General features: G+C 66.0%; 35 protein-coding genes (1 of these 35 running past the window's edge). 8 read left to right on the top strand and 27 right to left on the bottom strand.

Annotated elements, in window-relative coordinates; genetic code table 11:
* Positions 1-663: the 3' portion of an isopenicillin N synthase family dioxygenase gene (locus ACTJKQ_RS21735; RefSeq protein ID WP_440598027.1), read on the top strand. The gene continues 333 nt to the left of window position 1, outside the view; only the last 663 of its 996 coding nucleotides appear in the window; its start codon lies beyond the left edge, outside the window; the stop codon is at positions 661-663.
* A gap of 94 nt (positions 664-757) precedes the next feature.
* On the opposite strand, the gene ACTJKQ_RS21740 is transcribed toward ACTJKQ_RS21735, so the two are convergent.
* The 24 genes from ACTJKQ_RS21740 to ACTJKQ_RS21855 form a co-directional block, all read right to left on the bottom strand.
* A complete protein-coding gene (locus ACTJKQ_RS21740; protein WP_440598028.1) occupies positions 758-1,174 on the bottom strand; it encodes a VOC family protein in 417 nt (138 codons plus the stop codon).
* A complete protein-coding gene (locus ACTJKQ_RS21745) occupies positions 1,171-2,169 on the bottom strand; it encodes an isopenicillin N synthase family dioxygenase (protein ID WP_440598029.1) in 999 nt (332 codons plus the stop codon). Before ACTJKQ_RS21745 ends, ACTJKQ_RS21740 begins: the two co-directional genes overlap by 4 nt.
* A gap of 13 nt (positions 2,170-2,182) precedes the next feature.
* The gene (locus tag ACTJKQ_RS21750; protein ID WP_440598030.1) at positions 2,183-3,211 is read right to left on the bottom strand and encodes an ABC transporter substrate-binding protein; all 1,029 of its coding nucleotides are present in this window, start codon (positions 3,209-3,211) and stop codon (positions 2,183-2,185) included.
* Between the two features lie 364 nt (positions 3,212-3,575).
* Positions 3,576-4,373, bottom strand: coding sequence for a 2-oxo-tetronate isomerase (gene otnI / locus ACTJKQ_RS21755; protein WP_440598031.1), 798 nt, complete (start codon positions 4,371-4,373; stop codon positions 3,576-3,578).
* A gap of 25 nt (positions 4,374-4,398) precedes the next feature.
* A complete protein-coding gene (locus tag ACTJKQ_RS21760) occupies positions 4,399-5,466 on the bottom strand; it encodes an alpha/beta fold hydrolase (RefSeq protein WP_440598032.1) in 1,068 nt (355 codons plus the stop codon).
* Between the two features lie 77 nt (positions 5,467-5,543).
* Positions 5,544-6,233, bottom strand: coding sequence for a class II aldolase/adducin family protein (locus ACTJKQ_RS21765; protein ID WP_440598053.1), 690 nt, complete (start codon positions 6,231-6,233; stop codon positions 5,544-5,546).
* Positions 6,234-6,250: 17 nt separating this feature from the next.
* Positions 6,251-7,528 carry a 3-oxo-tetronate kinase gene (otnK, locus tag ACTJKQ_RS21770; protein WP_440598033.1) on the bottom strand — a complete coding sequence of 426 codons (1,278 nt, stop codon included), beginning with the start codon at positions 7,526-7,528 and terminating at the stop codon, positions 6,251-6,253.
* Positions 7,525-8,436 carry an L-threonate dehydrogenase gene (gene ltnD / locus ACTJKQ_RS21775; protein ID WP_440598034.1) on the bottom strand — a complete coding sequence of 304 codons (912 nt, stop codon included), beginning with the start codon at positions 8,434-8,436 and terminating at the stop codon, positions 7,525-7,527. Before ltnD ends, otnK begins: the two co-directional genes overlap by 4 nt.
* Positions 8,437-8,467: 31 nt before the next feature.
* Positions 8,468-9,847 carry a GntP family transporter gene (locus ACTJKQ_RS21780; protein ID WP_440598035.1) on the bottom strand — a complete coding sequence of 460 codons (1,380 nt, stop codon included), beginning with the start codon at positions 9,845-9,847 and terminating at the stop codon, positions 8,468-8,470.
* A gap of 299 nt (positions 9,848-10,146) precedes the next feature.
* The gene (locus tag ACTJKQ_RS21785; protein ID WP_440598036.1) at positions 10,147-10,926 is read right to left on the bottom strand and encodes a FadR/GntR family transcriptional regulator; all 780 of its coding nucleotides are present in this window, start codon (positions 10,924-10,926) and stop codon (positions 10,147-10,149) included.
* A 109-nt stretch (positions 10,927-11,035) separates the two neighbouring features.
* Positions 11,036-12,079: a patatin-like phospholipase family protein gene (locus ACTJKQ_RS21790; RefSeq protein WP_440598037.1), complete on the bottom strand. Its 1,044-nt coding sequence runs from the start codon at positions 12,077-12,079 to the stop codon at positions 11,036-11,038.
* A gap of 130 nt (positions 12,080-12,209) precedes the next feature.
* Positions 12,210-12,686 (bottom strand): nucleoside deaminase, encoded by a 477-nt coding sequence (locus tag ACTJKQ_RS21795; RefSeq protein WP_440598038.1) that lies wholly within the window; start codon positions 12,684-12,686, stop codon positions 12,210-12,212.
* A gap of 174 nt (positions 12,687-12,860) precedes the next feature.
* Positions 12,861-13,628, bottom strand: coding sequence for an ABC transporter permease (locus tag ACTJKQ_RS21800; RefSeq protein WP_440598039.1), 768 nt, complete (start codon positions 13,626-13,628; stop codon positions 12,861-12,863).
* Between the two features lie 19 nt (positions 13,629-13,647).
* Complete coding sequence (locus ACTJKQ_RS21805; protein WP_121943596.1) at positions 13,648-14,472, bottom strand: ABC transporter ATP-binding protein; 825 nt, start codon at positions 14,470-14,472, stop codon at positions 13,648-13,650.
* 187 nt (positions 14,473-14,659) lie between these two features.
* Positions 14,660-15,691 carry an ABC transporter substrate-binding protein gene (locus ACTJKQ_RS21810; protein WP_015012860.1) on the bottom strand — a complete coding sequence of 344 codons (1,032 nt, stop codon included), beginning with the start codon at positions 15,689-15,691 and terminating at the stop codon, positions 14,660-14,662.
* Between the two features lie 294 nt (positions 15,692-15,985).
* Positions 15,986-18,292 (bottom strand): NADP-dependent malic enzyme, encoded by a 2,307-nt coding sequence (locus tag ACTJKQ_RS21815; RefSeq protein WP_056747727.1) that lies wholly within the window; start codon positions 18,290-18,292, stop codon positions 15,986-15,988.
* Positions 18,293-18,470: 178 nt separating this feature from the next.
* Positions 18,471-19,958, bottom strand: a complete 1,488-nt coding sequence (locus ACTJKQ_RS21820) for a nucleobase:cation symporter-2 family protein (RefSeq protein ID WP_056747391.1) — start codon at positions 19,956-19,958, stop codon at positions 18,471-18,473.
* A 198-nt stretch (positions 19,959-20,156) separates the two neighbouring features.
* Complete coding sequence (locus tag ACTJKQ_RS21825; RefSeq protein WP_099729440.1) at positions 20,157-20,861, bottom strand: GntR family transcriptional regulator; 705 nt, start codon at positions 20,859-20,861, stop codon at positions 20,157-20,159.
* 38 nt (positions 20,862-20,899) lie between these two features.
* Complete coding sequence (locus ACTJKQ_RS21830) at positions 20,900-22,180, bottom strand: C4-dicarboxylate transporter DctA (RefSeq protein WP_121943592.1); 1,281 nt, start codon at positions 22,178-22,180, stop codon at positions 20,900-20,902.
* A gap of 193 nt (positions 22,181-22,373) precedes the next feature.
* Entirely contained in the window at positions 22,374-24,161 is a 1,788-nt protein-coding gene (gene ggt, locus ACTJKQ_RS21835; protein ID WP_440598040.1) for a gamma-glutamyltransferase, read from the bottom strand.
* Between the two features lie 168 nt (positions 24,162-24,329).
* Positions 24,330-25,565, bottom strand: coding sequence for a M20 family metallopeptidase (locus ACTJKQ_RS21840; RefSeq protein WP_110959538.1), 1,236 nt, complete (start codon positions 25,563-25,565; stop codon positions 24,330-24,332).
* Positions 25,562-27,340 carry a 2-oxo-4-hydroxy-4-carboxy-5-ureidoimidazoline decarboxylase gene (gene uraD, locus ACTJKQ_RS21845; RefSeq protein WP_440598041.1) on the bottom strand — a complete coding sequence of 593 codons (1,779 nt, stop codon included), beginning with the start codon at positions 27,338-27,340 and terminating at the stop codon, positions 25,562-25,564. Before uraD ends, ACTJKQ_RS21840 begins: the two co-directional genes overlap by 4 nt.
* Positions 27,341-27,345: 5 nt before the next feature.
* Entirely contained in the window at positions 27,346-28,302 is a 957-nt protein-coding gene (puuE, locus tag ACTJKQ_RS21850; protein ID WP_056747395.1) for an allantoinase PuuE, read from the bottom strand.
* A gap of 13 nt (positions 28,303-28,315) precedes the next feature.
* On the bottom strand, positions 28,316-28,984 hold the full coding sequence (locus ACTJKQ_RS21855; protein WP_056060765.1) for a GntR family transcriptional regulator: 669 nt from the start codon (positions 28,982-28,984) through the stop codon (positions 28,316-28,318).
* A gap of 108 nt (positions 28,985-29,092) precedes the next feature.
* Here ACTJKQ_RS21855 and uraH point away from each other — a divergent pair, with 108 nt between their 5' ends.
* Positions 29,093-29,443, top strand: coding sequence for a hydroxyisourate hydrolase (uraH, locus tag ACTJKQ_RS21860; RefSeq protein WP_440598042.1), 351 nt, complete (start codon positions 29,093-29,095; stop codon positions 29,441-29,443).
* A gap of 155 nt (positions 29,444-29,598) precedes the next feature.
* On the opposite strand, the gene ACTJKQ_RS21865 is transcribed toward uraH, so the two are convergent.
* On the bottom strand, positions 29,599-30,147 hold the full coding sequence (locus tag ACTJKQ_RS21865) for a hypothetical protein (RefSeq protein WP_082522390.1): 549 nt from the start codon (positions 30,145-30,147) through the stop codon (positions 29,599-29,601).
* A gap of 158 nt (positions 30,148-30,305) precedes the next feature.
* Here ACTJKQ_RS21865 and xdhC point away from each other — a divergent pair, with 158 nt between their 5' ends.
* From xdhC to ACTJKQ_RS21880, 3 genes are all read left to right on the top strand, one after another.
* Entirely contained in the window at positions 30,306-31,133 is an 828-nt protein-coding gene (gene xdhC / locus ACTJKQ_RS21870; RefSeq protein ID WP_440598043.1) for a xanthine dehydrogenase accessory protein XdhC, read from the top strand.
* Positions 31,134-31,331: 198 nt separating this feature from the next.
* Positions 31,332-32,576 carry a urate hydroxylase PuuD gene (locus ACTJKQ_RS21875; protein ID WP_440598044.1) on the top strand — a complete coding sequence of 415 codons (1,245 nt, stop codon included), beginning with the start codon at positions 31,332-31,334 and terminating at the stop codon, positions 32,574-32,576.
* A 186-nt stretch (positions 32,577-32,762) separates the two neighbouring features.
* Entirely contained in the window at positions 32,763-33,095 is a 333-nt protein-coding gene (locus ACTJKQ_RS21880) for a DMT family transporter (RefSeq protein WP_099729447.1), read from the top strand.
* Positions 33,096-33,266: 171 nt separating this feature from the next.
* Here the strand turns inward: ACTJKQ_RS21880 and ACTJKQ_RS21885 are convergent, their stop codons facing one another.
* The gene (locus ACTJKQ_RS21885; protein ID WP_260666535.1) at positions 33,267-35,144 is read right to left on the bottom strand and encodes a phosphodiesterase; all 1,878 of its coding nucleotides are present in this window, start codon (positions 35,142-35,144) and stop codon (positions 33,267-33,269) included.
* 101 nt (positions 35,145-35,245) lie between these two features.
* Between ACTJKQ_RS21885 and ACTJKQ_RS21890 the strand changes: the two genes are divergently transcribed.
* Positions 35,246-36,601 carry a glycerate kinase type-2 family protein gene (locus ACTJKQ_RS21890; RefSeq protein ID WP_440598045.1) on the top strand — a complete coding sequence of 452 codons (1,356 nt, stop codon included), beginning with the start codon at positions 35,246-35,248 and terminating at the stop codon, positions 36,599-36,601.
* 73 nt (positions 36,602-36,674) lie between these two features.
* Here ACTJKQ_RS21890 and ACTJKQ_RS21895 read toward each other — a convergent pair whose 3' ends face one another.
* Positions 36,675-37,715 carry a porin gene (locus ACTJKQ_RS21895; protein WP_440598046.1) on the bottom strand — a complete coding sequence of 347 codons (1,041 nt, stop codon included), beginning with the start codon at positions 37,713-37,715 and terminating at the stop codon, positions 36,675-36,677.
* A 292-nt stretch (positions 37,716-38,007) separates the two neighbouring features.
* Between ACTJKQ_RS21895 and ACTJKQ_RS21900 the strand changes: the two genes are divergently transcribed.
* Both ACTJKQ_RS21900 and ACTJKQ_RS21905 read left to right on the top strand, forming a co-directional pair.
* Complete coding sequence (locus ACTJKQ_RS21900; RefSeq protein ID WP_056060781.1) at positions 38,008-38,631, top strand: Crp/Fnr family transcriptional regulator; 624 nt, start codon at positions 38,008-38,010, stop codon at positions 38,629-38,631.
* A gap of 401 nt (positions 38,632-39,032) precedes the next feature.
* A complete protein-coding gene (locus ACTJKQ_RS21905; protein ID WP_440598047.1) occupies positions 39,033-41,159 on the top strand; it encodes a diguanylate cyclase domain-containing protein in 2,127 nt (708 codons plus the stop codon).
* The last annotated feature ends 119 nt before the right edge of the window (positions 41,160-41,278 follow it).

Genomic DNA, 41,278 nt, shown 5'->3' on the forward strand with positions numbered 1-41,278 from the left:
ACCGGCACGCCGGACCAGAAGGAGTCGTACCAGATCACCCGCCCCCACATGGCGGGCCTGTGGCCCACCGACGAAGAGTTGGCAGGCTTTCAGGTCACCATGCTGGCCTTTGAGGGCCAGTGCTGGCAGGTGGCCATGCAGGTGCTGTCATGCTTTGCGTGGAAGCTGGGGTTTGACGAGGCCTTCTTTGCCCGCGCGCACGACCCTGCGCAGGCCAGCTACCAAAGCACCTTGCGCCTGCTGCACTACTTTGCGACCCCGCCCGAGCAACAAGCCAGCCTGGGCCTGTGGCGCGCCGGGGCGCATACCGACTTTGATTGCCTGACCCTGCTCTTTCAGCGCCAGGGCCAGGGCGGCCTGCAGGTGTGCCCGGGCAAGGAGATGGACACCCAGGCCTGGACCTCGGTGGAGCCCGACGAGCAGGCCATCACCTGCAACATCGGGGACATGCTGATGCGCTGGAGTGACGACCAGCTGCCCAGCAACTTCCACCGTGTGAAGAACCCTCTGCCCGGCGAGTACATGGGGCCGCGCTACAGCATCGCCTTCTTTGCCCAGGCCAACCGCGACGCCATCATCGAAGGGCCCGGCAAGAAGTACCCGGCGATTGCCGCGGGCGACTACCTGAACCAGCGGGTGGCGGCCAACTTCAAGGCTTATTGACGCGTGACTTGGGAGGCAGGGGTGGGCGCTTGTCCGCCCCGCCGATGCCTGGGTGGTCGGCTGCCGTCGATGGCGCGGCCGTGCAGGGGCTAGCTCAAGCGACGTGGCGCGGTACACCCACAGCGCTTATCCGGAACACGTTGTCTTCCGGGTCCGCCAGCACCGCCTGCCATTGGCCGTAGTACGTGGCGTAAGTTGGCTTGATGACCTGTCCGCCCAGAGCTTTGGCCTTTTCGCTGGCAGCCTCCACGGCGTCCGGTGTGTCCAGCATGAAGGTGGCATAGCCTGTCACGCCGCGTGGTGACGGCAAGGCTGCGCCAGGCTGCCGGTCGGCCAGGCCCAGCAGGGCATAGGCCTCGGGGGCATTGAAGCCGAGCTGGAAGTGCTCGGTCTCCACCGCCCGGTAGATGGCCGAGCACGTCCCTGGCGCCTCGGGCAACTGCAGCAGGGCTTGATAGAACTGAAGCTGCGCTTCGATGTCCTGGCACAGCAGGTTGAACCAGAGCCTCATGACATCACCGCCGCGCTGGCTGGGGTGGTGGCCTGACCCAGGCCGTACGTCTTGCGGTACATGGCCTGCAGGTGCTCGCCCACGGTGCAGGGTGCAAAGCGCGGCGACTCACCCGCAGGCACACAGGTGGGGACGGGGACCACCTGGGCCTCGTAGTCGGGCGTGTAGAAGAACGGAATGGAGTGGCGCGGTGCGCCCCCGCTGTGCACGTTGCGCACGCGGTGGGGGTTGGATCGGTACAGCCCATTCGTCCAGCGCGGAATCATGTCGCCCAGGTTCACCACCAGCGCTCCCTCGATGGGTGTGGCAGCCACCCATTCGCCGGTGGGCAGTTTCACCTCCAGCCCGCCATGGTGGTCCTGGGCCAGCAGGGTGATGGCACCCCAGTCGGTGTGCTCGCCCGCGCCAAAGGTGAGCGCATCGGCGCTCTCAGGATGGGGTGGGTAGCGCAGCAGCCGCAGCGTGAGCATGGGGCTCTGGTGTGTGTGGTCAAAATAGTCTTCTGGCAGGTCGAGCGAGAGCGCCAGCAGCTGCATCAGCCGCAGGGCCAGCTGCCGCATGGCGGCGATGTAGATGCGGCTCTGGGTGGCCAGCTCGGGCAACGCCTCCGGCCACTGGTTGCTGCCGTATGAGTGGTAGCTGCGCTGTACATACGGATGGTCTGCCGCGTAGTCCAGCCCGCAGTAGAAGCTCTCCTTGAGGTCCGGGCGCGCATTCGCGTCCAGGGTCTGCCCGCCCAGGCTTTCGTAGCCCCGCATCGCGGGTGAGTGGTGCAGCGAAATCGCTTCCTTGGAGGCCAGCGGCAGGTCGAAGAACTGCTGCGCCAAGGCAAACTGGCGCGCAATGATGTCCTGCGGCACACCGTGGTGGCGCACGTAGAAGAACCCCGGGCCCGTGCAGGCCTGGCGCAGTTGGGCGGCCACGGCCATCACGGCGGGGCTGCGCGGCGCGCCCGGCTGCAGGGCGCCGCTGAGGTCGAGGAGGGGGATGCCCATGGCTTTCCCCCGGTCAGGCCTTGAGCTTGCGGTCTACGGCCGGGGGCAGAAAGCGGTCGGTCCAGATGTCGGCCACCGCCAGGCTGCTCTTGAGGCCAAAGGCTGCCACGGTCTCATCGATGGTGGCCTGCAGGCGCGCAGGCGTGGCAGCGCCCCAGCCGTTGGCGCGTGTCTCGGCGGTCTTCATGGTGCCGTCCACGATGAGCTGCAGGCGTTCGAACTCGATCTCTTCATGGGCCAGGGGCTCTCGGGCCTTGATGGCGGCAGCGCCGGAGCGCGGGTCGGCAATCGCATCGACCCAGCCGCGTGTGGTGGCTTTGACGAAGGCCTTCATGGCGTCCGGGTTGTCCTGCATGCTCTTGGCGTTGGCAATGAGCCCATTGCCATACGACTTGAGGCCATAGTCCGAAAAGCGGAACACCGTGATCTGATCCGGCGTCAGGCCCCGCGCCTTCAGGTTGAGCAGACCGGTGAAGAAGAAGTACGCCGCTGCGTCGAAATCGCCTTTGACGAAGCGTGTGTCGCCGATGTCGGGTGCGACGTTCTCCCATTTCACGCCGCTGCCATCAAAGCCCTGTGCCTTGGCAAAGGCGGGAAAGAGCTTGCGCGAAGCGTTGAAGGGCTGGCCCAGGATGGTCTTGCCCGCCAGGTCGGCGGGCTTCTTGATGGCGCCGTCCTTGCGCACCATGACCGAGTTGGGGTTCAGGTCGTACTGGATGGCGACCGCCGCCAGTTTGGACTGCGGGTTGGCGGTGTTGAACTCGATCATGGTCGAGAGGTCGGCCGATGCCACGTCATAGGCACCACCCGCCACCAGGCTGATGGCCGAGGCAGACCCGTTGCCGGTGTCGATGGTGACATCGAGGCCCGCATCCTTGTAATAGCCCCGCTGCTGCGCCAGCAAAAAGCCTGCGCCCGAGGCCTCGATCTTCCAGCCCAGGTTGAACTTGAACTTCTGCAGATTGCCCTGGGCGCGCACAAACGGTGTGGCAGACAGAAGGGCGGCGGCGCCGGTGGCGCGGATGAGGGAACGGCGTTGCATGGTGGAGCACTCCTGGTCGTTGGCGGGTAACCACGGGGGAGTGAAAAGCCAGGCTTCACACCCCTCCGAACGGGGTGCATGCAATCAACCGACAGGGCGCTGGGGCTGCGAGGTGGGGGCACCGGCCTCCTGAAGACGCACAGTCCTGCGCGCCCGTGGTGGCGTCAGTCCATTGCATGCTTCAAGAGCAATTTCCGGGCGGTGGCCGCTGAACGCTTCTACTCTTGGCGTCTGCGTATTTGCAGGATCTGTGCCATGCGATCCCATCGTGCGGGCCATGCCCTAACACCCCCGCGCGCCACACCATGGTGCGCGCTGCACCAGTGTCTGGCGTGCAACGGCAACTGTGGTGCGAGGTAGGTCTTTACAGCCAGGGCTTTAGCCAGCCCAGCCCGTCGCTGGTGGCGTGGGCGGCGGCCCCGCGCGCGGGGCGGTATTCGCAGCCAATCCAGCCGTCATAGCCCAGGCTGTCCAGCAGTTTGAAGAGATAGGTGTAGTTGATCTCGCCCACATCGGGCTCGTGGCGCTCGGGCACACCGGCAATCTGGAAGTGGCCGACGTTGCCGGTCGGCAGGTATTGGCGCACTTTCATGGCCAGGTCGCCTTCCACGATCTGGCAGTGGTACAGGTCCATCTGCACCTTGACGTTGGCGGCGCCGATCTCGGCGATCAGCGCATGGGCCTGGTCCTGGCGGCTCAGGAAGAAGCCCGGCATGTCGCGGCCATTGATAGGTTCCAGCAGGATCTGGATACCGTGCGGCGCGGCTTGTTCGGCAGCGTAGCGCACGTTGGCGATGTAGGTGGCGCGCACGGTGGCTGCATCGGCCCCTTGGGGCACCAGCCCGGCCATCACGTGGATGCGGGGGCATTGCAGTGCCTGGGCGTATTCAACCGCTTTGGCAATGCCTTCGCGGAACTCGGCCTCGCGCCCGGGCAGGCAGGCCAGCCCGCGTTCGCCCGCGTCCCAGTTGCCGGGCGGGGCGTTGAACAGCACTTGCTGCAGGCCGTTGGCTTGCAGGCGCGCGGACAGTTCTTGCGCAGAGTAGGCGTAGGGAAAAAGGTACTCCACCGCCTGGAAGCCATCGCGGGCAGCTGCGGCAAAACGGTCGAGAAAGTCCACGTCGTTGTAGAGCATGGACAGGTTGGCGGCAAAGCGGGGCATACAGAGGGTTCCTGAAAAATGAGGGTCAGCGGCGCGGGGCGTTGGTGAGCACCTGGGCCAGCCGGTCTTGGTACAAGCGTGCCAGGCCCACCGTGCTGTGGCCGAGGGTGTCGGCGCTAGCGGGGATCACGTAGGCCTGGGCGTGCGGGATGCGGGCGATGGCTTTGTCCAGCACGCCCAGCTCGGGTGGGTTGCGCTCATCGTCTGCTGAGTTGATGGCCAGCACGCGCGCGGTGATGCGTTCCAGCCCGGGCTCGGGGTCGTAGTCGCGTGATGCCTCCCACTGGTAGATGTGGTCGTTGGCATCGCCACGGAAAGGCGCTTTGAGGCGTTGCTCCACCAGCGCGTCGGCCGCAGCGCGGTTGGGGGCCAGCTTTTGCAGGCCCTGGTTGCCCCCGTTGGTGCCCGTGCCAAAGAACACCGATGCAAACTGCAGGCTGCGGGGCTGGCGGGTGTAGTTGCCGCCTTGCCATTCGGGGTCGTTGCGGATGGCATCGACCAGCAGGCGGCGCATCATCCAGTTGCGGCCTGACATGGCGGCGGGCAGCGAGGCCATGGGCACGGCAATGTCCATGAAGTCGGGGTAGCGCTGGGCCCACACCCAGGTGTGCATGCCGCCCATGGAGTTGCCGATGATGGCGCGCACATGGCGTACGCCCAGGTGCTCTGTCAGCAGGCGGTACTGGGCCTGCACCATGTCGTCATAGTTGTAGGCCGGAAAGGCGGCGCGCAGGCCGTCTGACGGCTTGCTGGAGCGGCCGGTGCCGATGGCGTCCGGCAGGATGATGAAGTGCTTGCGTGCATCCAGCGGCTGTCCGGGGCCAAACAGCGTGCCTGCAAAGCCGGGTGTGAGCATGCTCTCTGCCGAGCCATTGGTGCCATGCAGCACCAGCACGGGCTCTCCGGTGGGCTCGCCCACGGTGGAGTAGGCCAGCTTCAGTTCAGGCAAGGTCTGGCCGGAGTGGAAGCGGAAGTCCTTGACGACCCATTCCCCATGTTTTGGGGCGGGGTAGTCCGCAGCCGATGCACCGCCCGTGGCCAGCACGCCCAGCAGCATGGGAGCAAAGGCTTTGCGCCAGAAAGAAAGGGTCATGGTTTGTCTCCTTGTGTGTGTTCTTTCATCCCCGCGCCTTGTGCGCAGCCAGCCCGTTACCCGTTACCCGTTACCCGTTACCAGTGGGCACCAAAGCTCTGGCGCAGCTCCTCAATCTGGGGCGCGGTCAGCGGCGTGGGGCGGGGCTGGCACAGCATCCACAGGCGTGCGGTTTCTTCCAGCTCTTCCAGCACGGCCATGGCGGCGGCGGGCGTGTCATGCCACACGTTGGGCCCCAGGCGCGCCAGCATCACGGCGCGCACAGGGCTGCCTTGGGCGGCATAGCGGGTGATGGTCTGTGCCACCAGCGCCGCCGCTGCAGCATCACCGGGGCGGTGGTAGGGGATGTGCGGCACGCGGCCTACCTTCATGACGAAGTAGGGCGTGATAGGCGGCAGTAACTGCGCATCCGGTGCCAGTTGCCCGTCTGCAGCGGTGTCGCCTTGCAGCGAGCAGGCCACCAGATGCGTGCTGTGCGTGTGGATCACGCAGCGCGCAGGGGCCTCAGTCGGTGCCGACGCCTCGTAAATCTGCCGGTGCAGCGCAATGGTCTTGCTGGCCCGGTCTCCCGCCACCTGCTGACCCTGGGCGTCCAGGCGTGCCAGCCGCTCGGGCTGCAGGGTGCCCAGGCAGGCATCGGTGGGGGTGATGAGGTAACCGTCGGCCAGGCGCACGCTGATGTTGCCTGCGGTGGCATGCACATAGCCCCGCTCAAACAGGCTGCGGCCCACGCGGCAGATTTCGTCGCGGGCCTGGCGCTCATCCATGAAGGCGGGGGTAGAGGTCATACCAACAATTGTGCAAAAGCCTTGGTGAAAAAGTCGGTGCTGCCGAAATTGCCCGACTTCAGCGTGATGTGCAGCCCGTCCTTGGCGTCCGGGGCCACCGCATGGCACCACGGCACGCCGGGGTCAATCTGCGCGCCAATGCGCATCTGCGTGATGCCCAGTGCCTGCACACAGGCGCCGGAGGTTTCGCCACCCGCCACGATGAGCTGGCGCACACCGCGCTGCACCAGGCCGCGTGCAATGGCGGCAATGGTGTCTTCCACCATGGCACCGGCCTTTTCAGAGCCCAGCTTGCCTTGAATGGCGCGCACGGCCGAGGGCTCGGCGGTGGAATACACCAGCACCGGGCCCTGGCCGATGTGGCCTTCCGCCCAAACCAGCGCTTCGGCGGCCACGTCCACGCCTGCGGCGATGCGCAGCGGGTCGATGGCCAGAGCGGGCTTGCCTGCCTGGATGAAATCCATCACCTGCTGGTTGGTGGCCACCGAGCAGCTGCCCGACACGATGGCCTGCAGCCCTTGCGCGGCAGGCAGGCGGGCGGCCTCGTTGCTGGGCGCCACGCCAAAGTTGCCCGGCAGGCCAATGGCCACGCCCGAGCCTGCAGTCACCAGCGGCATGCCCTTGAGGGCAGGGCCCAGGCGCAGCAGGTCGGCGTTGGACACCGCATCGACCACGGCCATGCGTACGCCCTCGGCCTTGAGTTGGTCGATGCGTGCGCGGATGGCGGCCTCGCCCTGTGCGACCACGCTGTGGTCGATCAGGCCCACGCGGCTGGGTGTTTGTGCCTGCAGCACGCGCACCAGGTTGGGGTCGGCCATGGGCGTGAGCGGGTGGTTTTGCATGCCGCTCTCGTTCAGCAGCACATCGCCCACAAACAGGTAGCCCTTGAACACCGTGCGCTTGTTGTCGGGGAAGGCGGGCGTGGCGATGGTGAAGTCGGTGCCCAGGGCCTGCATCAGCGCATCGGTTACGGGGCCGATGTTGCCCTCTGCAGTGCTGTCAAAGGTGGAGCAGTATTTGAAATAGATCTGCTCTGCACCCTGCGCCTGCAGCCACTGCAGCGCGGCCAGCGACTGGTCAATGGCATCGCCCTTGGGAATGGTGCGGGACTTGAGCGCGACCACGATGGCATCGGCCTCGGTATCCAAAGGTGCCGTGGGCACGCCCATGGCCTGCACCACGCGCATGCCTGCGCGCACCAGGTTGTTGGCCAGGTCGGTCGCGCCGGTGAAGTCGTCGGCAATGCAGCCCAGCAGGGCACGTGCGCGCGTCATGCCTTTTCCTTCCCTTCGGGCAGCGTAATGCCGGGGAAGATCTTGATCACGGCACTGTCATCTTCCTTGGCAAAGCCTGCGGTGGATGCCTGCATGAACATCTGGTGCGCGGTGGCGGCCAGTGGCAGGGGGAATTTGCTGGCGCGTGCGGTGTCCAGCACCAGGCCCAGGTCCTTCACGAAGATGTCGACAGCCGACAGCGGCGTGTAGTCGCCCGCCAGCACATGGGCCATGCGGTTTTCAAACATCCAGCTGTTGCCCGCGCTGTTCGTGATCACTTCATACAAAGCGCTGGCCTCCACGCCTTCGCGCAGGCCCAGGGCCATGGCTTCAGCGGCCACGGCAATGTGCACACCGGCCAGCAGCTGGTTGATGATCTTGACCTTGCTGCCCGCGCCCGCCTTGTCACCCAGGCGGTACACCTTGCCAGCCATGCCGTCGAGCACGGTGCCCGCTGCAGCATAGGCCTCGGGCTTGGCCGAGGTCATCATGGTCATCTGGCCCGAGGCAGCCTTGGCTGCGCCACCGGAGATGGGGGCATCCACATAGTGCAGGCCCAGGGCGTTCAGGCGCGCTTCCATCGCCACCGACCAATTGGGGTCCACGGTGGAGCACATCACAAAGGTGCTGCCGGGGCGCATGGTGCTGGCTGCACCGCCCTTGCCATCGTCGCCAAACAGCACGCTCTCGGTCTGCGCGGCGTTGACCACCACCGACACCACCACATCACTCACCGCCGCCAGCGCAGCCGTGGTGGCGTGGGCCGTGCCGCCTTCGGCCACAAAAGCATCGGCCACGCCGGGGCGCACGTCGCACACGTGGATGGTGAAACCGTTGTTGCGCAGGGTTTTGGCAATGCCAGCGCCCATGGCGCCCAGGCCGATGATGCCGACGGTGGGTTGGGTCATAGTGGTGTCTTTCTAGAGCAAAGAGAAAAAATCAGGCAACGGCCACCCACAGCAAGGCAGTCAGGGCAAAGCCCGCCAAGCCCAGCACGGTGGTCAGCACGGTCCAGGTGCGCAGGCCATCGCCCACGCTCAGGCCCAGGTAGCGGGTCACGATCCAGAAGCCTGAATCGTTGACGTGCGACAGGCCCAGGCTGCCAAAGCCAATGGCAACCGTCAGCAAGGCGATCTGCAAGGGGGAATACCCGCCACCGGCCATGGCATCGGCCAGCAGGCCGCAGGTGGTGATGATGGCCACGGTGGCCGAGCCCTGGGCGGCGCGCAGCGCCAGAGAAATGATGAACGCCAGCAGGATGAGCGGCAGATGAGTAGCGGTAAGGCTTTGCGACAGCGCCGCGCCAATGCCGCTGGCGGTGAGCACCTTGGCAAACACGCCGCCTGCGCCCGTCGCCAGAATCACCGTGGCAGCAGGGGGCAGGGCGGATTCCATGATGGCGTTGGTGCGCTCACGGTTCCAGCCCTGGTTGCGGCCCAGCAGGAACATCGCCAGCCCCACGGCCACCATCAGCGCGAAGATGGGCGAGCCGATGAAGCCCAGCACGTTACGCAGGTTGTCGCCCTTGGGCAGCAGGGTGGCGCCGGTGGTGCCCGCCATGATGAGGGCCAGCGGGATCAGGATCAGCGCCATGATGGTGCCCACGCCGGGGGCAGCGGCAGCAGCCTTGGGGGCCTTGGAGTCCGCGCCTTCTTGGCTGCTGCCAAAGGCCGCAAACTGCTCGGCCGTGGTGGGCAGCATGGGGTAGCCCTTGCGGTTGAGCCAGCCCGCCACGACCTGTGACAGCGCCGCCAGCGGGATGCAGATGGCCAGGCCAATGATGGTGATCCAGCCAATGTCGCCCTTGACGATGGCAGCCCCGCCCACAATGCCGGGGTGCGGTGGCACTACCACGTGCGCGGCCAGCATGATGCCCGCTACGGGCAGGCCGAACTTGATGGGGTTGACGCCCGCTGCCTTGCAAAAGCCGTAGACGATGGGCACCAGGATGATGAAGCCCACGTCAAAAAACACCGGGATGGCCAGCACCAGTGCGGCGGCGGTGAGCGCCATGGGCACCCGTGTGGGGCCCAGCAGCTGCGTGAAGCGGTTGGCCAGGCTGGCCGCGCCACCCGAGACCTCGATCATGCGCCCCAGCATGGAGCCCAGCGCCACCAGGATGGCCACCGACCCCAGCGTGCCGCCCATGCCCGCAATCAGCGTGCTGATGATGTCGCCAATGGGCATCTGCGTGGCAAACGCCACCAGAAAGCTCACCAGCATCATCGCCACGAAGGCGTGGACTTGCCAGCGGATGATGAGCAACAGGAGCAGGGCGATGCTGCCGGCGCCGATGCCGAGAAGTGCGAGGGTGGACATGAACGAGATATCTCCGGGATGGAAGGGGCTGACCCAGGCTGGAGCCGCTCAAAACGGCCTTGCAGGGGTTTCCAGCTGCACCTTGGTTGGTGTGTTTATATGGTTATCATACAAATTATCGCGCACGGCACTGCTACGGGTTAACCCGCGTCTGCCAGTGCGTGGGCATGGTCGGTGAAGCGGTTTTGAGGCGTTTTGGTGCTCAGGCGCTAGTGCAATATGCCTGAGCAGCTACCAAATATGTATCAAATCACCGATGTGTTAGCACGCAAGCCCGGCGCACGGGCTTGGGACGTGGCTCAGAACACCAGCGGTGTGGATGCTGCCACCAGCGGCTGGGCCAGCCGAGCGCCGTCCTGGGCCCAGAACGTGAGGTCGGCCTGCTCGATGCGGGCCAGTGCGTTCTTCATGTGCTGCGCGGCAGCCGCCCGCGCTGCCACCGGGTCGCCCGCCTCGATGGCGCGCACGATGTGGCTGTGCTCGCGGGTCACCGCATCGGCAAAGTCGGTGCGGCGCGCTTCGTTGGCGCGGGTCACGCGGGTGGCGCCCTTGAGGAACTGCGCCAGATAGTCCAGCGTGCTGATCATGAATGGGTTGCCTGCCGCCTGGGCGATGGCGCGGTGGAACAGCACGTCTTCTTCCACCCCGTCGCGGCCTGCACGCACGGCGTCGGCAATGTGCTGCATCGCGGCGCGGATGGCGGTCATGTCTGCATCGGTGCGCCGCAAGGCCGCCAGCTCGGCCACCTCGGCCTCCAGCGCACGCCTTACCTCCACGATCTGCATCACCGCCTCGCGCGATGCCGCCAGGGGCACATCGAACTGCAGCGGCTCGATGCCCGGAGCCAGCACATACACGCCGCTGCCCTGGCGCGAGTCCACCAGCCCCAGCGACTTGAGGCGCGAGATGGCCTCGCGCACCACTGTGCGGCTCACCTGGAACTGCTGCGCCAGCACCGCCTCGGTGGGCAGCTTGTCGGACGCCTGGATGCGGCCCGCGCGGATCTCGGCCTCCAGCGCGCTGGCCACCTGGTCGGAGAGCTTGGCGCTGGGTTTGACGGCGGAAAACGGCGAAGACATGGGTGGGGCGGGCAGTGGGGCGTGAAGTCGGTGTCGGGATGTGCTGGCAGGCCGGGGCGCAGTTGACTTTACCCGAAGGGCACTGCGCCGGAATCGTTTGTTTGCCGCGCTATTTGGGCGCCGGGCAGGAGTCGTCCAGTTTGGCGAGGCCCGCCAGCTTCTGCAGCCGGCTGCGGTTGTCCAGACAGGCCTGGTACTGCGCCTCGGTCGCCTTCTGCTGGGCCTGCGCCGCCGCCTTGCTGCGCTCGGCCTGGAGCTGGGCCACACGCTCGCGGATTTGCGGCATCACGGCCAGCGCGGCCTTCTCGCCTTCCACGATGGCGTTGGCGCGCTGGCTGAAGTCGGCGGCGCCAATGTCCAGCACCTGCGGGCGGATGATCACGTCGGCGCGCGCCAGCTCGGCCTGGCCCAGCTTCTGGCCCATGATGGCAATCGACTGGTTGAGCGCACCCAGCATGTTGCCCGGCGTCTGGCCCCGGGCCTTGTTGGAAATGTCCACCGCGATCACGATGTCGGCGCCCAGCTGGCGTGCGGCATCCACCGGCACAGGGCTCACGATGCCGCCATCCACAAAATGGTATTTGCCGATGGTGACGGGCTGGAACACGCCCGGCACGCTGCTGGATGCGCGCACGGCCTGACCGGTGTTGCCGCGTGCAAACACCGTGCGCTCGCCGTCTTCCAGCCGCGTGGCGACAACGACAAAGGGCTTGGCCATCTGTTCCAGCGGTTTGCGGCGCACCTGCTCGTTCACATAGTCTTCAAGCTTCTGGCCCAGCACCAACCCGCCGGACGACAACTGCAGGTCACGGATCTTGGCTTCGTCCAGCGCCACGGCCTTTTCCTGCATCTCAAACGCGTTCATGCCACTGGCATACAGCGCGCCGACCACACTGCCGGCGCTGGTGCCCGAGACCACGGCGGGCGCCAGGCCATTGGCCTCCAGCATCTTGATCACGCCGATGTGCGCAAAGCCTTTGGCCGCGCCACCGCCCAGGGCGATGCCAATGCGGATGGGTGGAGTGGTGGATGTGGTCGCAGCGGCAGGTGACGCGTCGCCCGCCGCGGGCTGGGTCGGGGCCGTGCCGCCGCATGCGGCCAGACCTGCTGCGGCCCCAAGGGCCAGAAGGCGCAAAAGAATGGTCAAGCGCATGCCGGGTGATCCTGCTGTCGTCCAAACGGGGCGGGCAGTATAGCGGCAGGGTGTCGAGTCACCAGTTGGCGGTGTCTTTTGCTCCTGAAATAGGAGCTGATTGCGCTTGGCATACAAGCGCCAGAGCCAACTACCGCCAGAAATCGCGGTGCAGGGCCGTGATCTCGTCTTGCAGCGCAGGCACCGGGCCCAGCACCTCGGTGGGGCGCTGGCCGCTCGCAAACACCGTGCGGCAAGGCAGGGCCAGCGTGGGGTTCTCGGGGTGGTCGCCCGTCAGGGCGAGCAGGGCGGTTTCTTCGGCGCCATACAGCACGCGCCCGATGCCCGCCCAGTAGATGGTACCCGCACACATGGCGCAGGGCTCGAAGGTGGTGACCAGCGTGCACTGGGCGAGATAAGCGCTGGGATAGTTGGCCGCCGCCGTGCGGGCCAGCGTGTTCTCGGCATGGTTCACGGTGTCGATGTTGCCCTGCTCGGCCAGCACCGTCTCGCCATCGGGCGCAACCAGCAGCGCGCCGAAGGGATGGCGGCCCATGTCCTTGGCGCGCTGGGCCACGGCGTTGGCGCGGCGAAGATGAAGCGTGATCTGGTTGGGTGAGAGTGACATCGTTCTTTCAATCCCAGGGGAATCGGCTGACAACGGTAGAGACTGGCACGGCCTCAGCCCGTACCGCCGCGCAAGGGCCGCCCCGCTGCGCTGGCGGTGTCCCCCTTCCCGAACTACGCAAGTAGTTCGAGAGAAGGGGGAAGGCGCGAAACGACTCAGGGGGATGTACCCTGCCTATTCACCCTGGGATCCACGGTGCGCCCAGCCTGTGGTGCGCTTTTCAATCCAGCTGAACAGTTCGTACATCACCATAGCCATGGCGCCCACCACCATCAGGCCCGCAAAGGCCAGGCCCATTTGCATGGACGAGCCCGCGCTGATGAGCAGGTAGCCAATGCCTTCGTTGGCAGCGGTCATCTCCGACACCGTGGTGCCCACAAAGGCCAGGGTGATGGCGACCTTGAGCGAGCCGTAGAAGTACGGCATGGAGCGCGGCAGGCCCACCTTGGTCAGCACGTCCCAGCGCTTGGCGCCCAACACGCGCAGCACGTCTTCCAGCTCGGGCTCCAGCGTGGCGAGGCCGGTGGCGATGTTGACCATGATGGGGAAGAAGCTGATGAGGAACGCCGTGAGGATGGCCGGGCCCACTCCAATGCCGAACCACACCACCAGGATGGGCACGAACGCTGCCTTGGGCAGTGCGTTGAAGGCCGTCATCAGCGGGTACACGGCGGCGTAGGCCAGGCGCGAAGAGCCGATCACAAAGCCCAGCAGCACCCCCACGACGATGGCGATGCCAAAGCCGGCCATGGTGACCCAGAAGGTGCGACAGGCGTGGCCTGCGATGACGCCGCCAAACTCCACCAGCTGGGTGGCAATGGCCCAGGGGCTGGGGAAGATGAACTCGGAGACATTGAAGGCCGAACAGATGATCTGCCACAGCAGGATGGTAGCGGTCAGCAGCAGCCAGGGAGACCAGCGCTCGACGGTTTTCTTGTGCATGGGATGAGGCGCTTTCTTGTTATTGCTGGATGGGCGCGCCGGCTTTGCGCAGCGCGCCAATGTGGCCGCGCAGCTCGTGCACGATGTCGGTGAACTCCTTGGTGTAAGTCACTTCCAGGTCGCGCGGGCGGGGCAGCTCGATCTCTTTGCGCACCACAAACCGGCCGGGGCTCTTGCTCATCACATACACCGTGTCGGCCAGGAAAACCGACTCGCGCAGGTCGTGCGTGACCAATATCACGTTGAACTGCTGCTCGGTCCACAGGTCCCGCAGGATGCACCACAGCTCCTCGCGCGTGAAGGCATCCAGCGCGCCGAAGGGCTCGTCCAGCAGCAGCATCTTGGGTTCGTGGATCAGTGCGCGGCAGATGCTGGCGCGCTGCTGCATGCCGCCCGACAGCTGCCAGGGGAACTTGTCCTCATAGCCCGCCAGCCCCACTTTTTGCAGCAGCTTGCGGGCGCGCTCTTCGTATTCCTTGCGTTTTTGCTTGAAGTTGCTGCGGTAGGGCTCGACGATTTCGAGCGGCAGCAGCACGTTATCCACCGTGGTGCGCCAGGGCAGCAGCGAAGGCGCCTGGAAGGCCATGCCCGAGACCTTGAGCGGCCCCGTCACCGGCTGCCCGTCGATGAGGATCTTGCCCATGGAGGGCATCTTCAACCCGGTGGCCAGCTTCATGAAGGTGGACTTGCCGCAACCCGAGGGGCCCACGATGGCGATGAATTCGCCCTGGCGTACCTGCAGGTCGATGGCTTCGACCGCAAACTGGTTCTTGGCGCGCAGCTCGTCGTTGTACGCGAGCCAGACATCGCGGAAGTCCACAAAGTAGGAATCAGCAGCCTGCATCAGAGGTCCGTAGTGAGTAGTGTTTGTGCACCGAGGTTGATGCTGGGCGCGGCCCAGGCCAGCGCCCCCGTGCAAGGGCCGCCCCGCCGCGTAGGCGGCGCTTCGCTGGCGTGCACCGGGGGCGTCCCCCTCTCGACTCGCGCAGCGAGTCGAGAGAGGGGGAAGGCGCGAAGCGACTCAGGGGGTGTCACTTCTTCGGCAGGATGTTCAGCTCGGCAGCGCTGGGCAAGAAGCTGGCGTTCCACACATCGTCGGCGTTCACACGGGTCTTGGTGTTGAACGCATCGGACACCTGCGACGCCATCAGCGAGAGGCGGCCGGGCTTGAGCTGGCCAAAGCCTTCGGCGCGGGCGTCGGGGCTGTTGATCACGGTGTCGATGGCCAGCTGGAGGCGGCGGGTTTCGAGCGGCACGTTCACGATGCCGTCGCGCGCCTTCACGTATTCGATGGAAGCAGCGGGGTTGGCAATGACTTCCTTGGCACCTTTGGTGAAGGCCGACAGGAACGCCTTGATGGCGCCTGGGTTCTCCTTGATGAGCTTGGGCGATGCGATGATCACATTGCCATACAGCTTCACGCCGAAGTCGGCATAGGGCAGCACCACCACATCGGCGGCCTTGGCGCCCCGGGCTTCCAGGTTGAGCAGCGAGGTGAAGGTGAAGCCGGTGATGGCGTCCACGTCGCCACGCACCAGCATGGTTTCGCGCAGCGGGGGGTCCATGGCGGTCCAGGTCACGGCGCCAATGCCATTGGCCTTCTGGAAGATGGGGAACGCGCGGCGGCCTGCGTCGAACACGGGGGCGCCCAGCTTCTTGCCGGCCAGGTCGGCGGGCTTGGTGATGCCGCTCTTTTTCAGCGCCATGACCGAGGCGGGCGTGTTGTTGTAGACCACCATCACCGCCACGGGCTTGTTCTGCGCGTCGGGGTTGTTGGCGTGGAACTCCATCACGGCGGCCAGATCGGCAAAACCCATGTCGTAGGTGCCCGAGGCCACGCGCTGCACCGCGCCGCCGGAGCCGTTGCCCGCATCCACCGTCACGTCCAGGCCTGCGGCCTTGAAGTAGCCCTTGGCCACGGGTTGCAGGAACAGTGCGGCAGGGCCTTCAAAACGCCAGTCGAGCTGGAACTTGATGGGCGTGGTGGCCTGTGCCTGGGCCAGCGAGGCGCTGCCGATCAGGGCCAGGGCGGCAGCGGTTTGCATGAACAGTCTTTTTTTCATTCGGGGCTCCTGTCGGGCGAGGGGAAATTCGGTGAGGGAAGGCACTGGCCCCTTTGATGGGCCATGGTCCTGCAGTCAGCAAAAACGATGCCCGGTTTGTGTACGCGGGTGCTTTGCTGCGCCCCATTGTTCACCGAAGTGGTGCGCGTCAGCATGCTGGGTTTCCCGAAATGGTGCATGCGCAGGGCCAGGGGTTGGCTTGCCCATGAAAAACGGGGCCCGAGGGCCCCGTTGCAACTGCGTGTGGGCAGGCCTGCTCACGGCCTGCGCTCTGGTCAGCACGGCACAGCGCGCTCAGCGTGGCCGGGCGGCAGCGCTGGCCACGGCCAGGGCCGTCATGTTGAGCACCCGGCGCACGGTGGCGGCCGGGGTCAGGATGTAGGCCGTGGCAGCGGCGCCCATCAGGATGGGGCCCACCGTGACGCCACCGCTGGTGGTCGTCTTGAGCACGTTGTAGAGGATGTTGGCAGCATCCAGGTTGGGGCAGATCAGCAGGTTGGCCGAGTCCGTCAGGGTCGAATCCGCCATGTAGGCGTTGCGGATGTTCGGCTCCAGCGCGGCATCGCCGTGCAGCTCGCCATCACACTCGATCTCGGGGTGGGCGGCCACGAACAGGTCGCGCGCCTCGCGCATCTTGCGGGCCGATGCGCGCTTGGACGAGCCATAGCTGGAGTGCGACAGGAAGGCGACCTTGGGTGGGATGCCAAAGCGTTGCACCTCCTGCACCGACATCCAGGCGATGTCCGCCAGCTGCTGGGCCGTGGGGTCTTCGTTCACATAGGTGTCGGCAATGAACAGCGTGCCCCGGTTGGTCATCAGCGCGTTCAGCGCCGCGTAGTTGTTGGCGCCTTCCTGGCGGCCGATGATGCTGTGGATGCGCTCCAGGTGCGTTTCATACGTGCCCACCAGGCCGCAGATCATTGCGTCGGCATCGCCCAGCTTGACCATCAGCGAGGCGATGATGGTGTTGGAGCGGCGCACGGCGGCCTTGGCCACTTCGGGCGAGGCGCCGTTGCGCTTCATGAGCTGGTGGTAGTGCTCCCAGTACTGGCGAAAGCGCGGGTCGTCCTCGGGGTTGCACACCTCCACGTCCTTGCCCAGCTGCATGCGCAGGCCGGCCTTGGCGATGCGCGCGGCAATCACGGCGGGGCGGCCGATGAGGATGGGCGTGGCGATCTTGTCGTCGATGGCCATCTGCGCGGCGCGCAGGGCGCGTTCGTCTTCACCGTCGGCGTAGGCCACGCGCTTTTGTGCATCGGGCAGGGCCTTGGCCGCGTTGATCACGGGGCGCATCAGCATGCCGGTCTGGTAGACAAAGCGCGACAGCGTTTCCTTGTAGGCCTCCATGTCTTCGATGGGGCGCGTGGCCACGCCCGATTCGGCAGCGGCCTTGGCCACGGCGGGCGCGATCTTGAGGATCAGGCGCGAGTCGAACGGCGTGGGGATGAGGTAGTCAGGGCCAAAGGTCAGTTCTTTGCCTGCATAGGCGCTGGCCACTTCTTCGCTGATGTCGGCCTTGGCCAGGTCGGCGATCTGGCGCACGCAGGCCAGCTTCATGGCCTCGGTGATCTTGGTGGCGCCGCAGTCCAGCGCGCCGCGGAAGATGTACGGGAAGCACAGGACGTTGTTGACCTGGTTCGGGTAGTCCGAGCGGCCCGTGGCGATGATGCAGTCGGGGCGAATGGCCTTGGCGAGTTCGGGGCGGATCTCGGGCTCGGGGTTGGCCAGCGCCAGGATGATGGGCTTGGGGCCCATGGTCTTGACCATCTCGGCCGTGAGCACGCCGGGGGCTGAGCAGCCCAGGAATACGTCGGCGCCGTTGACTGCATCGGCCAGCGTGCGGGCGTCGGTCTTTTGCGCGTAGGCCGCCTTGGATTCGTCGTAGCCACCGGGGCGGCCTTCGTAGATCACGCCCTTGGAGTCGCACACGAAGACGTTCTCGATCTTCACGCCCAGGCCCACCATCACGTTCAGGCAGGCAATGGCGGCCGCTCCCGCGCCCGACACGGCAATCTTCACCTGGTCGATCTGCTTGCCCACCAGCTCCAGTCCATTGAGCAGCGCCGCGCTGCTGATGATGGCCGTGCCGTGCTGGTCGTCATGGAACACCGGGATGTTCATGCGCTTGCTGAGTTCGCGCTCGATGTAGAAGCACTCGGGCGCCTTGATGTCTTCGAGGTTGATGCCGCCCAGCGTGGGCTCCAGCGCCGCGATGATCTCGATGAGCTTGTCGGGGTCGCGTTCGGCCAGTTCGATGTCGAACACGTCGACGCCCGCGAACTTCTTGAACAGGCAGCCCTTGCCTTCCATCACCGGCTTGCTGGCCAGTGGGCCGATGTCACCCAGGCCCAGCACCGCCGTGCCGTTGGTGATCACCGCGACCAGGTTGCCGCGTGAGGTGAAGTCAAACGCCTTGGAGGGGTCGGCAGCGATGTCCAGGCATGGGTAAGCCACGCCCGGCGAGTAGGCCAGCGACAGGTCGCGCTGGTTGGACAAAGGCTTGGTGGGGGTGACCGAAATCTTGCCCCGGGTGGGGTTGCGGTGGTATTCGCGCGCAGCGTCGCGCAGGGCCTGTTCGGCGGCGGAAATGTTCTGTGTCATGCGGAAATCCTGGAAGTCCTGGGCGGAAAGCAAAAACAAGGGTACCCGATGGCGTGGGCGGCGGACATGCAGGTTTATGCGTATGCAGCATGAAGCCAAAACCCCCTGGCAGCCGTGGCGGACAGGGGGCGGGGCCACGCGGGCAGTGGCAGGTTTTCGGCAGCGGGCAGGCGGGATGCTAGTGGGCGTCGGCCTGGCGTGCGGCGTTGACAGCGGCGGAGGTGTCGCGGCTGGCGCCATTGAAGAAAACGTTCAGGGCCACCGCCGTGATCGAGGCCAGGAGGATACCGGATTCGATCAGCGGGTGGATGGCGTGCGGCATCCACTGGCGGAAGTTGGGCGCGATCAGCGGCACCATGCCCACGCCGATGGAAACGGCCACGATCATGGCGTTGAAGCGGTTGGTCTTGAAGTCCACCCCGCCCAGGATGCGGATGCCCGTGGCCGCCACCATGCCGAACATCACCAGCCCCGCGCCGCCCAGCACCATGGTGGGCAGCGACTCGACCAGTGCGGCCATCTTGGGCAGCACGCCCAGCACGATCAGGATCACGCCGCCGGCCACGCACACAAAGCGGCTCTTGACGCCGGTGACGGCGACCAGCCCCACGTTCTGCGAGAAGCTGGTGTACGGAAAGGTGTTGAAAATGCCGCCCAGCAGCGTGCCCAGGCCATCGGTGCGCAGGCCGCGCGTGAGGGCTGCCTGGTCCACCTTGCGGTCGGTCATCTCGCCCAGGGCCAGGAACATGCCGGTGGATTCGATCATGACCACGATCATCACCAGGGTCATGGTCAGGATCAGGATCGGGTCGAACACGGGGCCGGCAATCTCGAACGGCAGCACCAGGTCAAACCACTGCGCCTTGGCCACCTTGTCGAAGTTCATCATGCCCAGCGCCACGGCCACCACCGCACCAATGACGATGCCCAGCAGCACCGAGATGTTGGCGACGAAGCCCTTGGCAAACTTGGCAATCAGCAGGATGGACAGCAGCACCAGGCCCGAGATGCCCACACCGGTCAGGTCGGCGTACTTGGGGTTGGGCACCGTGGGCACCACCGCAAACCCCTTGGGCACCGGTGGCAGTGACGAGCCGGGGGCTCCGGCAGCAGCCTGCGCATCGGCCAGCCACTTGAGGTGCTCGGGGTTGGGCACGCTGGGCGCCGTGGGGCCCACGGGGTTGCCAAAGATCCAGTTGATGCCCACGCGCATCAGGCTGATGCCGATGACCGCAATGATGGTGCCGGTGACCACCGGCGGGAAGAAACGGAGCATGCGGCTCACCAGTGGCGCGATCAGGATGGAGATGACACCCGCCCCGATCACCGAGCCAAAGATCAGCCCGGCCCCAGCGGTGCCGCCGGTGGTCTGCGCCATCGAGATCATGGGCGCCACCGAGGCAAAGGTCACCCCCATCATCACAGGCAGCTGAATGCCAAACCAGCGCGAGGCGCCCAGCGCCTGGATCAGCGTGACCAGCCCGCACACAAACAGGTCGGCCGAGATCAGCTTGGCTACCTGGTCGGGCGTGAGGTTGAGCGCGCGGCCCACGATGAGCGGCACCGCCACGGCACCCGCATACATCACCAGCACATGCTGCAGGCCCAGCGCCGTGAGTCGCCCCAGGGGCAGGTGTTCGTCCACGGGGTGTACGGGCGGGTTCATGGATGTCCTTCGGGGGTTGGTTTTTGAATACGGAATGGAAACCTGTGCCGAATGGTGCACAGATATCCATACAAAAATCGTATACAAAATGGCCGGGCACGCTTATCCCGGTTAACCCTTAGAGGGGCGCAGCAAAGTACCCGCCGGCCGTGGACGCAGGCGATGGGGAGCTTGGGGGCCGGGCGCGTCCGGCGTGGGCTAGCCCAGGTCCGTGGATGCAGCCTTGGTGCGTTGGCTGGTCAGCGGTGCGAGGGATTCACGCAGGCGGTCGCGCACCAGCGGCTGGCCGGGGTTGAGGGCGCCTTCCACATGGCCAATGTGGGCGAGCATGCGTTCGCGGGCCAGGGTGGTGTTGCCGGCCTCCAGCGCCTCCACAATGGCGGCATGCTCCGCACAAGACTGGCTGGCCGCGTGCTGCGACTGGTACAGCGACGCGGCCAAGGTGGTGCGCGCCGTGAGGTCGCGCAGGATGTCGCTCAGGCTGCGGTGGCCCATTGCCTCGGCCAGGCAGACGTGGAAATCTGCGAGCAAAAAGGCGCGTGTGGCAGCGTCAGCTCCTTCGATGGCCTGCTGTTCGTCGGCGATGTGCGCACGCAGGCGGCGGGTCACGCTCTGCAGCGGGCGGCCCGCATCGGCCAGGATGCCCGATTCGATGATGCGCCGGGCGGAGAATGCGTCGCGTGCATCCTCCACCGAGGGCTCCACCACGTACCAGCCCCGGCGCGAGCGCACTTCCACAAAGCCCCGTGCCTGCAGCTGCATCAGGGCCTCGCGCACCAACGTGCGGCTCACGCCGAACAGATCGGCCAGCTCCTGCTCGCCCAGGCGCTCGCCGGGCGAGAGTTTTTGCGCCAGGATGGATTCCACCACCTGCTGGGCGATCTGGGTCTGGTTGATGCTCATGGCCGGATTGTCGCGTGCTGTGTCGGGGGCTTGCCCGATCAGGCACGCGGCGAGGGTGGCTCGCGGCCGTCCAGCACGGCGTGGGCGCGTTCGCGGTCGATGTCGCCTTCCCAGGCTGCCACGGCCACGGTGGCGACACAGTTGCCAATGAGGTTGCCCAGCGCGCGGGCGATGCCCATGAACCAGTCCACTGACAACACCAGCACCAGGCCAATCGCCGGGATGGCGGGGATGGCCTGCAAGGTGGCTGCCAGCACGACGATGGCCGAGCCGGGCACGCCGTGAGCGCCCTTGGAGGTGACCAGCGAGATCGCCAGGATCGTCAGCAGGTCGGCCATGGAAATCGGCGTGTTGGTGGCCTGGGCGATGAACACGGCGGCCAGTGTGATGTAGATCGAGAACGCGTCCAGGTTGAACGAGTAGCCCGTGGGTATCACCAGGCCCACGGTCGAATCGCGGATGCCCATGTGCTTGAGCTTGGCCATGATCTGGGGCAGCACGCTGTCGGACGACGTGGTGGCAAACACCACGGCCAGTTCCTCGCGCAGATAGCGCAGCAGCTTAAACAGGCTGAAGCCCGACACCCGCATGATGAGGCCCAGCACCACCACGACGAAGATGACCACCGCGGCGTAGAACAGCGCCACCAGCATGCCCAGCTGCTTGAGGGAACCCAGGCCGTATTTGCCCACGGTGAACGCGATGGCGCCCAGCACACCCAACGGTGCGAGCTTGATGATCAGGCCCATGGTCTTGAACAGCACATGCGACAGGTCATCGATCAGGCCGGTGACCCGCGCCCCGCGCTCACCGATCAATGCCAGGGCGCAGCCAAAAACGATGGAAAACAGCAGAACCTGCAGCACGTCGCCGTTGGCAAACGCGCTCACGGCGGTGGTGGGGATGAGCTTGAGCAAGAAGTCGGTGAAACCGCCGCCGGTAAGCTTGCTGGCGTTTTCGGCGTAGGCGCCCATGGCTTTGGGGTCCAGCGCCTTGGGGTCCACGTTCATGCCCACGCCGGGCTCGAACCAGAACGCCAGCGCCAGGCCCAGCACCAGGGCGATGGAGGTGACCACCTCGAAGTAGATCAGCGATTTGACGCCCACCCGGCCTACCCGCTGCAGGTCGCCAGTGCCTGCAATGCCATGCACCACCACGCAGAAGACGATGAGCGGGATGAGCATCTTGATGAGCTTGATGAAGCCGTCTCCCAGGGGCTTGAGCGCAATGGCGGTGTCGGGCCACACAAGGCCCACCACCACACCGGCTATCAAGGCCAGCACCACCTGACCAAAAAGGGATTTGAAAAACCGGGGCATGCCAACTCCTTCAGTAGCTTTTTGAACGCAAATCTTGCATACAAGAACTGTAGGCAAGTCTGAAGAGTGGCGGTATGAGGGTATGCCCGCATGGGGTTGCCAGAGGCGGCAATAAAAAGGCCACGCCCTTATGGGGCGTGGCCTCGCAAATGTTGACAAGCACAGACCACCCGCATCAAGCGGGCGCTGGCAATCAGTAACCGAGGGTCTTGCCGTCGGGGTTGCGGGGGTCCGAGTAGCCGTACAGCGCGCCGCCACGGATCTGGATGGTCTGCGTGCGGCCCATCGAAGGCTTGACCGCGATGTTGTGGCCGCGTTGCTTGAGCAGGGCAATGGTGTCGGGCGAGAGGCCCTTTTCCACGCGCAGCTCGTCCGGCGTCCACTGGTGGTGCACGCGCGGTGCCGCTGCGGCCTCCGCAGGGTTCATACCGAAGTCGATGGTGTTGACCACCGTCTGCAGCACCGTGGTGATGATGCGCGCGCCGCCGGGGCTGCCGGTCACCAGTGTGGGCTTGCCGTCCTTGAGCACCAGAGTGGGTGTCATGGACGACAGGGGGCGCTTCTTGGCGGCCACTGCGTTCGCGTCGCCACCGACCAGGCCATAGGCATTGGCCACGCCGGGCTTGGCCGAGAAGTCGTCCATCTCGTTGTTGAGCAGGATGCCCGTGCCCTTGGCGACGATGCCGCTGCCGAAGTTGGTGTTCAGCGTGTAGGTCACGGCCACGGCGTTGCCCGCCTTGTCCACCACTGAGTAGTGGGTGGTCTGGTCGCTCTCATACGGCTGGGGCTGGCCGGGCTTGATCTCCTTGGCCGGGCGTGCGCGGTTGGGGTCGATGCCCTTGGCCAGCGATTCGGCATAGCGCTTGGAGGTCAGGCCCTTCAGCGGGATCTTCACGAAGTCTGGGTCGCCCAGGTATTCGGAGCGGTCGGCGTATGCCAGCTTGCTGCTCTCGGCCATGTGGTGGATGGTCTGCGCGCTGTTGGGGCCCCACTGGGCCAGGGGCAGGGGCTCCAGCATGTTCAGGATCTGCACCAGGTGCGGGCCGCCCGAGGAGGGTGGGGGCATGGTCACGATCTCGTAGCCACGGTAGGTGCCACGCGTGGGGACGCGTTCGGCCACCTTGTATTCGCGCAGGTCTTGCTGGGTGATGGCGCCTGCGTGGGGTGCCATTTCAGCCGCGATCTTCTGGGCGATCTCGCCTTCGTAGAACGCCTTGGCGCCCTGCTGGGCAATCAGGCGCATGGACTGCGCCAGGTCTTTTTGCACCAGCGGGTCGCCCACCTTGAGCGGCTCGCCGTTCTTCCAGAAGATGGCCTGGGTGGCGGGCCACTTGCCCATGTTCTTCTTCTCTTGCTGCAGGATCTTGGCGAGCGTTTCGCTCACCGGGAAGCCCTTGTCCGCCAGTTCGATGGCCGGGGCGATCACACGCGACAGGGGCAGGGTGCCCCAGCTCTTGAGTGCGTGTTCCATGCCCGCCACGGTGCCGGGAACGCCCACGGCATAGTGGGTGTACAGCGACTTGCCGTCCACCACATTGCCCTTGGCGTCCAGGTACATGTCGCGCGTGGCCTTCGATGGCGCCACTTCGCGGAAGTCGAGGGCCACGCTCTTGCCGGTCTTGGCGTCGTGCACCATCATGAAGCCGCCACCACCCAGGTTGCCCGCATTGGGCAGGGCCACGGCCAGCGCAAAGCCAATGCCCACGGCCGCATCCACAGCGTTGCCACCGGCCTTGAGGATGTCCAGGCCGATCTGCGAGGCCAGCTCCTGCTCGGAGGCGACCATGCCATTGCGTGCCACCACGGGGTGGAACACATCCATGTCGAAGTCGTAGGCTGCACTGGCGGCCTGGGCCGAGGCGGTCTGCTGCACTGCGGGCGCGGGTGCAGCCGTGGCTACCGGCGGCGTGCTGCCGCAGGCCGTGAGGCTGGCCAGGGCCAGCACAACGCTGCCAGCCAGCAGCGTATGACGAATGTTCATGGGATATCTCCTGGTGTGTGGAATCTGGAAATGACAACGGGCGCATCCAGTGGATGGATGCGCCCGCGCCAGTGTAGGTCGGTCAAAGGGCTGCCAGAGGCTATCTCGCCATGACATTGAAGCGCAGCACTGATGTGCTGCGTGCATTACTTACTGTCCCGTGGACCCTCAGGCGAGCAAGTCGCTCAATGTCCGTGCAATCACCTTGGTGGCGCGGCGCAGGTCTTCGAGCTGCAGGCGCTCGTCGGCGCGCTTGGCGTGCGATTCGAGGACCGTGCGGGGGCCTGCGCCGTAAATCACGCCGGGAATGCCGCGCTCCACATACAGGCGCACATCGGTGTAGAGCGGCGTGCCCACGGCAGGGACCGGTTCACCAATCACGGCCTGGGCATGTTGCTGGATCGCATCGACCAGGGGCTTGTTGCCCGCCAGCGGCGTCATCGCATTCGCCAGCAGCAGGCGCTTGATCTCCACGCTGATACCGGCGCGCTCACCTGCAGCCTGTTCAATCACGCGGCGGATGTTGGCTTCGACCTCCACCGGGTTTTCCTCGGGGATCATGCGGCGGTCGAGCTTGAACATCACCTTGCCGGGTACGACGTTGGTGTTGGTGCCGCCCTCGATGCGGCCCACGTTCAGGTAGGGGTGCTTGATCCCCTCGACCTTGGACGTGACCTTCTTGTACTCGTCGTTCTGTGCGTACAGCGCGTTCAGGATGTGCACGGCGCCCTGCAGGGCATCCACTCCGGTGTGGGGCACGGCGGCATGGGCCATCTTGCCGTGCACCGTCACTTCCATCTGCAGGCAGCCGTTGTGTGCGGTGACCACTTCGTAGCTGAAGCCGGCGGCAATCATCAGGTCGGGCTTTGTCAGTCCCTTTTGCAGCAGCCAGCCGGGGCCGAGTTCGCCGCCAAACTCTTCGTCGTAGGTGAAGTGCAGCTCTACCGCGCCCTGGGTGGGCCTGGCCACGGCTTCCAAGGCCCGCACGGCAAAGGTGAAGCTCGCAAAGTCGCTCTTGCTCACGGCGGTGGCGCGGCCGTACATGGCGCCATCGACAATCTCGGCGCCATAGGGGTCGTGTGTCCAGCCTTCGCCGGGCGGCACCACGTCACCGTGGGCGTTCAGGGCGATGGTCTTGCCACCGCTGCCGTACGGTCTGCGCACGATGAGGTTGGTGATGGATTCCATGCCGTATGCCAACACATCGGCAGTGGGCACGGCGTGCTTTTCGGCCTCGTAGCCAAAGTCCTTCAGCAGCTCGGCGGTACGCTCGGCATGGGGCGCGTTGTTGCCGGGGGGCGTGTCGGTGGGTACGCGCACCAGGGCCTGCAGAAAGCGCACTTCTTCGTCAAAGTGCTGGTCGATCCAGGCGTCCAGCGCGGCGTGGTGGTTCGGGGTTGTCATGGTTGTTGTTCCTCGGCAAGCTGGTGCAGCACCTGGGTGAAGGCGTCCACGGCCAGTTGCATGTCGTTGTTGGTGGTGGATTCGAGCGGGTTGTGGCTGATGCCGGAGTTTTCTCCGCGCACAAACAGCATGGCCTGCGGCATGATTTCGTGCAGCTTCATGGCATCGTGGCCTGCCCCACTGGGCATGCGGAACACGGGCACGCCCAGGTGGTCCACAGCACGCTCCCACTGGTGCTGCAGGGCCGGGGCGCTGGGGGCTGCTGCGGCGCGCATGGATTCCTCCAGCGTATAGCGCAGGCCGCGCCGGGCTGCGATCTGGCCCAGGTGGTCCAGCACATCGCGCACCAGTGCGTCCCGTTGCGGATCGGTGGGCGCACGCAGGTCCAGGCTGAACTGGCAGCGGCCCGGCACCACATTGATGGAGCCGCCGGGCACGTTGAGCAGGCCGATCGTGCCCACCGAGTCCCCGTCCTGGGCGGCGCGCTGCTCGATGTACAACGCCAGCTCAGCCACAGCCACGGCCGCATCGCGGCGGCGGTCCATGGGGGTGGTGCCTGCGTGGCTCGCGGTGCCGATCATCTCGCCCACAAACCGCACCCCCCCATTGATGGAGGTGACCACGCCCAGCGGCAGATCCAGCTCGTTGAGCACCGGGCCCTGTTCGATGTGAACTTCAATGAAGCCCAGGTACTGCGCCGGGTCGCGCTGCAGCTTGGCAATGTCGTCGATGCACAACCCAGCGTGCTGCATGGCCGCGCGCATGGTCACGCCATCGGCATCCTTCTGGTCCAGCCAGGCGGGGTTGAAGTGACCGATGAGCGCGCCCGAACCCAGGAAGGTGGCCTTGTAGCGCTGGCCTTCCTCTTCGGCAAAGGCAATCACCTCGATGCCAAAAGGCAGGCGCCGGCCCGCGCGGTGCAGTTCGCGCACGCAAGCCATCGGCACAAAGATGCCCAGGCGCCCGTCGTACTTGCCGCCATTGCGCACGGTGTCGTAGTGCGAGCCCGTCATGAGGTACTTCGCCCCGGGTGTTCCGGCGCGATACCGCCCCACCACGTTGCCCACGGCGTCCACCTCGACCTCGTCAAAGCCGCAGTCGCGCATCCAGTGGCTGATGCGCTGGGCACAGGCGCGGTGTGCGTCGGTGAGGTAGGTGACGGTGAGCTGGCCCTTTTCGGCAAAGCCAGGGTCGGAGTGTTCGGCCAGCTTTTCATGCCAGTCCCACACGTCATTGCCGAGCAAGGGTTCGGCGGCGAACTTGTCGTTCAGGCGGATCTCGGCGATGCGGTGGATGTTACGCAAGGCCTCTGCCACCTCGAATTCCGGGTGGTTGTCGAGCCGCCGCGCAAAGGTGTCGATGATCTGCTGCTTGTTCAACCCCGCACCACGCGGTCCACGCACGGCCAGAATGAAGGGGAAACCAAAGCGTGCGTTGTAGTCCGCATTGAGCTGCTGGATGCGCGCAAATTCTTCGGGCGTGCACTGGGTCAGACCCGCCTTGGATTGCTCATTGGTCGATTCAGCCGTAAGGCTTTTCGCCACCATGGCCTTGCCCGCCAGCTCGGGGTGGGCGCGGATCAGGCCCAGCTGCGCCTCGGTGCTGGCGGTGCGCACCGCGTGGGCCAGGGCGTGCTTGAGGTGTGCCAGCGAGCGGAACGGCCGCTGGGTGAGCGCCTGCTCGGCAATCCAGGGGGAATGCTCGTACACGCCGTCCAACGCCTCCAGGGCCTGCGCGGGCGTGGCGGCATTCAGTTGGTCAAGGGTCCATGCCATGGTCATCAGGCCTTTGTGGTGGGGTAGGGGTGCACGGCCTTCCAGTGGCGCGCGATGTCGATGCGGCGGGCCACCCACACCTTGTCGTGCTGTGCGATGTGGTCCAGAAAACGCTGCAGCGCCGTGATGCGGCCCGGGCGGCCCAGCAGGCGGCAGTGCATGCCAATGCTCATCATCTTGGGTGCGTTGTCGCCGGCCGGGTCGCCCTCGGCATACAGCGCATCGAAGGTGTCCTTCATGTATTGGAAGAACGGGTCGGCGTGCGAATAGCCCTGGGGCAGCGCAAAGCGCATGTCGTTGCAATCGAGCGTGTAGGGCACGATGAGCTGGGGCACCACGCTGCCGTCGGTCTTTTGCACCTTCATCCAGAAGGGAAGGTCGTCGCCGTAGTAGTCGCTGTCGTATTCAAAGCCGCCGTAGTCGGCCACCAGGCGGTGGGTGTTGGGGCTGTCGCGGCCGGTGTACCAGCCCAACGCCCTTTCGCCCGTCATTCGTTGGATGATTTCCATCGCCTCTTGCATGTGGGCGCGCTCCACCTCTTCGGGGATGTGCTGGTAGTGGATCCACTTGAGGCCATGGCAGGCAATCTCGTGGCCCAGTTCCACAAACGCCGCAGTGAGGTCGGGGTGGCGCTGCAGGGCCGTGGACACGCCAAACACCGTGAGGGGCAGCTGGCGCTTTTCAAACTCGCGCAGGATGCGCCACACGCCAGCGCGCGACCCGTATTCATAAATGCCCTCCATGCTCATGTGCCGCTCGGGGTAGCTGGCCGGGTTGAACATTTCGGACAGGAACTGCTCGCTGCCCGCATCGCCATGCAGCACCGCGTTTTCGCCGCCCTCTTCGTAGTTCAGGACGAATTGCACGGCAATGCGCGCGCCACCGGGCCACTGCGCATGGGGCGGGGTCTTGCCGTAGCCAATAAGGTCGCGGGGGTAGGCCTGGGTGGTGTCGTAGATCATGGTGGGGTGGTTTTCAAGAGGCCAGGGCGGCGGCCAGATCGCTGGCAGGGCGCTTGCGGTCAAAGGTCAGGCTGGCTTCGACATGTTCGAGGTGGCTTTGCATCAAGGCGACGGCACGTTCTTCGTCGCGCGCGGCCAGGGCCGCCACGATGTCGGCGTGCTCCTCGTGCGAGTGTTCGGCGGCGCTGGCTGACTGGTACATCAGCGTGATGAGGGCACAGCGCGAGATCAGGTCGCCCAGCATCTGCGCCAGCACCTCGTTGCCCATCAGTTCGGCCATGCGCACATGAAAGTCGCCCAGCAACTCGGTGCGGGTGCTGGCGTCCTGCGTGCCCATGGCAGTCTTCTCGCTGGCCACGTGGGCGCGCAGAGCCTTGAGCTTGGCGGGCGTCACGCTGCGCACAAAGGCGCGGGTCATTTCGGTTTCCAGCATGCGGCGCACGGCAAACACCTGGCGCGCCTCCTCGACCGAGGGCGTGGCCACAAATGCGCCCCGTGCGGGCTCCAGTGTGACCAGCCGGTTCTGTGCCAGCTGGAACAGCGCCTGGCGCACCAGCGTGCGCGACACGCCAAAGTGGTCGGCCAGCTTTTGCTCGGCCAGCTTGGTGCCGGGTTGCAGGCGGTGCTCTACGATGGCGCGGGTCAGCGCTTCGACAATGGCGCTGGTGGAGGAAGATTCCATGGCTGCATGATACGGTGGATGGTGAAAAGTGTATACACTTTTGGTCTACACACTGCGATCTGGCAATCGTCGCCGATTGGACAGACTCTTACTTCAGGAGATTCCCCCATGGGATTGAGCACCCACGTTCTGGACACCATGAACGGCTGCCCTGCGGCCGGCATGGAAGTGGCCCTGTATTCCACCGACGGCGACAACGCCACCCTCATCAAGCGCCTGGTGCTGAACCACGACGGCCGCACCGATGCGCCGCTGTTCGACAACGCCAGCCTGCGCACCGGTACCTACCGGCTGCGCTTTGATGTGGCGGGTTACTTCAAGGCCCAGGGCGTGCAGCTGCCCGAGCCGAATTTTCTGAACCAGGTGAGCCTGGACTTCGGCATTGCGCATGCCGACCAGCACTACCACGTGCCGCTGCTGGTCAGCCCCTGGAGCTATTCGACCTACCGGGGCTCGTAGTGTGAAGACCCCTGAGTCGCTTCGCGCCTTCCCCCTCAGGGGGACGCCGCCAGCGCGGCGGGGCGGCCCTTGCGCGGCGGTCCTGGCCTAAGCAGCGACAGTTGCCAGGGTCGGCGTGTATCCGCATTGCTAGCGCGCGGGTAAAACGCCAGCTTCTAAAGCTGCCCTTCGGTCAGCGTATCGAGCTGAAAGTGCCCGCTCTTGTCCCACAGCCAGGTTTCGGTATAGGTGACCTTGCCCATGCGGGCAGGGACAGGGAAGGGGGCCGCAGCGCGCACCGTGCGCTCGATCTCGGTGACCACCTCGGGGGCATGGCGCGGGGCGCGCATCCAGTGCAGGCGGGTGATCTTGCCTGCGCGGTCGATGTCGAGCTGCAGCACACCGATGGCATACAGCTGCGGCGGCAGTTTGCCTTTGAAGATGCGTTCGCGGTTCAGGCCATACAGGTGTGTGGCGGCATCCTGGCGGTAGGCCAGCGGTGTGGCAGCGGCCGAGGGGCGCGCAGATCCGGCCGTGGCGGGCACGGGGCCCTTGACGCCGCTGGCATCGGGGCCGGTGGAGGGGACGCTGTCGGGAGCGGGGGCTGGCGTGGGCTCTGGTGGGGACTTGCAGGCCGAGACCAGCGCCGCACCCACGGCCATGATGCCTGCCAGCAACCAGTGGCTGCGCTTTCCGGTGGAGCGGGGAGAGGGCGTGTCGGGCATGGTGTGAAAGGCTCCTGAGGCTGCGGGCACGATAACCCAGCGGCGAAGGTGGTACGTTACAAAATGACGACGGCTGCAAAGGGGATGCAGCAGCAGACTCACCGGAGGGTGAGCCGCTTGCCTGGCCCCGTTTTGCGTCCGTCACGAAAAGGATTGCGGTGACAAATTTGCAAATGCTGCTGGACGGCCTGGGGGCCGCGCCAGCCTGTCTGGTGACCGTGGAGTCTACCCAAGGGTCCGTGCCCCGGGAGTGCGGCGCCTGGATGGCGGTATTTGCCGACCAGCTGGTGGGCACCATCGGCGGCGGGCATCTGGAGCTGCAGGCGATTGCCGAGGCGCGCCGCCGCCTAGCGGGTGGGCCGGTGACGGCGCTTGGGCCGATGCGGTTTGCGCTGGGCCCGGCGCTGGGCCAGTGCTGCGGCGGGGTGGTGCACCTGGGGTTTGAGCTGCTCACGGCGCAAGACGCCCCGGGGCTGGCCCAGCGCCTCACACCCAACGTGCACCCGGTGGCTCTGTTTGGCGGCGGGCATGTGGGCCACGCGCTGGCCCGCGTGCTGGCGCCACTGCCCTTTGCCCTGACCTGGATCGACAGCCGGGACGGCATCTTCCCGCCCGACCCGCCCGAGGGTGTGGTCTGCGAACACTCCGAGCCGGTGCAACTCGCCGTGCCCCGCCTGGCACCCGGTAGCCGCGTGCTGATCATGAGCTTCAGCCATGCCGAAGACCTGGACGTGGTGGCCGCCTGCCTGCGCCGACAGCGCGAGCAGGGCGACCTGCCGTTCATCGGGCTGATCGGCAGCCAAACCAAGTGGGCCACCTTCAGCAACCGCCTGCATGGGCGCGGGTTCGCGCCCGAGGAGCTGGCGCAGGTGACGTGCCCCATCGGCATTCCCGGCATCGGGGGCAAGGAGCCCGAGGTGATTGCCGTGGCCGTGGCAGCGCAGTTGCTGCAGACGCTACCGCCCATGCCAAAGGCCGGGAAATGAGGGTAATTCCGGCCCCGAATGCCCCAGGTTGGGGCTGGAATCGGGAACAATTCCTGCATACACTTTGACGTACCGGTCGCAGCGGTGCCCCGGCCAGCAACCCACTGGCCAAGGTGCGCGACCTCAATGTCTGCTCAGAGCGCCCGCAGTGGTGAGCAGGTTTGCTGTTTGGCGCTAACGCGCCATCAAGGTTGAGATATGGAAAGCTACTTTCTCGACTGGGCCAACCTGCTTTTGCGCTGGGTCCATGTCATTACGGCCATCGCCTGGATCGGCTCGTCGTTCTATTTCGTTTTTCTGGACAGCAGCCTCACGCCGCCCGAGGACGAAGACCTCAAGAAACAAGGCGTGAGCGGCGAGCTCTGGGCCGTGCACGGCGGCGGGTTTTACCACCCCGTCAAGTTCGCGGTGTCGCCCCCGCAGTTGCCCAAACACCTGCACTGGTTCTTCTGGGAGAGCTACAGCACCTGGATCAGCGGGTTTGCGCTGTTCACCGTGTCCTACCTCTACAGCGCCAGCACCTACCTCATCGACAAGTCGCGCATGGACTGGGCGCCCGCCACGGCCATCATGGTGGCGCTGGGCTTCTTTGTGGTGTTCTGGCTGCTGTACGACGCCATCTGCCGCATCTTCGGCCAGCGCAAGAACGGCGACGCCATTGTGGGCGCGCTGGTGCTGGTGCTGGTGTGCGTGGCCTCGTGGCTGGCCTGCCACTGGTTTGCGGGCCGCGCGGCCTTCCTGCTGGTGGGGGCGATGATTGCCACCTCCATGAGCGCCAACGTGTTCTTCTGGATCATCCCTGGCCAGCGCACGGTCATCAGCCAGATCAAGGCCGGCCAGCCCGTGGACCCTATCCACGGCAAACGCGGCAAGCAGCGCAGCGTGCACAACACCTATTTCACGCTGCCCGTGCTGTTTGCCATGCTGAGCAACCACTACAGCTTCACCTGGAGCCACCCGCAAAACTGGCTGGTGCTGATCCTGATGATGTTCGCGGGCGCTGCCATCCGCCAGTTCTTCGTGATGCGCCACGGCTACAAGCTGGGCCGCAACGGCAACCCGCTGCCGTATGCGCTGGTGGGTGTGGCCGTCATCGTGGGCGCTATTGTGTGGATGCGCCCCGCATCGGTGGCTGCTCCCGTGGCGAATGCTCCTGTTTCAGGAGCTGCTAGCGCAGACAGAACGGGCGCTAGAGGCCAAAATGACTTCAAGGCCGTGCAGGCGGTGCTGGAACAGCGCTGTTACATGTGCCACGGCGAGCAGGTGCAGATGAAGAACCTGCGGCTTGATTCGCCCGACAGCGTGAAGCAACACGCCCAGGCCATCTACCAGCAGGCCGTGGTGCAAAAGCTCATGCCCATGAACAACGCCACGGGCATCACCGATGCGGAGCGTGCGCTGATTGGGAAGTGGTTTGAGGCAGGGGCCGCAACGGGGCCTTGAATGTGTTGAGTGCCGCAACAATCGGCCAGAAGCAGTCGCTCACAGAATCGCCAGGAAGCGGACGTGGCTCGACGGAGCCTTGGGCTGTTTCGGCGCGCCTCTGGTAATCTCCAATACTGATCCGGGGTACCGCTCTTAGAACCTCTGGCCGCGCTCGGTATAGGCGCCTGGCTTGAGAGGTGCTCTATGCGTGACTCAACCTTTGCTTGGCTTGTACTGGCGGCAAGCGTGCTCGCGGAAGTCGTTGGAACCATTGCACTCCGCTATGCGGATGGCTTCACACGTATTTTCCCTTCCGTCCTTTCAGGACTTTGTTATTCCGCCGCTATCTGGCTCATGGCAATCGCCGTCCGGCATATGGAAGTCGGACTTACCTATGCGGTATGGGCGGGAAGCGGAACAGCCTTGACGGCGGTGCTCGGAATGCTCTGGTTTGGGGAGTCGGCGAGCTTCCTTCGACTGGCCGGTCTTAGCTCCATTGTTTTGGGCGTCATTGCTTTGAACTTGAGTGCCCGATAAGTCGCCGGACACGCATTTTCAAAGCTGATTCACGCTTCAGCGAGCGGCTGCAAACGGACCGAAGCGGACTTTTTTGCCTTAAGCCGAGCAGCGTCGAGGACCCAATGCCGGCAAGCCAGAACCCCGTTTTTGCATCGATGTTGCGTCCTGGGTATGCGATCCAAACAGGCCCTACGCTGCCAAAACATCCTGCAGCGCCCGCGTGGCAGCCACCGCCCCCAGGCTCGACTCGGTAAACCCGCCATGCAGCACCACCCCGGTTGATGCCTGCTTCGCCTCATGCTTGGCCACGGCGGCCAGGTTGGCCACTTCTTCGGCATGCCGAAAGCGCCCGGGCGTGATGCGCACGGCGCCGATGGCCAGCGTGGTGCACGGAAAGAACCGCTGCACGCCATGCCGGTCCTCGGCATGGATGCCGCCTGCCAGCCGTGCGCTGTCGTCAAACAGCGTGACGGCCTCGCGTGCGAACTCGTCCACGATGTTCTTACAGCGCTGCAGCCAGTTGCTGCTCTGGAAGATCAGCATGAAGTCGTCCCCGCCCACATGGCCCACAAAGTCGCTGCGTGCGTCGCAGTGTGCCGTGGCCAGGCGCGCCACCAGCCGGATCATCTGGTCGCCGCGCCAGTAGCCGTAGTGGTCGTTGAAGGGCTTGAAGTTGTTCAGGTCCGCATAGCAGGCCACGAACTCGGTGCCGCTTTCCAGCAAGCGCTGGATGTGCAGGCTGATGGGAATGTTGCCCGGCAGAAAAGTCAGTGGGTTGGCGTGGCGCGCGGCCTCGATGCGGGTCTCGGTCACGGCGCGCACCAGCTGGTCGCCGGTGCCCAGGCCCAGGTAGCGGCCGTTGTCAGTGACGATGTAGCCGTCGCTCAGGTAGCGCTGGTCCTGTGAGGTGAGGATGCCCACGAGCTGGTCCACGTCGCAGTCCAGCTCCACCACACGTGGCGCCAGGTTGGCAAACGCCAGGCAGGACTTGCGGCCATGCACCTCGCGGAAGTACGGCGTGGCGTAATGATTCATGAACTGCTGGCGGTTGATGAGGGCCACGGGGCGCGACCCGTCCACCACCGCCAGCGCGTGCAGGTCCGTGTGCTGGCGGAACAGGGCGGCCACGGCATCGTTGTTGGTGGCGGGCGCTGCGGTGGGCGCCTGCACCACCAGCAGGCTGCGCAGGATGCCTGGGCGCGCGGTCTGCCCCAGGTGCGGCAGCACGGCCACGCGGCGGTCGTGCATCACCTCCAGCGCCGCGTCGTCCACCGCCTCGCGCGGCGCCATGGCCGGGCGGCCCAGCAGCCAGCCCTGGCCCAGGGGGATGTCCAGGTCGCGCAGCGCGCGCAGGTCGTCGCGGGTTTCGATGCCTTCGGCGATGAGCTGGGTGCCGAACACATCGGCAATCCCCTTGATGGCCTGCAGCATCTGCAGGTTCTCGGGATGGTCGCTGATGTCGCGGATGAAGTATTTGTCGATCTTCACGAAGTCGGGCTTCACCTCGGACCACAGCCTGAGGCTGGAGCGGCCATCGCCAAAGTCGTCCAGCGCCAGCCGCGCGCCGCAGGCATGTACGGCCTTGATGGCCTGGCGCAGCTGGGGCATGTCGGTCACGCGTTCGTGCTCGGTGATCTCCAGCACCAGCATGCGAGCGCTCAGGCCCAGGCTGCGCACGGTGTTGCCCAGCTCGGTGGCGCCGATCAGCTGGACGCCATGCACCAGCGCATCGGCGCTGATGTTCACAAACAGCCGGCCCGGCGCGTCGTGCCGGCCCCATTGCTCCATGGCGGTGTAAACGCACAGCAGCTCAAAGTCCTGCAGGATGCCCTCGTGCCGGGCCAGCTCCAGCAGTTTGTCGGGGGTGTGCAGCGGGGTGTTCTGGGGGCCACGTATCAGTGCCTCGTGTGCGTACACCTGGCCCTCGCGCAGGTCGGCCAGGGGCTGGAACACGCAGTACAGCCCGCCCTCGCGCATCAGCCGCGCCAGGGGGCCGGTGCCCTGGCGGGCGGCGGGCGATAGCAGCGCCATCATCGCCTCCAGTCGGCTCCATGGGGTGTTGTGCATGGCTGTTGTGGGTCCCTGAGCAAGGGTGCCGACGATACCGGTGGCGTGTGACAGGCTGGTTACAGCAACGTGACTGGTACTACCGCTGCACAATGCGCGGCATGCACCCAGAAACCCAGCCAGCCAGTCCCTCCCTGCCGGACTACCGCACCCATCCCCGCGCCTTTCTGAAGGCGCTGTTTGATGCCGCAGTGCACAGCGCACAACCCCTGCACGGCATGCGCCAGTGGCTGCCCCAGCCGCCCAGCCGCGAGAGCGGGGGCCGCACCCTGGTGCTGGGCGCGGGCAAGGCGGGGGGCGCCATGGCCCAGGCACTGGAGGCCCTGTGGCCGCAGGACGCGCCCCTGTCGGGCCTGGTGGTCACCCGCTACGGGCATGTGCCGCCCCGGCCTGCGGGCGTGCCGCAGCGCATCGAGGTGGTCGAGGCCGCGCACCCCGTGCCCGATGCGGCGGGGCTGGCCGCGGCGCAGCGCATTCTCGATCTGACCCAGGGGCTGACGGAGCACGACCTGGTGCTGTGCCTGATCTCGGGCGGGGGCTCGTCCCTGCTGACCTTGCCCTGCGACGGGGTGACGCTGGAAGACAAGCAGCGCATCAACCGCGCCCTGCTCGACAGCGGCGCGCACATTGGCGAGATGAACTGCGTGCGCAAGCACCTCTCGCGCATCAAGGGCGGGCGCCTGGCGGCGGCCTGTGCGCCAGCGCGCGTGGTCACGCTCACCATCAGCGACGTGCCCGGCGACGACCCGTCGGTGATTGCCAGTGGCCCCACCGTGCCAGATGCGACCACCTGCGCCGATGCGCTGGCCATTCTGGCGCGCTATGGCATCGAGGTGCCCCCGGCCATCCGCACTGCGCTGGAGGCTGGCCGCCTGGAGACGCCCAAACCTGGCGACGACCGTTTTGCCGGGCATGCGGTGCACCTGATCGCCACGCCGCAGCAGGCACTGGAAGCCGCGGCCGCGCTGGCCCGTTCGGCGGGGCTGCCTGCGCATGTGCTGTCGGACGAGATGGAGGGCGAGTCGCGTGAGGTGGGCAAGGTGCATGCGGCGCTGGCCCGCGCGGTGGCGCGGCGCGGCCAGCCGTTTGCGGCGCCGTGTGTGATCCTGTCGGGGGGGGAGACCACCGTCACCGTGCGTCCGCGTACACCCGGTGTGTCCCGGGGGCGGGGCGGGCGTGCGGGTGAGTTTTGCCTGGGCCTGGCGCAGGCGTTGCAGGGCGAGCCCGCCGTGTGGGCGCTGGCGGCAGACACCGACGGCATCGACGGCAGCGAAGACAACGCAGGGGCCTTTGTGTGCCCCGACACGCTGGCGCGCGCAGGCGCTGCAGGACTGCGCATCGACGACCACCTGGCGCGCAACGACGCCTGGGGATTTTTTGCGGGGCTGGACGACCTGCTGGTCACCGGCCCCACACACACCAACGTGAACGATTTCCGGGTGCTACTGGTTTTGTAGCGCCTCAGGCATATTGCACTTGCGCCTTGGGCCAGTGGGGCTTGAAAAAGGCCCCGGGCGCCCTGTGCAGGCCTCAGAACCGGTGGCGGATGCCCACGCCGAAGCTGTTGCCCTTGGTCTGGTTGGTGATGCGGTCGTTCATGGCCATCACGTACACATCGGTGCGCTTGGACAGGAAGTAGTCATACCCCACGGTGAAGGTCTTTCGCGAGATGTCGGTGGCCGTCATCTTGGTCTGCGCCCACGATGCCAGCACCTTGCCAGTGGCGCCTGCGGGCACCGACACGCCCAGCTGCGTCGTCTTGGCCTTGTTGGTGGTGTTGTCGGCCTTGGCCTGGCCGTAGCTGGCAAAGGCCTTCACGATCGCAAAGTCATACGCGCCGCCCAGCATCCAGTCGGTCTTGGTGGTGCCCAGGTAGGTGCTGGGCACTGCGGGGTTGCTCATCTGGTCGCGCTCGTAAAAGCCGGTGAGGGTGATGGGGCCGTTGAAGTACAGCGCGTTGATGCCCACGTTCTTCTTGCTGCTGTCGCCTGCGACCTCGCCAAACTGGTAGTGCAGGTTGGCGGTCAGGCCGCCCAGGTTGGGCGTGCTGTAGATGATTTCGTTGGACCAGCCGGTGTCGGATGGCGTGGTCGAACCCCAGCCCGTGCCGTTGAACAGAGGCACGTTCATGTGCAGGATCAGCGGTGCAAAGGTGAACGAGTCGCCCAGCGGGTTCGACAGGATGGACGGCAGGAAGTTGGGCGCCAGACCGCGCCCCACGGTCACGGTGCCCCAGCTGTCGCTCAGGCCCACATTGGCATCGCGCGAGAAGAACGTGTCGTTGGCAAATCGGCCCTGGATGCCGCTGTCCACCTTGATGAACGAGGTGAGCGCAAAGTTGGCCCTGAGCCCGCCGCCCAGGTCTTCGGTGCCCTTGAATCCGAACCACGACGTGGTCATGCCGCCGCTGTTGACCACCTTGCTGCTGCCGGCGTCACCGGCGTTTTTCATGGAGCCCACAAACACATCGGTCAAGCCCATCAGCTGGACGGAGCTCTGGGCCTGGGCGCCGGTGGAGCACAGCAGGGCGCCACCGAGCGATAGAGACAGTGCAATCAGGTTTTTTTTCATGGAGTGATTCCTGGGGAAGAAAGCGCCGGAGGTCCGGCGGGTGCAAGGGGAGACGCGGCCCCTGTTGCACCGTGGTGCAGGGCGGGGCCCGCCGTTGGGGCATCGCAAGTTCCATGCCCTGGTGCAACACCTGTTTACATACTTTTTGGCCGGTTCAGGGCGCACCCATGCACGTTGCTGGCGCAGTTTTCGTGTGTTTTGGCGCAAACCTGGGGCGCGCGGGGCGGGCGACATGGTGCGGCTTTGATGTGGCTCAATGCCACGGGCGCAGCCGCACGGCACAGTGGCTTCCATGCTGCCATCTACCCTTTTTTCTCTGCCCGCTGACACCGAGGTGATCGCCCCCGGCGAAGTGCTGCGCAGGCGCAATGAGGTGCTGACGACGGTGCTGCACCTCGAAAACGGCCGTGTGCTGCGCGGTGTGCTGGACGACGGTTTCCTGCGCCACCAGCTCGGTGCCGTCGAGGGGCCGTTCTGGCTCGACGCCGCGTCGGCCCTGATGGGCCTGCCGCTACCGGTGGACATGGTGGCCGACACGCGCGTGCATGTGCGGCGCATCCCCATCGAAGAGTTTCGCCGCAGCCTGGCCGCCATGCCTGCGGGCGCGCGGGGGCTGCTGCTGGACATGGCGCAGGGCTACCGGCAGCAGTCCGAGCTGGCCGTGAGCCGCCTGGCGCAGGACGCCGAATCGCGCTGCGCGCAGTGGCTGCTGAACCACGCCCAGCCCGACCACAGCGGTGCCATGCAGGTCACCCTGCACCAGCGCAAACGCCTGATTGCGGCGCAGCTGGGCATTGCGCCCGAAACCTTCTCGCGCGTGCTGCGCCACCTGCGCGAGCTGGGCCTGATCCACGGCACCGGCAATGTGCTGGCGCTGCCCCAGCCACGGGCATTGCAGTCGATGGCGGGCTGCTGACACAGCGTTTTTGACACCGCGCTCTTGACGCCCCGCAGCGACTGTCGGGTTGCGCCTGCCGGCAGCCACGGACTGCCCTTGCGTTGCATTTTCTGACAAGCCCCGCACCCCGGGGCGATGCGCCTTGGGTGGTGGCACGTTCTGCCTGGCTGTGGGCTCTGGCACCACGCTGCAGGGCCCTTGCCGCAGTCCGCTTCCATCCCTCCACACACCCTTCCCGTACCCTTCCCGTACCCTTCCCGCGCCCCGACGGGCTCAGGGTTTTTCCTTGGCTTTACCCAAGGGTTCCACCCAAGCCCCCGGGCACAGGCCCTGCGTATATTTGTTGGGACATGTCTGCCATGACCCGTCCCCATGCCGAACTTTGAGCGTGCCCATCAGCCTGCAGGGGGGAAGCGTCCATGACGCCGCCGCCCGGCCCCAAGGCAGCCCCGGACCTTGATCCGGGCTGGCTGGTGCCCGGCGCCCTGGTGCTGCGGCTGATGCTGGTGGCGGCGCTGGCGGTGGCGCTGTCGGGGGCGGTGGCCGCTTGGCTGGTGACACGGGCCTCCGGGCAGGAGGCCATGCGCCGGGTGGTGAGCCAGCAGACCGACGAGGTCGAGGTGGTGGCCCGGTTGCTGGCCAGCAAGATCGAACAAAGCCAGAAGGTGCTGCGCACCGTGGCCGCAGGCATCACACCGGCGATGCTGGAGTCACCCTCGTCGCTGGAATGGCTGCTGCAGCAGGGCCTGCCTGCGGTGCAGTTCTTCGACACCATGCAGGTCGCCCGCGACAACGGCGAACTGCGCCTGAATTTGCGCGCCGGTCAGATCGAAAAGGCCGCGGACCTGGACCCCACCGAACGCGATGCCCTGCGCCGCACCCTGGTCGATGGCAAGCCCCTGGTGTCCGAGCTGATCGCCGGCCGCCGGGGCGAGGCGCGGGTCATGTTCACCATGCCGTTGCACCGCGAAGACGGCACGGTGGTGGGCGTGGTGGCAGGGGCGTTGCGCCTGCAATCCCAAAGCCTGCTGCCACCGTCGATGACGCTGCCCGCCCGCGATGACTCGCAGCTCATCGTCTTCACCCGCGACGGCACCATCCTGTCGCACTCCGACCCCACCCGCGTGCTGGGCCAGGTGCGTGATGAAGTGGGCCTGGCCCCGGTGTACACGCGCTGGCAAAGCCAGGCCCAGCCGGTGGTGGGGCGGGGCATGACCCATGTGCAGTCCGACCACATCGTGAGCATGGCGGGCATGCCGCTGCCGCAGTGGATCGTGGCGCGCGTGAGCCAGTCGCAGGCGCTGCTGGCACCGCTGCGCGGCGCCCAGCGCGAAGCCTGGTGGCTGGCGGTGGCCAGCATGGTGCTGTGCATGCTGCTGGCGGTGGCGCTGATGGGCTGGATGGCCCAGCCGCTGGCGCAGCTGACCTTCAAGGCGCGCCAGTTGCTCAGGACCAGCGCGCGCCAGCAGCCTGCGCAAGATGTGCATTGGCCCCGCGCAGGCGGCGAGGTGGGCGAACTGGTGCGAGTGTTCCAGGGTCTGGTGCAGCAGGGCAGCCTGCAGCAGTCGCGCAAGGACACGGTGGTCGGCCAGTTCCAGGCCGTGCTGGACAGCGCCCCGGTGGGCATCGTCATCACCCGCCACGGCATGCTGGAGGTGGTGAGCCACCAGGCCTGCGTGATGCTGGGCTACAGCGCGCACGAGCTGCAGGGCCGCCCCGCGCGCATCCTGTACGCCAGCGACGCCGACTATGCCCAGGTGGGAGACCGTGTGCGCGCCGAGGTGGCGGCGCATGGCGCGTTCGACGGCGATGTCTGCTTTTTGCGCAAGGACGGAACCCCCGTGTGGGCCCGCGTGCAGGGCCAGGGCGTGCGCCCCGAGGAGGTGCACGGTGGCACCGTGTGGATTCTGGAAGACATCACCGCCGCGCGCGAGGCCCAGGTGCAGCAGTCCTGGGGCCGCGCGCACGATGCGCTGACGCAGCTGTACAACCGCGCCGCGTTCGACGAGCGCCTGGGCCAGCTGATGGCGGAGCGGTCGGCCCGCCAGCGCGCTGTGGTGCCCGCCGCCGATGAGGAGGGCGGTGAGACCCAGGGCGATGGCGTGGTGCTGTTCCTCGACCTGGACCATTTCACCGTGGTCAACGACATTGCGGGCCACGACGCGGGCGACGATGTGCTGCGCCACGTGGCCCGGCTGCTGGCGTCCCATGTGCGCCAGATCGGCTGGGCGGCGCGCTTGGGCGGGGACGAGTTTGCGGTGGTGTTGCCCGGCTGCGCTCTAGCGCGCGGCCAGGCCGTGGCCGAGCAGTTGCGTGCGGCGGTGCGCGCGTGGGAGCCGTCGTACCAAGGGCGCAGTTTTACGCTGGGGGTGAGCATTGGGCTGGTGGTGCTGGACGCCAGCTTGCAGGATGTGCCGTCGGTGTTGTATGCGGCGGACATGGCTTGTTATGACGCCAAGAGGGCGGGGCGCAACCGGGTGGAGACGCGGCATGCGAGGGATGCGTCGGTGACTTCTTCGGGGCGGATGGCTTTGGGGCCTGTTTGAGGGCTTTTGGGCTGGATGCGCAGTGGGATATGCGGTGGTAGCTATTGATTTCGTAGCGTTTTCTTGTGGTTGCTGATTGGATCGCATGCCTGGGTTGAAGGCGGAGGCCGGGAGTCGCC

Source organism: Acidovorax sp. 22279 (genome assembly GCF_052045435.1).
Classification (GTDB): Bacteria; Pseudomonadota; Gammaproteobacteria; order Burkholderiales; family Burkholderiaceae_C; genus Acidovorax; species Acidovorax delafieldii.

Coding starts and splice junctions, on each gene's coding strand:
- ggt (WP_440598040.1), bottom strand. CDS start 24,161: ATGAACATTCGTCATACGCTGCTGGCTGGCAGCGTTGTGCTGGCCCTG.
- ACTJKQ_RS21865 (WP_082522390.1), bottom strand. CDS start 30,147: ATGCCCGACACGCCCTCTCCCCGCTCCACCGGAAAGCGCAGCCACTGG.
- ACTJKQ_RS21840 (WP_110959538.1), bottom strand. CDS start 25,565: ATGACAACCCCGAACCACCACGCCGCGCTGGACGCCTGGATCGACCAG.
- ACTJKQ_RS21800 (WP_440598039.1), bottom strand. CDS start 13,628: ATGCACAAGAAAACCGTCGAGCGCTGGTCTCCCTGGCTGCTGCTGACC.
- ACTJKQ_RS21805 (WP_121943596.1), bottom strand. CDS start 14,472: ATGCAGGCTGCTGATTCCTACTTTGTGGACTTCCGCGATGTCTGGCTC.
- ACTJKQ_RS21895 (WP_440598046.1), bottom strand. CDS start 37,715: ATGAAAAAAAACCTGATTGCACTGTCTCTATCGCTCGGTGGCGCCCTG.
- ACTJKQ_RS21855 (WP_056060765.1), bottom strand. CDS start 28,984: ATGGAATCTTCCTCCACCAGCGCCATTGTCGAAGCGCTGACCCGCGCC.
- ACTJKQ_RS21795 (WP_440598038.1), bottom strand. CDS start 12,686: ATGTCACTCTCACCCAACCAGATCACGCTTCATCTTCGCCGCGCCAAC.
- ACTJKQ_RS21785 (WP_440598036.1), bottom strand. CDS start 10,926: ATGTCTTCGCCGTTTTCCGCCGTCAAACCCAGCGCCAAGCTCTCCGAC.
- ACTJKQ_RS21740 (WP_440598028.1), bottom strand. CDS start 1,174: ATGAGGCTCTGGTTCAACCTGCTGTGCCAGGACATCGAAGCGCAGCTT.
- ACTJKQ_RS21905 (WP_440598047.1), top strand. CDS start 39,033: ATGACGCCGCCGCCCGGCCCCAAGGCAGCCCCGGACCTTGATCCGGGC.
- ACTJKQ_RS21810 (WP_015012860.1), bottom strand. CDS start 15,691: ATGAAAAAAAGACTGTTCATGCAAACCGCTGCCGCCCTGGCCCTGATC.
- ACTJKQ_RS21825 (WP_099729440.1), bottom strand. CDS start 20,861: ATGAGCATCAACCAGACCCAGATCGCCCAGCAGGTGGTGGAATCCATC.
- ACTJKQ_RS21875 (WP_440598044.1), top strand. CDS start 31,332: ATGGAAAGCTACTTTCTCGACTGGGCCAACCTGCTTTTGCGCTGGGTC.
- ACTJKQ_RS21765 (WP_440598053.1), bottom strand. CDS start 6,233: ATGGATGAGCGCCAGGCCCGCGACGAAATCTGCCGCGTGGGCCGCAGC.
- ACTJKQ_RS21780 (WP_440598035.1), bottom strand. CDS start 9,847: ATGTCCACCCTCGCACTTCTCGGCATCGGCGCCGGCAGCATCGCCCTG.
- ACTJKQ_RS21830 (WP_121943592.1), bottom strand. CDS start 22,180: ATGCCCCGGTTTTTCAAATCCCTTTTTGGTCAGGTGGTGCTGGCCTTG.
- uraH (WP_440598042.1), top strand. CDS start 29,093: ATGGGATTGAGCACCCACGTTCTGGACACCATGAACGGCTGCCCTGCG.
- ACTJKQ_RS21745 (WP_440598029.1), bottom strand. CDS start 2,169: ATGGGCATCCCCCTCCTCGACCTCAGCGGCGCCCTGCAGCCGGGCGCG.
- ACTJKQ_RS21790 (WP_440598037.1), bottom strand. CDS start 12,079: ATGCGCTTGACCATTCTTTTGCGCCTTCTGGCCCTTGGGGCCGCAGCA.
- otnK (WP_440598033.1), bottom strand. CDS start 7,528: ATGACGCGCGCACGTGCCCTGCTGGGCTGCATTGCCGACGACTTCACC.
- ACTJKQ_RS21815 (WP_056747727.1), bottom strand. CDS start 18,292: ATGACACAGAACATTTCCGCCGCCGAACAGGCCCTGCGCGACGCTGCG.
- ACTJKQ_RS21820 (WP_056747391.1), bottom strand. CDS start 19,958: ATGAACCCGCCCGTACACCCCGTGGACGAACACCTGCCCCTGGGGCGA.
- ACTJKQ_RS21750 (WP_440598030.1), bottom strand. CDS start 3,211: ATGCAACGCCGTTCCCTCATCCGCGCCACCGGCGCCGCCGCCCTTCTG.
- ACTJKQ_RS21880 (WP_099729447.1), top strand. CDS start 32,763: ATGCGTGACTCAACCTTTGCTTGGCTTGTACTGGCGGCAAGCGTGCTC.
- otnI (WP_440598031.1), bottom strand. CDS start 4,373: ATGCCCCGCTTTGCCGCCAACCTGTCCATGCTCTACAACGACGTGGAC.
- ACTJKQ_RS21900 (WP_056060781.1), top strand. CDS start 38,008: ATGCTGCCATCTACCCTTTTTTCTCTGCCCGCTGACACCGAGGTGATC.
- uraD (WP_440598041.1), bottom strand. CDS start 27,340: ATGGCATGGACCCTTGACCAACTGAATGCCGCCACGCCCGCGCAGGCC.
- ACTJKQ_RS21890 (WP_440598045.1), top strand. CDS start 35,246: ATGCACCCAGAAACCCAGCCAGCCAGTCCCTCCCTGCCGGACTACCGC.
- puuE (WP_056747395.1), bottom strand. CDS start 28,302: ATGATCTACGACACCACCCAGGCCTACCCCCGCGACCTTATTGGCTAC.
- ACTJKQ_RS21760 (WP_440598032.1), bottom strand. CDS start 5,466: ATGACCCTTTCTTTCTGGCGCAAAGCCTTTGCTCCCATGCTGCTGGGC.
- ACTJKQ_RS21885 (WP_260666535.1), bottom strand. CDS start 35,144: ATGCACAACACCCCATGGAGCCGACTGGAGGCGATGATGGCGCTGCTA.
- ltnD (WP_440598034.1), bottom strand. CDS start 8,436: ATGACCCAACCCACCGTCGGCATCATCGGCCTGGGCGCCATGGGCGCT.